Raw genomic sequence first — 57,671 nt, 5'->3', positions numbered from 1 at the left:
TATATGGTGTTAAACCTTTTGCCGGAATATACACATCTTGCATGATGATGTCCCCAGCCGCGTTATCATTAAAGCGCAACCATACTGAAGGGGCTCGATCAATCGATCCCGGGGTTGCAACAACTTGCTTTCCTGTAGATCCAACTGAGCCTTCAGGCTCTTCGGTCCCGCAACCGAACAGTGTTGCTGTTATTACCGCAATACTGAGCACAGATAATTTATTTGTTAAGCTCATAAATTTACTCACTTATATTTATTCTTTTTAAATTAGGCAATACAACTATTGCCGTGAATTTATCTACTGCTATTAAAACCTGACATTAACCCCAAAGGTAAATAGGCGCCCAGCACTATCAAGTTTATGAACCTGATCAGAGCGAGAGATATAATGCCAGCCACGTTCATTGGTTAAGTTATTACCTGAAACATTTAAATTGATTGATTCAGTAATATCGTAACTAGCACTGAAGTCTAACTGGCCATAGTCTGCAACCCACTGCGGGCCACCCCATGCATCTGCATTTGCAACATATTCATCGCGCCAGTTATAGGCAAAGCGTAATTGAAAGTCATCCGTCTCGTAGTACACGACTGCGTTATAAGAATGCTCGGACATTCCTTGATAAGGAAGACCAAGGCTTCTAAAGTCGTATTCAGGATGATCTTGAGGAACCTGATCATACCCTGAGTCAACATAGGTGTAGTTAAGTTGCACCCCTAAATTATTAAATGGCGCTGGTAGTAATTCCGTAAAGGCATGCTGATAGGCAATCTCATAACCTTCAATGGTACCTCCACCGTCACCATTGATAGATGACTGTACTTTGAAGGTTTCTCCATTGATATCTATTGATCCATTTTCACCATTTATGACAAATGACTCGATATCTTTATAAAAATAAACAGCAGTGAGTGCACCGTTCTCAGAAAAATACCACTCAAGAGCTAAATCTGCTTGATTAGCACGAAGCGGTTCGAGTCCAGGATTTGAGGCGTGATATTCCATTTTATTGAAGTTGATGTAACTCCAAGCCTTGAGTGATTGGATACTTGGGCGAGTAATTGCTTTTGAAGCTGTTGTTCTAAGTAATAAAGTATCTGTTAAATTTAGTTTTAGATTTAAACTTGGTAATACATCCGTATACGTATCCTCAAATTCCACAATATCCTGATAATCTTCAACTTTACCTTCGTAGCTTGGATTACCTTGTTTATCAGGAACAAATACAACTTTGTCTAAATTAAGTGAATAACCTTGGCTACCTACAGTTGTTTCAATAGCCCGAACACCTAAATTTAAAGCATAAGGAAAGCCAAAAACTTTGTCTTCTATATTCACGGATGCGTAAATTGCATTGGTTTGCTCATTTACTTCATATGAGTCTTTAGGGCGCGGAAGCGCTTTAATTAACTGATTAGCAGCTTCCGGACTAATAGATTCATAAAATGCGAATAACTCATCGTAGTCAAAACGAGGCCACGGATTAGGGTGCTGACCGGGTTCACCTTTAAAGAAGTTCTCAAAGTCACCATCAATTAACACACTTTCAGGGAGTCTAAATAGGTCAAAGCCGTTAATATTTTCAACTGATGAGTAATCTACGCTGAAGTGATCATAACGTTCAGAATCAAGTTGCGCTCCAGCATTACTAAATGCACTGGCATTTTCTGACGAATTAACATTTGTGGTCTTCGTTTGATCGCCAATATTTAAACCAAAATCGATTGATTTGATCCAATCAACATTTGGCATCCACTGTGCGTCAATACGAAGTTCATTTACGACATCTTTAACACCTGTTCCACTGTTATAACTGTAGTGGGCGCCAAAAGGAGAGTTCGCAGTTAAGTTAGGAGAAATTGATACATCAGGTAAAAGGTTATTACCTGATTTATCTAGCATAATTTCATCAACAAAACCACGTGCTACAATGTATCTATTGTGACCATCATTTTTATTTTCTGAACTCGAGTGCGCAACATCGAATGCAACACTAAAGTTATCAGCAACAAACCATTTTGCATTCACACCAACTTGATACGTTTCGGTAACTCGAGGCGACGATACATTAAGTATTTCAGCCATCGCTCCAGTACCAAATAAAGTCATTTTATTAACTAAACCCTCATCATTAAAACCAACATCTTTAACGCCAGGTATGCCTTCGGTCCAACTTTCATCATATGTAACAAACGAAATTTGCGACTCTGTTGCATCCGTTTTATATGATGAATAAATGCTATCAAAATTCATTTCAAAGTCAGAGTTCGGGATCCATTGTAATGCTAAACTTCCGCCAATACGCTCACGAGTATCTTCTTGGTTACCATAACGCATATAGCCCGGTATGATTGAGCCCCACTCGTTATCAACTAACGGATCAAATGCCCCATCACCATTCACATCTTGGCGAACCGTAATATCTGACTCCGTTGTTTCATTCCAAAAGCCTTCACCTTCATAACTGTCGATCCTTAAAGTTCGCTCAGAATAAACTGCAGTGAAAAGGGCACCAAATGTGTCGTCGAAAAACGTGTCGCTTAATAGAAATGAAGCTTGAGGTGTTACATCTTCGGTTCGATCTTCGTAAATACCTTTTATAGAACCTGATGCCGTGAAGCCATCAAAATCCATCGGTCTACGTGTTTTGATATTGATAACAGATCCAATTCCACCTTCTTGAGTGTGTGCAACGGGAGACTTATATACTTCAACGCCACCTAACAGCTCAGCTGCAATCAAGTCGTAATTAAAGTCACGGCTGCTATGCTCTGAAGCCATACGTCGGCCATTTATGGTTGTAATGTTATAGTCCCCACCTAAACCACGCACTGTGACATTTTGCCCTTCTCCGGCATTACGCGTAATCGTAATACCCGAAATGCGTTGTAATGCTTCGGCTACGTTTTGGTCAGGGAACTTACCGATATCTTCAGCAACAATTGCATCAACAACCTGTATTGAGTTTTGCTTAATAAATAAAGATTCTTTCAAACTGTTACGAATACCGCGAACTTCAATTACCTCAACAGCATCATCGTCAGTCTCTTTTAGTTGTGGGTCTTGCTCATTTGCCGCTAATGCGACTGCTGAGGAGGTCGAAAGTATCGAACCTATGAGCAAGCTTAGGTACTTCTTATTGTAATTTACCATTGCACTTCTCCGAATTAGTTATTCCATGAAAGAACATCTGTAGATGTATAACAATTAATTTACACCTTTCGAAAGAAAAAAATCAATAGAAAACACAATAAAACTTTCATTTTCTTTTAATTTAATGGTCGCATTTTTATCGCTAGATAAAAAACTAGTTAAAAATCAACACTCAATCAATATGGAACTAAAGGGAAAATATTTGGACTTAAATCGAAAGTCTTCGAAAAAGGAACTACGTAAGTAAGGTACCTCACTAGAAGCAGGATAAGCATAAAGTAACAAAATTGAATCTATTATCAGCTGAAGCAGCCATTTTTGACTGACAAGAGTTGGACTTTCAACTTCAACATGATTCTTTTTAATTTTTACAAATAAAACAACAAAGTGAATTTGAAATATTTTGAAAGGCTGATAATCTAATTTGAAATATTATGAAACAAATTAAGGTGAATCAATTTATGATTAACTTAATAAATAACCGTGTTAGTTTAATCAAACGAATGTTAATCGTCTGTCTTTGGTCTAACTTTGCCTTTGCAGCACTTAGCAATGATTGGGAAAATCCAAAAGTTGTCGGAATAAATAAATTACCCGCTAGGGCAAGCTTTTTTCCCTACACCGTTGCAAATTTACAAGCGCCAGATCAAGCGCAAAACTATTTGAATTTAAATGGTATCTGGCGTTTTCATTTATCTAAGAACCCCGCATCAAGATTGAAAGACTTTGAGAGCCCTACTTTTAATGATAGTGATTGGTCAACAATCAAAGTGCCAGGAAATTGGGAGTTGCAAGGTTATGATCGTGCTATATACGTTAACCACCCCTACGCTTTTGCGAAAAACCCGCCTTTTATTCAACAACACGACAACCCAATTGGCCATTACCGTAGAACATTTAATTTAGATGAACTGTGGACTGATAAGCGAGTAATTCTACATTTTGGCGCCGTTAAATCAGCGTTCTACCTTTGGGTAAATGGACATAAGATAGGCTATAGCCAAGGAAGTAAAACCGCTGCAGAATTTGATATTTCTGATTATGTAAAGTCAGGGTCAAATACACTGGCAGTTCAGGTGTTTCGCTGGAGCGATGGTAGTTATTTAGAGGCTCAAGATTTTTGGCGGATCTCCGGCATTCAGCGTGATGTATACCTGTACTATACACCTAAAGATTATATTGAAGATGTGTTTGTAAATGCCGGCTTAGTTAATAACTACAAAGATGGAAATCTAAACCTTGCTGTTGATTTAAGCCCATCAAATAAAGAGCAGACACTGCAAATTCAGCTCAAAAATCCTAACCATGAAATCATTTTCGAAACCCAGCAAACTTTAGCCAAAAAAGAGCTCAGCCAAACAGTTCAATTCAACAAACAATTTAAAAATATAAAAGCCTGGTCTGCTGAATCGCCCACTCTTTACGAATTAAGCATATCACTTTTTGATAATAAGAAGCTGTTAAGTCAATACGTTAAGAAAAAGATTGGCTTTAGAACCTCAGAAATTAAAAATGGCCAACTGCTTATTAACGGCCAAGCTATTTTGATCAAAGGGGTCAACCGGCATGAGCATGACCCTATTACAGGGCATGCCGTTTCCCGAGAAAGCATGGAATTGGATATAAAACTATTCAAGCAATTCAATATTAATGCCGTGAGACTCGCTCACTATCCTAACGATCCTTACTGGTACGAATTATGCGATAAATACGGCATTTATGTGGTTGATGAAGCCAATATTGAATCACATGGCATGTATTATAATTTGGCAAAGGGCCACACATTAGGAAATAACCCCGACTGGAAAAAAGCCCATCTTGCACGAATTTCGGCCATGGTCGAACGTTCAAAAAACCATCCTTCAGTAATCATTTGGTCGCTTGGCAATGAAGCTGGTAATGGCTACAATTTTTATCATGGTTATGACTGGGTAAGATCTCGTGACCCATCTCGTCCTATCCAGTACGAACGCGCTGTTTTTGAATGGAATACCGATCTCTATGTCCCCCAATACCCTACTCCGCAATATCTAAAAGAATACGCCGAGTCAAACCCTGAGCGCAGTATGATCATGAGTGAGTATGCGCATGCTATGGGCAATAGTGTGGGTAACTTTGCTGACTTTTGGCATCAAATACGTAAGTACGACAAGTTACAAGGTGGCTTTATCTGGGACTGGGTTGATCAAGGTATACAAACCACCACCTCTGAGGGCAAAACTATCTATGCTTACGGTGGGGATTTTGGTGTTCCAGGCACTCCTTCAGATGGTAATTTTCTTTTAAATGGTATTGTTTTACCTGATCGCACACCGGAACCTGCTCTATATGAAATTAAAAAAGTTCATCAATCTGTTTTGTTTTCTTTCAATGACAAAGAGCTAACTGTATTTAATGAAAACTTTTTCAAAAACCTCAACCATTACCGTTTAAATTGGCAATTGATGAGCAATGGTAAGGTGTTTAAAGAAGGCCGCATCAATAAACTTGAAATACCACCACAGCAATCCGCTAACTTCACGCTTAACTATTCAACTCCAAAAGAAATCAATGATGAAGTATTTTTGAATGTAAGTGTAGTGACGCGGCTTGATGAGCCACTAATAGGAAAAAGTTTTGAAATCGCAAAAGAGCAATTTTTAGTACAAACAGCACGTGCGAAAGAACAACAGACTGATTTAAGAAAACTCAATGTTTATCGAACCGTTACCGATAGCGAGATTATTGGTAATAACTTTGTAGTAAGATTTAATCACGCGCGAGCAGAGTTAACAGGCTATCGCTTTAACGAGGTTGAATTAATTAAAACACCTGCCAGAGCCAACTTTTGGCGCGCTCCTACTGATAATGACTTCGGCGGAAATTGGCAAGATAAGTTAAGGGTTTGGAAATACGCCTCAGACCGTCAACAGCGTACAAAATTCACTTTAGTAGAAGCTGAAAACCAAGTTGTTGTTACCACTGAGTTTGATGTGCCAGATGTTTCTGGAAAATTAAATATTATTTATATCATCACAGCTGATGGCAAAGTAAAGGTCGATTACAAGTTCAGTTCATCTATGCAAGATATGCCTATGATCCCTCGCGTCGGTATGAACTTGGAATTATTTGCCGAGCTTAACAATATTACCTACTTTGGACGGGGACCACAGGAAAATTATCGTGATCGACATACCGCAGCACATGTTGGTTTATATCACTCTAAAGTGTCACAGCAATATCACCCTTACATCAGACCGCAAGAAAGTGGCTATAAAACGCAAGTACGCTGGATTCACTTGACCAATCAACAAGGTGTAGGATTAAAAATTACTGGTGCACCTCATTTTGGTATGAGTGCTTTACACTACAGGATCAGTGATCTAGACCCCGGCATGCGACGAAGCCAAACACATTCCGGTGAACTTCAGCCTCGTCCACTCGTTTCACTGAATATTGATTATGGGCAAATGGGTGTTGGCGGCGTTAACAGTTGGCATACAACAGCACTGCCAGAATACACGCTGACAGCCTCAGAGTATGAATATAGCTTTACTCTGCAAGGAGTTAACATAAATTAAAATGTTGGATAAGGGCTCTTTTGAGCCCTTATCTCTTATATGGTATCAATTACTTATAAACAGCAATCTCTGCTGCACTTGCCCAAATGCGACCATTAATTTCACTTTGTGCGACTAAACGAATATACCGTGCAGTAACAGGTGCAAACTGTGTTTGCTTGATTTGCGTATTCGCAGCCCATGTACCAACAGCGATGGGTGAGCCAAAGTTGATACCATCGTCACTCACATACACCTCATAGTCTGCAATAGTGCCGTTTACGCCAATGGTTCTTGGTAGATAGGTAATTTTTGAAAAGCTTTGCGGGTTACCTAAGTCTATATCAACCGAGTGAGGGTACTCAGGCACTGTGCTGCCAGACCAATTCGTGTGCCAAATGGTGGCTGGATTATTATCAAAGGCGTAGATAATTTCTTCGCCAAGCTCTGCCTGCGAGTCGCTACTCACAACAAAGCTCGAACTATCAAGTTTTCCAGTGTGATATAGCTCAATCTCTGCCGCACTAGCCCATACATTCGCGTTTACTTCTGACAAGCCAACCAATTTTATAAAGCGCGTTTGCGTATTATTAAGTGCAACCACTTTGCCTTGTTTGCTGGCATCCCAAGTACCCGCAGCAACTAATTCATCATAGGTTACACCATCATGACTTACATACACTTCATAGTCTGCAATTGATCCATTTTCGCCCACAGCGCGTGGCGTATAATGAAGCTCTGACAACTCATAGTGTTTACCAAGATCAATGATGACATCGTGAGGGTAACTAGGCACTTGTGGAGTTGACCAACTGGTGTGCCACAGCGTGGTTTTGTCTCCATCAAATGCGTTTGCCAATTCATGATAAGGCTCTGATTGCGAGTTAGAACTTACCGTCAATGTGGCGCTGTCGATCAGGTAGTGTTGTGCTGACGTATTATCAATCGTGACAGTCGCTGAGTGCGAAACTGTTCGACCGAAAATATCTTCGAGGGTAATGATAACGTTGTCATTTTCACTCGCAATAATATCTACTTGGCGCTTTTCTGGTTGGCTTGCTGATGCAACGAGTACGTTGTTTATCATCACAGAATAGCTAAATTGAGGGGTGCTCGTTTGCGGCACTTGCCAACTTACGCTTCGCGTAGTGGCATCAGTGATGGTGAACTCAATATTAGGTTGATTGGGGGTATCCGCTACATTGTTTCTTGTTAACGGAAAAAGTGAATTTCTCCCGCAAAACGCTGTCAAGTTACCATATGCATCCGTACAGGTTTGATTGCTAATACTTAACGTAGGTGAGGTTGTCCCGCCAGTTGTCATAGTAAAATAACTTGGGTTTGCGCTTGCATCATAGTTATTGTCGTAATTACGTTTTGGTTGGTGTTGGACAACACTAAAATTTGCAGAATCAAAGCCAATCCAGCTACCATTTTCGAGCTTTTTATGGCCATTTTTGAGCCTCACAGTTCTCGCGTTTTCGCCGCTATACCACCAATCTTCAACAAATGACCCTGTTGTCGTTTCAAAACGTACATCAGCTACAGGGTAATCCATGGTCACCAAGTGCGACCATTCTCCAGCAGCCTGATCATGCACCCAATAGCCGAAATGAGTATGTGAACCTACCGGCCATGCCTTTGCCACTAAGGTATACCATTGGTTAGCTTGCCACCCTAAATCAAAGTTCCATGTTTTTAGCCCTGTACCCTCACCGCCAAAATTTTCAGATTCCGTACCATGACCAAGATAGCGGGCTACAATTGGCTTTGAAGAGCTGCGCGGATCCCATATGGAAAATATGTAATTGCGGCCATCAGGGTGATCTTGTATGCCAGCATAGCCCCCACCTTCCATGCCCGCATTCCAGTTAAGCACTGAATAGTAGGTGTACTTAGTAAGTCCATTGCTAGGCACATACACATCCTGCATGATCGTGTTACCGCGACCTACATCATTAAAGTTAAACCAAATCGACGCGGCCCTGTCTTCAACCGTATTAGCTTGGGCACTCCAACTACTCAACATACCGACTACTGCCAATTTTATTGTCATTTTTCTCATGCTAGCTCCTGTAAGTGATAAAACTTAATTTCTAGATTCTGTGGACTTATCCTTTAGTAGCAATAAAGAACCAAAAAATATAAACCACCGAGTAATTAAGGTTCAAAAACGAAAGAATCGCAAATAAAAAACATAAAATGAAACAAATTGAAAGTTAATAACAACGTAAAAATGAGTGAAAAAGCCGTATGAAGGATAGTGAAAAATGTATTGCTTGATTTTTATAAGGCGAAGCGGCATGAAGGTTAAAATACACTATGAAAAGTGCATTTATTAAAACCTTTAGGTAAGAGCTGATTTTATAGCTTCATAATCATGAGAGGTTATTTCATGGCTGTTACCAGCACAATCTTTAAAGTACATTGAGTAAGTAACACCATGATCGGCAACAACAGTTTTAATATCAAGCTGAGCTAGATGCTCAAGCCATGCTAAAAACTGTGTTGCATTTGCGCCAAAAGCAATACCTTTGCTTCTACCGTCAGCTTCAAACAGTGCCAAACGAATTGTTTTTGCTTGATCTTCTAAGGTTAAAGGGCCTTTTCCCTCATCCCAAAATGCAAGTTCCGGTATCACATTAAAACCAAGTACTTGTTGATACCATTTTACAGCAGCCGCTAAGTCATCAACATTTAAGTGGCAATGATCAACACCACACAAAGCTGGAATAGCCATGTTACTCACCTATTTCTGTTTTTAACTGCTCTAAAAAATCGAGCATGTAATCTGTACGTCGTTTGGCTTCATCTTTTGCTGATGGCGTGTTCATACTCTCACCAATGTGTAACAGCTTAATAAAAAAGTGATCGAGGGTGTATTTTGTATCGTCAGGTTCGCGGTTTAAACAAAATGGATCGTCTTTATGATACAGATAGCGACCAATTGAGCCCCCTACTTTCATGCAGCGGCTCACCCCGATTGCACCTAATGCATCCATTCGGTCTGCATCTTGCACAATTTGCGCTTCGACACTTTGTACTTTGATATTGGCACTAAAGCTATGTGCGGCAATAGCATGATGAATAGCACTAAAATACTGCTCAGGATAATTAATTGAGGCTAAAAAACTTAGCGCTTTGTCTGCGGCCATGGTCGATGCTTTTGCCCGATCTGGGTGGTTCTTTGCAACCGCAACACAATCATGTAACCAAGCTGCGGGTAACACCACGGCCATTTCTGCCTGCTCGGCAATACACAATTGTTTTGCAACCCTCACTACTCGTTCGATATGACTAATATCGTGTGCGACATCGGCATGGAGTAAAGACAAAATAAAGTCTCGACATTGAGTTTCTAACGCTGCAAAGTCTATTTTTGGCTGCATATACTGGCTATCACCATTTACTGATTGAAATTATGCTTACTTTAGCGTGGTTGCTAGATTTGTTCAAAACATTCATTGTATGTTTGCCAGTGCTTCATTAAACTATGCCCCCTTTTGTTTGACGCGAGAATCCCTATGTCATCTGCTATTTACCTGCAAGCTGGACGAGAAAAATCATTAAAAAGAAAACACCCATGGGTGTTCTCAAAAGCCATTAAAAAAGTAAAAGGTAAGCCAGGACTAGGTGATACTGTCACTATCTATGACAATGACGGCAAGTTTTTAGCCATTGCAGCTTACAGCCCGCAATCGCAAATTCGCGCTCGCGTATGGAGCTTCGATCAAAACGAAGTAATTGACCAAGCATTTTTTGAAAAACGTTTACGCCGTGCCTATGCTGCGCGTGAACAGGTGATCAGCGAAGGCGGTTTAACGGGTTTTCGTTTAAGCGCTGCTGAGTCTGACTACTTGCCAGGCATCACTATCGATAAATTTGATAATGTATTGGTGTGCCAACTACTTAGTGCAGGTGCAGAGCGCCATAAAGGTGAAATTGTTGCTGCACTGATGACTATTTTTCCGGGCTGCGATATTTATGAACGTTCAGACGTTGATGTACGCACTAAAGAAGGCCTTGAGCCAATCAAGGGAATACTTTGGGGCAAGGAACCAATTGAGCCAGTCATCATTGAAGAAAATGGCTTAAAACTCGAAGTAGACATTCTTGAAGGCCACAAAACTGGCTTTTACTTAGACCAACGTGATAGCCGTGCAGCCCTTGAGCGCTTTGTTAAAGACAAAACGGTATTAAACTGCTTTAGCTACACAGGTACATTCTCGCTATATGCTTTGCGTGGTGGTTGTAAGCACGTGACTAACGTTGATGTATCACAGCCAGCGCTCGATACAGCAAAGCGTAACGTTGAGCATAACAACCTTGATTTATCGAAAGTTGATTTCGTAAAACAAGATGTTTTTAAGTTGTTGCGCCAATACCGTGATGAAGGTGTGCAATTTGATACTATTGTTATGGATCCACCAAAATTTGCTGACAACAAAGCGCAGTTAACCGGTGCCTGCCGTGGTTATAAAGATATTAATATGATTGCGATGCAAATCTTAAAACCAGGTGGCACTTTACTTACCTTCTCGTGCTCTGGATTAATGGAACAAAATTTATTTCAAAAAGTGGTTGCGGATGCAGCCCTTGATGCAGGTAAAGACTTGTTGATCATGGAACGACTAAATCAAGCTGCCGACCACCCGATTGCTGGCAGCTACCCAGAAGGCTTTTATCTGAAAGGCCTGATCTGTAAGGTTTACTAATTAAAACTTACAATTTCTAACCCAGCACTCAAGGAGCCATCTTGCTCCTTGGTTGCCCGAATTACACGGGCTGTTGCATCAAATGAAGTAATCGCCGTGCTAGTCGAAGCAATTAGCACCCGATAAAGACTACCAATTTCTAAGACTTCATCAAGGTGTATTGCCAGCCCTGTTGCACTTAAATCAGTACACGTAACCTGAATTTCTTCGCCATTAACTGCATCTAATGGGATCAGTTTTGCAGGGGTATGAATTTGCATGCGGCGAAAATCGCGTTTCTCCTCATGAAACATATGGCCTCCTATACCAGTGTTTTTATTTTTTCTATTAATGTTTTAACAGAAAAAGGCTTCACTACATAGGCGTCGCAACCGGCATCAAACCCCGCTTTTTGTTCAAGCTCGGTTTCAAGACCAGACACCATGACAACAGGAATTTGCGCTGTTTCTGGGGTGTTTTTTAGTAAGCGGCACGTATCATAACCATCTAAGCCTGGCATACAAACATCGAGCAGTATAGCATCTGGTGGCTCCGCAATGGCAGACGTTAAACACGATGCGCCTGAATTTGCATAACTTAACGAAAACTCATTTCCAAGGCTTGCTTTGAGCATTTCAAAATTAAAATATTCATCATCGACGACCAAAATAGTTGGTCGCGGTCGATTTACCGCCCGTTCAGGAACTGAGATTGGTCTTTCCTTTTCAATGCCCACATAACCTCCTTTTAGCATCTGTGTTTTAGCGTCAAGCAAGGAGGTGACACCTCCATTGCTCATTCCTTAGTATTATAACTCAGATTCTTTAATTGCGTTTAAAACACGTTTAGCAGATACAGGATAAGGTGTCCCTAGTGTTTGTGCAAATAAAGAAACACGTAACTCCTGTTGCATCCAAAATATCGCACTGATCTCTTCAGGAATTGGCATTCCCTTAGGGATTTTGTTCGCTAGTTTTTGATATTGCTCGGCTACTTTTTCAAGCTCAAGTACACACAACCTATCGCGGTTAGGGTCAACAGGTAGCTTTTCTAAGCGGCGTTCAATGGCTTTTAAGTAACGAATTAAATCCGTCATCTTTGCTGCCCCATGCTGGCTAACAAAGCCTTTGAACACTAAGCTTTGTAACTGTGATTTAATATCACCGTGCGCTGTTATCATGGTTAGATCAACGCGTCCTTTCATCCGTTTATTTAAGCCATGTGCAATACTTAGCACTTGCTCTACTTGGGTGGCAATCTCAACCACCGTGTCACCAAGCTCACCACGAATTTGCTCTTTCGCTTTTACAAACGCATCTGCAGTGCGGATGTTGCCATATTTAGTTAGTAGGCTATCGACGGCTGCAGCGATACAGTCATCAATTAAGTCATTGACCTTACCAAACGGATTAAAGTACAAACCTAATTTAGATTTATTCGGTAAATTTTGCTGTAAATACTTAATCGGTGATGGCACATTTAATAACACTAAGCGACGTAAACCTTGTTGGTGCGCCTGCTGAGCTTTGTGTTCATTATCAAATAACTCAACCGCTGCTGAGTCTTTTTTATCCACCAGCGCTGGAAACGCTTTGATTTCGTATTGACCTTGCTTTTTCACGTAAGAACTTGGTAACTCACCAAAACTCCACTCGGTCAAATCAGCTTTCTCTATGCCCTTGTCGGCTACTTTCGATAAGGTATCCGTTACCTTACCTTGTAACTGAGCTTTTAGTTTAGATAAATTTAACCCGCGAGCGAGTAACTTATCGTGTTCATCGCGTACTTCAAACTGTAAGCGTAAATGCGGAGCAAGGGTTGATAAATCCCATGCATCTGGCTCAACACGCACACCTGTCATACGTAATAAGCGCGTGCTAATTGCATCAATTAAGTTGCCTTGCATCGGCTCGATTGCAGCAAGTACCGCATCGGCGTAGTTTGGCGCAGGCACAAAGTTGCGACGGATCGTTTTTGGTAGCGACTTGATAAGCGCACAAATTAATTCATGTCTAAATGCAGGAATATGCCAATCAAAGCCAGTTTCTTGCACTTGGTTTAACAGTGCTACCGGAATTTGTACCGCAACACCATCAACGGCTTGGCCTGGATCAAAATGATAAGCCAGTGGTAATAACAAGTTCTCTTGCTGCCATGTATCTGGGTAATCGAACTCGGTGACATGATCGGCACCATGCTGCATTAATTCTTCTCGAGACATGTGCAAAAAGCGCTTATCTTTTTGTTTTTGTCCCTTCCACCACTTATTAAACGCAGCACGATTATTTACATCTTGCGGAATTTTCTTGTCGTAGAATTCAAATAAGGTTTGTTCATCAACCAAGATATCACGGCGGCGAGATTTATTTTCAAGAACCTGAATATCTTCAATTAACTCTTGGTTATAGTGTAAAAACCCTTCATTTTGACCCAGCTCTTGCTCTACCAACGCCGAGCGAATAAACAACTCGCGACTTACTTTTGGATCAATATTGCTATAAACACAGCGGCGCTTATTAACAATTAATAGGCCATACAGGGTTTGCTGTTCAAACGCGATAACTGCACCCGGCTTTTTCTCCCAATGCGGTTCGCTGTAGCTGCGCTTTACTAAATGCTGTGCAAAGCCTTCAACCCATTTTAGGTCTATGCGTGCGTTGATCCGCGCATAAAGTTTGCTGGTTTCAACAAGCTCAGCCGACATAATCCATTTTGGGCTCTTTTTAAATAATCCTGAGCCTGGAAAAATATGGAACTGGCTGTTGCGTGCGCCTTTATAAATTTGTTTTTCATCTTTAAAACCAATATGACTTAGCATACCGCTCAATAAAGATTGATGGATTCGTTCGCTATCAGCAACATTGGTAGTGGCCTTCATGCCCATTTCATTACACACCGTTGATAGCTGATAAACAATATCTTGCCATTCGCGAATACGCATATAGGCTAAAAAGTCTTTTTGGCATAACTTTCTAAATTGGCTATTGCTCAATTCAGATTGCTGCTCTTCAAGGTAATTCCATAAATTTAAAAAGGCGATAAAATCTGAATCTGGATCGTCAAAACGGCCGTGCTTTTCATCCGCTGCACCGCGTTTTTCTTGTGGTCGCTCTCTTGGGTCTTGAATCGACAATGCCGCAACAATAATGATCACTTCACGCAGTGCACCTAAGCCATCGGCAGTCAGCACCATTTTCGCTAAACGTGGATCAACAGGTAAACGGCTTAAACTTCTGCCTGATTTAGTAAGCTCAGTCTTTTTATGACGTTTAGCTGGCTTAATGGCTTCGAGTTCTTCAAGTAGCGTTAAACCATCGTTGATATTTCGGCTATCTGGCGCTTGCACGAACGGGAACTGTTGCATGTCGCCAAGCCCTAAACCAAGCATTTGCAAAATAACAGAGGCTAAGTTGGTGCGTAAAATTTCAGGATCAGTAAACTCTGGACGCGAATTAAAGTCGTCTTCGCTGTATAAACGAATACAGATACCCGCTTCAATACGACCACAGCGGCCTTTTCGCTGATTGGCACTGGCTTGTGAAATTGGCTCAATCGGTAATCGTTGTACCTTGGTACGATAGCTATAACGGCTGATACGCGCGGTACCTGGGTCGATAACATAGCGAATACCCGGCACCGTTAGTGATGTTTCAGCCACGTTGGTAGCTAAAATAATATGACGGCGGCTATGCGGCGCAAAAATTCGGTTCTGTTCAGCGTTTGATAGACGCGAATATAGCGGTAAAACATCGGTGCCTTTGAGGTTTCGCTTTGATAACGCATCGGCGGTATCGCGAATTTCTCGTTCACCATTCATAAAAATCAGAATATCGCCGGGACCTTCATCACACAGCTCGTCAACGGCATCAAAAATACCCTGTAATTGGTCACCATCCGCTTCCATCTCATCTTTATTGATTTCAGTAGTTGGTCTGTAACGAACCTCTACGGGGAAAGTACGACCTGATACTTCAATGATGGGTGCATCGTCAAAATGTTTAGAAAAGCGCTCAGGGTCAATTGTTGCTGAGGTAATAATAACTTTTAAGTCAGGACGTTTTGGCAGTAAATTTTTTAAATAGCCTAAGATGAAATCGATATTCAGACTACGTTCGTGGGCTTCATCGATGATGATGGTATCGTACTGGTTTAGGTATCTGTCTTGTTGAATTTCAGCCAGCAGAATACCGTCTGTCATCAATTTAATGTAGCTATTGTCAGAAACTTGGTCACTAAAGCGAATTTTAAAGCCCACTTGTTGACCTAGCTCGCATTGCATTTCTTCTGCAATACGATTCGCGACACTTCGAGCCGCGAGTCGACGAGGCTGCGTGTGGCCAATGTATCCATCAACACCGCGGCCAAGCTCTAAACACATTTTTGGGATCTGCGTCGTTTTACCAGAACCTGTTTCACCGGCAATGATCACCACTTGGTTATTGGCAATCGCCTGTTTAATATCATCTTTCTTTTGGCTAACAGGAAGTTGCTCTGGGTAGGTCACTTTAGGTAAGGCAGTCAAACGTTGCTCGCGCAATTGCTGCGAACGGCTAATATCTTCAGCTATTTTTTGCGCTATGCTCGCTTGCTTAGTTTCATCGTTGATTTTTTTGATGCCATGAAGGCGTTTTTTGAAGATGAATTGATCTTTGCGTAAACACGTTTTTAATTCGCCAAACAGCGGACCTAGGTTAACCACCCGATACCCTTATATTTCTTAACCAATAGACTGATATTGTATCAAATAATCTATCAGGTGGTCATGGCTTTATTTAATCCGTTCGGTTGGAATTGGCATTGCACACACATCGATAAAATTGGGGCTTTCAACAAACCACGCTTCTACTCGGTTTTTACGTGCTTCAATGAGGGCTTTAAATGCATTTGAGTCTGTTTTCATCACCCGAAATTCACTGTTATCAGTGTCTTTAATATCTGCTAATACTTGCATATCGGTGATGGGGTTAAATGCCTGACCTTCAGTGGCTGTTCGCTGCAATAAATTAAAGTGTTCCATGCCTTCTAAAACACGACCAAACACGGTGATATTACGGTCTAAATAGCGCTGGCTATTGCCAATGGTTACATAAAATTCGGTACCACCCGAATTGATATCATTATCGCGGGCCATGGCAAAGACCCCTGGGCAATGTACTTGCCATGTTTCTGTTTGGCTTTGGTTTTGTGCCACAGCAAAGCCATTTAAAAAGCCCGTTTTAGTGGCATAGCCATCAGGCCCTTTAAGCTCTGTAATCGCTAAAGGCGTCTTTGTGCGTAGATAAAACTCAGCAGGTAACCCTTTTTTGGCATTTTTAACGGGTTTACTTTCGCTAGCATCCCCGCCCTGCGCGACAAACCCTTCTTTGGCAAGCTGTCGCATGTTATTTGCGTGAATGGGCGCTAATTCATCGTTTAGTTCGATATAAGCCGCACCCGTAGGTAAGGTTAATTTAATGACGTTTTCGGCACTGACTTTTCGCCACTCACTACTACTTGCGGTCATAATGATTTCGCCAGCAGAACGTTTTTGACTAGTTTCTTTTGCATCAACATCAATTGGTGCAGCTAAGAAGGCACCAAGGCATAAGGTTAATAGACTTAATTTCATTATTATTATCTTTTAAGTAATTGACAATTCAGCCTATTAACTTAAACCTAAATAAGCAAGTAAAAGCGATGTTTAATCACAAGCGTAGGTATTAGTCCCAATCAAACTTGTAAAGAATATCAACATTTTGATTCAAGCCACTGGTCACCTCAATATACAGTTGCGACAGCAGTTGATAGCGAACCGCCACTTCACTTAATGAATCAAAAATACCGACACTGTATTTAACTTGAATACCTGGAGTAACATAGCCAGATATTTCAACTTTAGTGTCATCGCCACTACCACTTGAACTTAAACTGACATCTGACAAACCAAAGCTTTCGCCAATCTTAGAAACCATTCCTTCACTACGGTTAACACCTTGGGCAAGCAATAATTGAGTGAGCATCGCATCGGTCGAGCTATCTCCTTCATCAAGAGGTTGCCCATTTAATAAATAAGCCAATGCTTGTGCTTGATCCATCGCAGGCTCTGAGAATACTTTTAACGAAGGTTGTTCAACATTACCTGTTAAGGTAATACCTGCAATCACGCCATTCGAGGTGTTATCAGGGTTACGAATTGCCTTAATATTTAGGTAAGGCTTCTCAATTGAGCCGCTAAAACCAACTTGTCCAGTTCGGATTATCAAATCTTGGCCAAATGCGCGGTAGGTGCCCTGAACAAGGTTCAATTCACCCGTTGCTATCATCGGTGTAACTTGGTCCATGCTGATGTTGATGTCGCCTTCAACTTTCGACTGTAAGCCAAACGAGTCAACGCGCACATCATTTTCAACCAACACCTTTAAGTTAATAGCATAATCAAAAGGGACTTTTTCTGACTGTTGCTGCTCAATATCAACAATGACTTCATCATCGCTGACTTGCACAGCACCTTCCGGCAGCTCTTCAATGGCGATACGCCCCCATGGCACGACGACTTGGCCATCAAGATTAAACGCATTATCTTTCAACGACATAGTTAAATCTGGAGACACTTTAAAGGTAACATCTTGCTGAGCACGAACAAAAAACTCTTTACCATTTAACCTCACATCAACGTCTGGTAGTTCTTGCTGCCAATCAATCCCACCTGACAAATCGAGCGCGCCTCCTTCAGCATCTTTGAGCTCCCCCTTGAGCGTTGCACTTTGATTATTAAAGGCAATGTTCACATAAGAGTTTTGCAGCGATACAGGCAAGGTTACCCCTTCAAGATTGATTTTTTCGACATCAAAGTCACCATTGAGTAATGGTTCTTTCAAGGTGCCTGCAATAGCTAATCGGCCTTTAATGTCGCCTGTTAATTGCTCAAGTGACGAAATAAAAGGCCGTAAGTTTGTTAACTCAATTTTCTCAATAACCAAGTCGCCCGCTAAGTTCTGCTGATTTTGAATATCATCAATGTTGAGCTCGGACGTCACTTTACCTAACACAGAGGAGTCAAGGGTAGCATTAAGTTTACCAACTTGCGCGTCACTCATTGCCGAGACCTCTAAAACCTCGACTGGTAATTTATAAACATTTGCCCCATCAATTAAAGATGCTTCTAGCTGCTGAGTTTTGATATTGGCACGGATGGTTTTTAATGCGCCATTATTCCAATTAGCAACAAACTCCCCGTTTGCATCGCCAGTTACTTTCAAGTTATCGGGTAAGAAGTGTTTAAATTCAGCAATAGATAACGCAGCAAGCTGTGCATTTAACTGACCTAATTGTTTAGTTTGCTGCAAGGTCTCAAAGCATAGTTTTGAGTTATCGCTTTGCCAGCAATGCGCGCCTACATTAAAGTCAAAGGTTTTGGTATTCACTTGAATATTAACTGGCTTATTAGTGCCAAAACGCACCTGATTATCAGTAACAAGAATTTGACTTAATGCACCTTGCCAAGTTTCTTTATTAAATTTACCGTCAACATCGAATGATGCCTTGCCTTGATCTGCATCGAGTAAAAAAGTTAAATGGTGATCTGTTTTATCGCCACTGGCATCTAACTCAATTTGATTAATTTTGTGCTCTGCGATCGATGCGGAATCAAGCACCAGTGATACATCCGTTTGCCAGTTTGCGGCGTAATCAAATTGCCCTTTTAATGTTAAACCGTCAACCTGAATATCTTGATAACTCAAGGTATTCAGGACTAAACTTAAATCAACAGTAGGCTCAAGACGCTCTCCACGCAAACTCAGATCAGCAAAGCCCTTGCCTTGCATAGGCAAAACATCTTGATCACTTGCATCTAAACGCAATTTACCGTCGACACGCCATACTTTATCCACCTGTCCCGATAACGCAATTTCATTTTTACCGCTTTTTATTTCAAGTTTTTTAAAACTTGCATGCAAGCTACTATCAAGCTCAAAATCCGACAACAAAGTCACTGGAATTTGATTCACAGAGCCATTTAATTGCGTGTTATCTAACGCAAGCTGCCACTCACCTGCCTGTAAGTTAAATGAACCATTGAATTCACCAGATAAATCACTACTAAGAGCATCCGTTAAATATTGGGCTTTTAAGTGGCTTAAAGCCCCTTTAAATTCGCTTTTTACCCCATTCGACCAATCAACAGATGCGTTAATATCTGCTTTACTGTCATTAGCATTGAGGCTTAATTGCTCAAGTTTTGCATTTGTTAAACTACCCTGTAATTTTGATTTCACAGTCATCGCAGGTAATGCGTCTAGTTGCGTGACTAAACTCAAATCGACAGCATAAGCATCGGCATGGCCTTTGGCTTTTAAATCAAAGTCCGATAATTGCAGCTGCTGTGTGTCTGTGGCAATTTGCCACTTTGCTATCTGGCCTATTAAATCAAATGGGTAATTTGTTTGTTTTAGATTCACAGCCCCTTTTAACTGTGCAGGGTATGTTCCTTGCGTTACTAAACTTAACTTTAAATCCGCAAGCGGGCCTGAAAGCGACAGATTAGCTTGATGTTCAGTGCTTTTTACAGACACGGCCCCCTCAATAGTGTTTTCACCAGAAAGTTCAGCCGTTAAATTAGTATGCAATTGCCATTGCTGATAGCTTGCAGCAAGCTTTTTAAGATTAATATCGCTCTCTTTGGCTGAGGCAACCAATTCAATATTTTCAATAAGCTGAGCCTGTTCTGCGCCATAAGGGGTAATGGCAACTTTACTTATTTGAAATTGCTTTAGCTCAACATCAATCGGGACCCTAATATCAATTGCGGGCAATGCTGGCAACTCAGTTAATGGGGCTGATTTAGGCTGCTCTTTTGTTTCGTGCAGCATTACAGCAACATCAGCAATAGTCAGTGTATCCACTGTTAAATCCGATGCTTCGCCGCGAGCACTTAAGTTTAGTTTGTTGACTGTTACATCGGCACTCGGGTGCGCTAGATTAAAGCGATTAATTGCAACACGCTTAACAACAACCTTCATAGGTAAACTAATTTGTGTGACTTGCTCAACATTAGGTTCTGTTTCAGTGCTCTGCTCAGTTGATGCAGCCTGACTTTTAATATTTAAATCAATCGACTGGGCGCTTAAATTATCAAGACAAACCCCATCACAACGCCACCAAAATAAATCAATTTTTAGCTGCTTTGCATCAAACTTAATGCTTTGATTTTCAAAGTGAACGTCAAACGCATCGTTATATAAAAAACGACCAGATGGCAACTTGATTGATAAGCCATCAACTAACTTATTCGCCGTGAATGCAATAAAGTGATTACCAGGCGCGGTGAATAACAAACAAAACACAATAACTAGCAAACTTGCCAGCGTAATTAATAGAACCTTGGTTATCTTTTTTAACATCTTCATTAGATTTCAGGCCCTATGGTAATACTTAATCGGGTACTTTTACTTTCTTTTGTTAAACCCCAAGCATGGTCGATACGTACAGGACCAACCGGTGTTAAATACCGAAAACCAAAGCCAGCACCGACTTCGACGCGGTCGCTAAAATCATTTGTTGCGGTACCACTATCGACAAATAAAGCTGCTCGCCAATGCTCGGCAAATTGATAGTTATACTCAATTGTACCGCTTATTAAGTATTTACCACCAATTAAACGACCTTGTTCATCTTCTGGTGAAATAGATTCATAAGCAAAACCACGGACACTTTGATCCCCCCCCGCATAGAAACGAAGCGATAACGGTACGTCATTAATATCTTCAACCAGCATGGCACCTAAATTAGCTCTTAAGTACAGTAAATGACGATCGGCGAAGGTATTCAACCATGCGTTTTGCAGTTGTAAACGTAGGATATTAGTTGAAGACATCATGTCCTCTAACCCAAATTCAGCTGACAGCAGCCATTGGTACCCCTCGTAAGGAGTCGTTCCGCCCTCAGTGTCTTTTTTGGCGTAGCTGATACCCGGCATCAACATTTTTGCACTTTGTTCTTCTTCTCCAATTCGGTAGGTTTCATAATCACGGCGGATAAATGCGGTTCGAACCCAATCATCTTCGGTTAACCACTGGCGCTGTAATTGGCCAGTTAAAATTTTACTGTAAAGGTCATTTGTTACACCATCTTCGAGTTTATAGCCTAACGAAAAACGCCAAAGATCATCATTAGGGTCGTCTACTGGGACGGTATAACCTAGCGAAATATCTTGCTGCCTCTCTGACACATTTAAGTTGCTTTCAAGATAATGACCGTCTTCCGTTATCCATGGCTTAGTCCATTTAAAGCGAACTTTTGGGCCAAAATCAGTATTAAAACCGCCACCCACTTCATAGCTATTGGCTGGTTTATGTAATACGTCAACATTAACAGGCACTTGGTTGTTTTTACGTTTTGCAATGTCTGCATACACACGGACACTGGCAAAATAAGGGGTGCTCGACAGTGCTAGGTTGTAATCAGAAATGTCAGTCGCTTTATATGGCTGACCTTGTTTAAATTCAGCCAGCGAGCGAATGTATTTTTCAGCCGGGGTCTCAGTACCAATAGTGATATCACCAAACTGATAACGAGGCCCAGTATCGACATTAAAAATAATCTTTGCGCTATTATTTTTTAGCGATACCGCCAATTTATGCTCATGCCATTTTGCATCAAAATAACCTAAGTCTAATAGTTGGCTTTCGATGCGCTTTCTCGCGGCCTCATATTTGCCGTGATTTAAAAAGTCACCTTGTTTGATTTTGATGCTGTTGACGGCAGACATAAATTCGGCGTCATCTTTACCGGCACCTGTAATGGTTACATTGATATCTGCGATTCGAGTAACAGGACCACGCTCAACATCGACAATTAATAGCTGTTGTGCGTTATCAAAACTAATTTTGATAGTCGGCTTATAATAACCAAGCGCTTTTAAACTCATTTCTACTTGGCTTTTAGCATGACGCTTTAATGCCTTTGAGGTTTTTTCATCAATTAGTTGCTTAATGTAAAGCTCAACGTTTTTTTCGAGCTCACCACTGATCCCCTGAATTTTGTAATCTTTAATAACAGTTGAGGCACTAATCGCGTGCTGGCTGTATGAAAAGCAGAAAAACACAAAGACAAAAAAGAAATGCCGAGTATACAAAAAATATCCTTACTTTTTTGGAAGAGTCATAATCTAAAATGAGTACAAAAAGATACTAGCACAGTGCCATAGCCACTGACATAATTGAAATGTTAAAATTAGTACGCGTTAAACAATTATTTTCGCTACAATAGCGGACAATACCTAGATTTATAATGAACGAGCGACTAAATGCACTTCCCTGATGACGAAAACGGTCAATTATTAGCTGAAATTGCTGACGCTGGTGTTGATTTAACCAGTATGCAAACTATCGATTTCTATATTCTTTTTGAACAAAAGCCTGAAGCAGAGAAATTTGCTAAAGCGATAACAAGTGATGAGCTTGCCCCTTCAACAGAATTAACCAAGTGCCCAGATACAGGGGTGTGGGAAGTAATTACCCGTGTGAAGATGGTGCCAGAACACACCTTACTTAGCCAAACAGAACAATACTTAGAAAGCATCGCTAATGGCCATAATGGATATGGCGATGGCTGGGGTTTAATGGCCGAAGAAGAATAAGCCACTCCTACATCTCGTAAGGGGATCAACTTAGTTGATTCGCCTTACGAAAACGGCCCTGATAATCAAAAAGCTTTTCTGCCACTTTCCAACCGTATTTTTTATTTTTACGCGCAATCACAAAATCGGGTGCAAGTAGTTGCTGTTGTAAATCGACAACCTGCTCCGCGCTTTGCCAATCTATTGGGGTAAAACCGGGTGCTGCTCGTTTTCCAAACTGCTTATTAAAAATAAATCGCCCGGTGTCATTTGCTAAGTTAAACACCTCATCACAACTAGCTCCATCTTCATCATAGTAGCTAATTTTAAGTAAACCTTTTGCGAGCAACTGTGCCGACAAACCACTACACCTTAATACCAAAGCATCTTTTAAATTAAGCGCTTCCCGCAGTTTATCATCAGGGTCTGCCATAATGGCACCACAAGACTGACACTGCCTTGCTGCAATGTCATTTTGCTCACCACACTGCTCACATTCTTTAAAACGAAAACGATAATCACACTGTATTTGCTCTTCACCATCGTCCAGCAAGCCTTGGCAGCGCCTACCAAAATGCTCAATCACCTTGCCTTCGCCATCAGTTTTACCCCAAAAAATATTCGCAAATCCACAGCCAGGGCATAGCACTTGAACTGGCTCATTATCACTTTGCGCTTTTTTACTCCCTACCTCTGGGTAGAACAAATCAAAGCCATTACCAGCATAATCAATAACTAAGCAGTCTTTTTTTCCTTCGCTTAAACGAAGGCCTCGACCCACTATTTGTTGATATAAACTGACAGATTCGGTGGGCCGTAAAATCGCAATATAATCAACGTGAGGGGCATCAAAGCCCGTCGTGAGTACGGATACATTAACCAAATACTTTATTTTTTTGGCTTTAAATTGATTAATAATTCGATCACGCTCGTTATTATCAGTATCACCGGTGATAAGTGCCGTACTACCCTCAGGTAAGTAGCCAGTAATTTCTTTGGCATGCATCACGGTTGCAGCGAAGATCATCACACCATGACGCTGTTCACTGTACTCTATTACTTGCTTGATAATGGCTTTTGTCGCGCGGGTGCTGTCTTTTAATAACGCATTCATATTCTCAATGCCGTAACGACCAAATGAATCACTCGGCAGTGATGAAAAGTCATAATGGCTAATAGCTGCATCGACTTCATGAGGCGGCGTTAAATAGCCGTTTTTGATCATATAGCGCAGCGGTAACTCAAAAATACACTTTTTAAATGGTGCGTCTTTATCACCTCTAACAAAACCATGATAGTGATGATGATAAACCCAGCCCATTCCCATACGAAATGGTGTTGCAGTTAAACCAAGTACTTTAAGATTGGGGTTTTGTTTTTTTAGACTCGTTATCACCTGCCCGTACTGACTTTGTTCATCACCACTGACACGATGACATTCATCAATGATCAACAAAGAGTAAGCATCTGTAAGCTTATCGGTATTACGTGCCAATGATTGCACGCTCGCAAAGGTCACTTGCTCCGTTAATGACTTTTGTTTTAACCCCGCAGAAAAAATACTTGCCTTAAAGCCAAAGCTAATATACTTCTCGGCGTTTTGTTCTACCAATTCTTTAACATGCGCAAGCACCATAATTTTTTGTTTGGCAATACGCGCAAGTTCAGCAATAACCAGGCTTTTTCCAGCCCCTGTTGGTAACACAATTAGTGCTGCGTCATCTGTTTGTCGAAAGTGAGCAACCGTGCGCTCTACGGCCTCTTGTTGGTAGGGTCTGAGTACGTACTTCATGTTATCGGACTATAATCGACATAAAAAAGGGAAGCATACGCTTCCCCTGGTATTCTTTAAAGCAAAAAATTAAGCAAGGTGTTTTGTTAAATCGACACCTTGGAATGCTTTAGGTCGTTTACCACGGCCTGTCCATTCTACAATTTCGCCATTAAATTCGATGCGGTACTTCGGTTTTACCTTAGTGCGTTTGTCTGTTGTTACTACATCCTGTAGATCTTCTAATGTAAGTCCTTTTTCTTTTAGTAAATCGAGTACCTCTTTTTTAGCTTCTTGCTGTTGAGTATATTTCTCGATAGCTGTGTCGATTAGCTGTTTTGCTTTTTCTAATTCAGATAATGACGCAGATTTTACAAAAGATCGGATTTCTTTCATTGAGAGCTCTCTTTAATATTAAAGTTAAGTAAAATGTATAAACATGAGTTAGTATATGCCCTATTCATAAAATAATCTATTCGACTCTAATTCTTTATCCTAACTTTTTATTATACCCATGCTCTGATCTGAACAATGACGTCTTTTAACTCAGTAATTAAATCAATAACAATGGCAGTATCATGATTATCAATAAACATCTTTTCCGTATCTACAATTAGTTTTGAGATAGGTGGATATTGAAGCATGACAAGCGCTCCTTTCAGTTTATGAATAGCAGCAGACACTTTATCCAACTCATCACTATTGAGGTGACCTTCTAACGTACTCAAATCATCCTGCAAACTATTTATAAATACCTCTGCCAACATTTTTGCATCACTTTCGTTACCAAAAACATTAAGCCAATGCTGTATATCTTTGATCCCTTGCAAACTTACATTCTTACTATCTGTAATAATGTTTTCATCGTCTTTATTAAGATCAATAAATTCTGCAAGCCGATTATACAATTCATTAAGTTTATACGGCTTAAACAAAACACTGTTCATGCCTGAGCTGAGAGCTTTATTTAAGCAGGTCTTAGAGTCATCTGCAGTAAAACCGATAATTGGCAAGTTCTGGAATTTTTCTATCGTCCTGATCTGTTCGGCTAACTTAAAACCATCTAAGTGAGGCATATGGCAATCTGTTAAGAGTAGATCAAAGTCCCCTTCTTCAAGCGCCCTTAAAGCAGCTAATCCATCCTCGACCATTACAGCTTTTATACCTAATTTTTGACATTGTTTTTCAAGTAATAATTGATTAGTTTTATTATCTTCAGCAATTAAAATCTGGCCATATAAATGCGCTTTATCTGGGCTAATTATATCTAAGGTGGTATGAATATTATTAAGTAGCTCTCGTAATGAATCGGGATAAAGTGGTTCGATAGGTAGTAAATGACAATTACAATCATTTACTTGTTGAGTATTTCGGCTTGATGGCACAATAGTATACTTAGCAGCAATGCCTGCTTTTTTAGCACGCCACTGCTCTCCTAGTAACTCAACCATGTATTGCTCATCAATAATTAAATTTTCAGTCTGACTAAGTTCAGATAACTCCAAGGGCCAATCAAGTATGGTATGTTTGACTGCCATGGTTCCAAGCAGCCGGACCAGCTCTTCACTTTTACTACAAACAATCCAATACCCAGATGATGTGCTTAATTGAGGCTTTTTAGTATGTTGCAATGGGATAGATAAATAAACATGCGTCCCCTTGCCGTATGTGCTAGACAAAGTGATACTGCCTTGCATCGCGTCAACCAGCTGTTTTACTAGCGCTAAGCCTAAGCCTGTTCCGCCAAATTGGCGTTGAAAAGAGTTATCGGCTTGCTCAAATGGTTTATAGATTTGAGCAAGCTCTTCAGTTGTCATCCCCTTACCGGTATCTGTAATTGTGATATTTAACAACTGTTTCTCAAACTTTACCTCGCAAGTTATTGAGCCCTGATTTGTGAATTTAACTGCATTACTTAGTAGGTGTGATAAAACATGCATTAAATGATTAATATCAACCGATGTCGATGTGTAAGCAGCAGTCAGCCAATTTAAATTGAAATGAAGTCCCTTCTGTTTAGCCTGATGTTCATGTGCTCGTAGAATGCGACACAAATGAGTTTCCAAATCAACATTCTCAACCACTACTTCGATGTTACCCGTACTAGTGTCTGCAAAATATAGAATATCATCAACTAAACCTTGTAGTTTAGTTACTGAAACCTCAATGTGTTCGATTAAAGTAGATTGCTCACTGTCTACTTGTGATGATTTTAAAAGCTCAATAAAACCATTTACCCCAGATAAAGGTGTCCTTAATTCATGACTCATCGTCGCAATAAAACGACTTTTAACTAAATCAGCTTGAAGCGCCTGTTGGTTGGCCTTATTTAATTCAACTTGATGATGTTTGAGTAAGCTAATATCTAATAAGATACCATTCCACCTAACCCCTTGTTGTATGTCATTGCCTTTTGTTTGTGCATTGGCAATATAACGGCACCAAACTTTTTGGCCAAGATTATTAATTCTAAACTCAATATCAATCATGCCTTTGCGCTTACTTGCTTGCTTAAAGGCTTTAGCTATTTGCACCCGGTCTTCATCAACAATACAAGGGGAAATACATCCGGTCATACCGCGGCTATTGAGTTGTCTTGATGTTACCCCCAATAAACTTTGCGCCCCTTTGCTAATATAGGTATAACACCCTTCACCATTATCATAATATTCATACTGAAATACCCCGCCAGGGATAGTATCAGTAATCGTTTGTAATAATTGTTGAACCGCTTGGTTTTCCCTTTGAAGGTTATGATGTTCAGTCAAATCAGTGATGACGGTCATAATCCCAGCCAACTGACCATCAACTCCAAGATATGGCTTTTTAGTGTAGAGAAGCTCAAGCTTCTTTCCTACTTTGTTGGTAAAGTTCATTTGACGATTAAAAACTTTTCCAGAGTGCAAGCTTTGCTTATTCTGCGTCAATAACTGGCTAACTTGTGCTAACTCGTCACGTAAATACCGTTTTTTTTCGTCCCATAAATGAGCAAAATTATCCTTATAGGCTTTGTTCCACATTATCCTTTTTTGCTCAGAATCTTGTATCACTACCATTGTAGGTAAATCATCGATGAGTTTTAGAGTGAAGTTCAATTTACTTAACGCAACTTGCTCAGCCTCTTTTCGTTTTGAAATCTCACGGTTTATGGTAATCCGCCAGCTAACAAAATAAATAATCGAAATACAGATAAGAATTAAGGTTAAAATTGCAGTTGTATTAACGGTGGTTTTGTCATATCCACGCTCGATATTAAAAATACCATGACGATTGACAATATGATTGAAGTCATTGCTCGTTAGTGTTTTGAAAAGGCTTTCAAGTAAACTGACTAATTCAGTAAAGTTTTTATTCACAAGGAAATAGATCGGCTGATTATATCGGTATTTAGGGTTGATATAAAATTCGCCTATGTAAAACTGATTCAATTGATATGCCGCAATGCTTTGCGGTAAGATAACACTATCAATCGTGTCGTTCCTCAAAGCATAAAAAAGTGTCACAATTGAGCTAAATGACACCGTTTCTAAATTCTCAGCACTTGGCAGCTTCTTTTTTGGATCTGCAAACAGATCTATATAACCAATACGCTGAGTTTTACTCGAACGTTTAGAAATTAAAACCATTTCTACGCTTACGTGCGGCGGTAAAGCAATCAAAACACCTTCATTAATTCTTGTTGGTGTCATCGTCGGAATGAGATCGATCTTATTCGCTAAAAATAATCTTTCTAATTCTTTGGAATTTGCAGCTGGGATATATTTAAACTGGAACCCACTTCGTTCAGATAGTAACTCAAGGGTATCATTTAAATAGCCTGTAGCTTCGCCAATTTGATTTGTGTCATTAATAGGAAACAAACCATCAATAAACGAGAACGTAAGTAAATAATTATTGTTGCCTTTCACACTTACTTTATTGAATTCACGTTTGAATTGACTATAGGCTTTTGCGGCCAAATATTCTTCACTTGCCGAACTTTCCCATAATTGTTTCGTGGTTGGAGAGATAGATGCTAAAAAAGAATTAACTTGATTACGTAAAGCCGTCTTCTGTTGGTTGAACATGACATGAAATGTTTCACTAGAAAGCCAGATAGGACTTACAACTTTAAGACCGTCTTTACCACGATTTTTTAACTGATGAGACAAAACTGAATAATCACCTAAAAAAGCATCAAATGAGCCATCGGCCACTTTTTTAAACGCATCATCTGGTTTTATAAACCGATTTATATAAAGCGCCCCATTTTCAGCTAAATATTCGCAATGCGAACTTCCAGTGATACACACCCATCGTAAACTAGCAAAGTTCTTTAAGGCACTATTCGCAATAGATTGATTTACAACTATTCCACGAGGACCTTCCATAAAGGGTGTTGAAAATAAATAATGTTTTTTACGCTGCGTGGTTTTATTCAATCCAACCGCAAAGTCTATTTCACCAGCTTTAAGTCCGTCCAGAAGCTCGTCAAGACTGTCGTAAACTCGGTACTCTAAATCGGCACCAGCTAAACGCGCTATTTCGTTACTGTAACCAACAATTACACCAGTATATTGACCATTTGCGTCTTGGGTGTGATAAGGAAAAAAATTATAACTTACGATACCCGCTTTGAGTTGCGTCGCAGAAGCAATACAAGAGAATAAAAGCGTAATAGCATAAAGGTAAAAGAGAAATCGTCGTTTCAGAACTAAACCAAGCAAAAGTAAATAACTAGATACATTCTAGCAGTGAAATTTAAATACTCAATTTTTGTTTAAAACTAGCTACTATAAAAATTAACAAATAGATGATTCGATACAGACGTACAGTCGCCATTCGAATAAAGATTGCGTTAATTATTTAAAAATAGCATGCGCATATTTTCCACCTCTAAACTATTGCAAAAGCCAATGGGTATGAAGTAAGAAATAATCAAGAGCAGTTAATTAAACTAAAAAAACCCACTTTAGTCAGTGGGTTTTTATTGTTATTTACACATTAAAAGCTTTGTGAGTATCGGAAGTACAATTGACGACCAATATCAAAGCCACCGTAATATGAATAAGTAGAACTTGGGCCTGAGTACATAATAGGACCACGTTTATCAAATACATTGTTAGCACCAATAGAAAGCTTAGATTCCCATGGCGTATTATAAGTGAACTGTAGGTCGTTAAATGTAGTAGAGCCTACTTTATTTTTAGGCACAACTACACCATTAGTCCAATCACGTTGGAAGTTTGGATCACTACAACGGTCTTCAAAATAACAGTCCTCACGCATTGAAGAGAAATAACGCATCGCCCAGTTTGCACTGAAATCTCCATACGTCCAATTCAAGCCAAAGTTAGCACGTGTTCTAAATGTATCTCCATGACCTACATCTGATTCAACTTTAGTTGTTGGATCATTTGTCGATTTTGAATCATATTTTAGTAAGTATGTGCTATCTAGAGTTGCACGGAAGTCACCAAAACCAGTTTCAAATGCATATGCTAATGATAGATCAATACCTGATGTTTCAGTGAAACCAGCATTGCGCGTACCATATGTTAAATCGTTAACAATTGAGTTGTTCGGATCACGTGAAAACATTGCACATCGTGATTCATCACCGCCAATATAACAATCTTTTAAGATCTCATTTGGTGAGTCAGAAACTACCGTGTCAGTGATTTTAATACTCCACCAATCAAGGATGATATCAAGGTTTTCAACATAACTTGGGTTGTAAACAAAACCAACGGTTTTACTGACAGACTCTTCTGGTTGTAACAGTGGATTTGAACCACTATTGAATGGCACTGGTGTTTGAGCTGCAGGGCCAGTCGTCGGCACAAAGCCTTGTTGTAACTGACGGTAATCAGCTGGTACATCTTGTAAACAGCGCGCAGAGCCAGCTGCTGTACCATAAACTGAATCACATGGATCGATAAAGCCTGTTGTAAAAGTTTGAGAACCACCACCATACAAGTTACTAATTGTTGGAGCTCGGAAGCCTTCAGCCCAAGTACCGCGAACCAATAAATCATCAGTTGGACGCCACTCAATGCCTACTTTACTGTTCGTTGTATCACCAAAAGTACTGTAATCTGAGTAACGAGTCGCAAGACTAACGTTTAGAGACTTAGCACCAACAACATCAGATAAAATAGGAACATTTAACTCTGCGTAACCTTCAGTAACATCGTAACCGCCACCCGTTGCACCAGATGCAAGAGTAGTACTTTGACCGAGTTGCGCTAGTGCATCAGGATTATACTCACCCGACTCTTTACGATACTCAGTACCAACAGCGAAAGTTAATGAACCTGCAGGTAACTCTGCAAGTAAACCACTTATGTTAGCAAAGTACATTGTTGTTTGAGTTTCACCACGATAATGCAGTGTAGGATACAAGAAGTCTTGTACATCAGGATCTGCTAGCGAGTTTTCAACAGGCCCTGCACCGAAGCCTGCTAAAGGATTCCACGCAACACACTCAGCTGATGAAATTGGATCATCTTCAGTACCACACTGAACTTCTCCCGATGCGTTTAAAAATGAAGGGCCAGTAGCGGCTTCAATTGCTGGCTTATAGAAGTTACCGTTGTCTACTTGAACAGTTGTGCTCTTGCTGTAAACACCACCAACATCCCAGTCAAAATAACGATTAGCTAACTCGAAAGAGCCTTCTAATGCGGCAGTAAAACGTAAAGTATCTTGATTACTTTCAGTTGTACGTGGAACTTCCCAACCACGACGAGTAAATGAAACATCTTCGCCAACTGGGTTAAAATAGCTATCACCACTTAACACAAAGCCATCTGACGCTGATTGATATGGATAACCTGCTACCTGACGTAACGCTTCACGTTCACTATATCCGATATCACTTGTAAAACTAACACTATCAGTAATATCGTAGTTAGAGCTGATATAAAGAGAGCGTGCACTTAAAGGCGTTTCTAAATGCATTTGGTCAATTGAATTACTTGAACCATTTTCATAAGTTTGCGGTTCAAAATCGTCAAAAGATGAAGCATTGCCTGGACGCTTAGCAACCCACCATTGATCATTATAATAAAAACGACCATATTGACCCACTAAAGTACGGTTATTTGGAATATCATAACCTGGATATGACACTTCTGAGAAAGAACGGTCTCTCGCCCATACATCACTTTCATCACGCCACTCAGCACCTAAAGTAATTGAACCCTTTTCTCCCGAAAAGCCAGTGACCATGCTAATGTTTTTCTTCTCACCATCACCATCGTCATAGCCACCGCCGTATACTGTGAACTCAAGACCTTCATAGTTTTTACGAGTGATAATATTAACAACACCAGCCATTGCATCTGAACCGTACATTGCAGACGCGCCATCTTTTAACACATCAATACGTTCAACCATTCCCATTGGAATAGCCGAGATATCTTGATAACCAGAGGTAGTAATACCCAAACGCTTACCATTGATTAAAACTAAAGTACGGCTGGCGCCTAAGTTACGAAGGTTGACGTAGTTACCACCCACATTCTCACCAGACACTAATGGCTCAGAACGACTGATTGGCGGTGAACCAGCTGCAGACATATTTTCAATCAAATCAATAACAGATGTGAAACCTTGATTAGCAATATCTTCACGACTTATTGTTTGGATTGGTTGTGCTGTTTCAAGGTCAGTAGAGCGAATACGTGACCCCGTTACTTCGATACGCTCTACTTTTTCTGCACCTTCATCTGCAGCCACTGCAGAAACTGAAAATGCTGACGTTGATGCTGCGCCAAAAGCAATTGCTAAACGCACTGCTTTTGAAACTTTATTATTTAACATTTGAATCTCCCTGGTCATATCCATGTTATGACTCTATTAATTTATTTAAACCCATAAAAGGTACTAGTACCCTTTAAGGGAATTAAATACTAATAGTATGGAGAGTTTTTGGTCAACAGCTTTTTAACTCATTATTTTCAATGTAAATTTTTTAAACAAACAACATCCCACAATTAGAGATAATAAGTTTACATAATTTAAAACCACTCATTAACAAATAAAATTAAAAGCATAAAAAGCAGGTGAAAATGGTTTTTTTATAGATATAAAATAAAATTTTTAGATTTACTATTCATGTGAAGAATTAACAAAAAAGACTTTATCGCATTAAAAAAATTAAAAAATAATTACCAAATTGTTTAAACCCAGAAAAGGCAATTACAAACTTAAAAGTGGTTGCAAAAAACCGTAAATTGTAAACAAAAAGAAAAGGGGGTAACAGCAATGTGGTTTTTTAAATCTACTGATAAATGAGCTTTTGTCAGTATGATTATCTCAAGTGACTTTCGAGTTATAAAAACTTACATACTCCTAAAATCAAGAGAGCAACAGTTAAGAAAGCAACCACATGGATAGGAAGGAAAAAATCTCATAAGATTTATGTGGTGAGCAAATGAAACAACCATTTAAAAATTCATCATACTGGTATTTAAAAAGTAAAAAAAAGCCACTCTAAGAGCGGCTTTTAAATCGTTTAAGTTACTAAATTAGAACTTGAATGTTGCACGTAAATAAACAAAGCGATCCATGTTAACGTCATACTCTGTTACAGAGAAGTTGTTAGTTGAGATAGCTAAGTCATTATTTAGGTACTCAGGAGATGGCTCTTTTGCAAATAAGTTTTCAATACCTAAAGTAAACTTAGTATTATACGCATCCATCGAGTAACCTACTGAAACATCGTGTACTGTGTATGAACCGATTTCTGCCGCCATACCTGGGTAGAAAGGTGTGTAGCCTAAAACGTCATAGTAGTTTTGCATACGATCTACATAGCGAGTTTGCCAATGAGCATCAAAGTCACCTAGTGCCCAATCAAGTGCGAAAGTACCTTTATACTCTGGGTAACCAGCATCACCATATTGGATACCAACTTGGTCTTCACCATCAAACTCATTTGTCATTACGTAAGAAACGTCTAATGAAGTACGGAAACTACCATATTCAGTTTCGAATTTATACGCAGTATAGAAATCGATACCTTCAACATTGTAAGTACCAGAGTTTTGCAGGAAGTTACGTAAGTCAGTTACGTTACCATTAGCATCACGGTCGATGTAGTCACAAGATGCTTCATTATCACCTGTAGCACATTCATTAAGAATACGTGAAGCACCATATCGACCGATAGAGTTAGTTACTTCGATGTCATAATAATCAACAGTAAATTCTAAACCTTCAATTGCGCTTGGGTTATAAACAAAACCGAATGTTTTAGACTCTGATTCTTCCGGTTTTAGATCCGGTGAAGAAACATTCGTGATACGGATTTGAGTATTAGCTTGGGCGTAACCATTTGGTACACCAGCACAGCCAGGTAAATCAGGAGTAGACCCATCTACTGAGTTACACGGGTCAGTAAGTGTAGGATATGAATCCGAGTTACCAGCGTATAAATCAGAGATAGATGGAGCACGATAACCTTCAGCCCATGTACCGCGTAACAATAGATCATCGATAGGACGATATTCAACACCAACTTTAGCTGTTGAGTTGCTACCGTATGCACTATGGTCTGAGAAACGAATTGCAGGAGAAATTGATAAGCCATCGATTACAGGAATTGAAAGCTCCACATATGCTTCATCAAGACGGAAGCCACCAGAAGTTGCATCACGTTGGTTACCTGAAGTTTCACCGCTTTGTGTTAATGGATCTGGAGTGTCATAGCCAGATTCTTCACGGCGCTCAAAACCAACAGCCATACCAACAACACCTGCTGGAAGCTCAAAAGCATCGCCTGCAAAGTTTAATGTGTAATCTTTCAGTTCAAGACCTTCACGAGAAACACTATCAAAAGTAACATAATCGATCATTTCTTGAGTTAGTGAACCTGCTCCGCCAAATAGATTTAGAGGCACACAAGAAGTCGCAGCATTACAGTTATCGCCTAAAGCTTGGTTGATACGAGTCAGGTTTAATAGACCTGTAGTATATACATCTTGGCTATTCTTACCATAGATGTAAGATGCATCCCAAACCCAAGAAGTGTCGCCGATACCACCTTCAAGACCGACCATTGCACGGTATGTAGTATCATTTTGACGATAAATACGGTTACCAGCTTCAACAAAACGACGTTGACCAGCAAACGGGACATAACCTTCTACACCAGAGCGCGCAGCATCACCATAAAGTGTTTCACCGAATGGGTTATAAATGTTGTTTTCATGAATATCAACACGGCTGGCAGCTGCACCAAAAGATGCACCTATAGTCAAAGGCATTGCCGCAAGTAATTGAGATGATTCACGATTAGTCATCATGAAATCTGAAACAAAGCGAACATCGTCGCTGATGTCATAGAAAGCTTGAACGTAGAAACTATTACGCTCTTGCGGTGTAACTAAATAGTTTTCTGGAGCGTAGTTGTATACATCACCGTCACGATCACGGAATGAATCAAGACCAACAGATGAACCGGCACCATTAGGTACTAGATCAAAACCTGCATTTGATTCACCAGCATTGTTCTCAGTGTAGCCTTGTGCAATTAATTGATTACGAAGATCAGAGCTAATAGAGTTAGAGTTCAGGCGAAGGCGGCCTTTTTCTGTAGTAGAGCTGTTACCCATAGAAGAAATGTCACGGTCACCTGCCCAGATTTCTTGTTGAGTTACGTGGCTTAGATTTAGCATTAAACCACCACGTTCAGAAGTAGTACCAACAGTCAAATCAGCAGAGTACTGACGACCATCGTTGTACTTCATATTTTCACCGCCATAAAGAGATAGCTCAACACCATCGAAATCACGGCGCGTGATGATATTTACAACACCAGCAATTGCATCTGAGCCGTAAATAGCTGAAGCACCATCTTTAACTACCTCAACACGCTCTATTGAGGCAGCAGGGATTGAGTTTAAGTCAACAGTTGAGCCTAAAGAAGAAACCCAGCGCTTGCCGTTAACTAATACTAATAAACGTTGCGCACCTAAATTTCTAAGGTCCATATTGGTAGCACCATTACCACCGTTATTGAACGCTGTGTTTAACGCAGCACCAGCTGCAGGAATTTGTTGAAGAATATCACCAATGCTTAATTCACCGGTTGCTGCAAGATCTTCACGGCCAATTACTAAAACAGGGCTCGCACTTTCTAAATCGGTTCTTTTAATACGTGAGCCAGTTACTTGAATACGTTCTACTTTTTCAGCGCCTTCTTCAGCAGCAATCGTGCTTGCTGAAAATGAAGCGGCTGAAGCTGCACCAAAAGCAATCGCTAAGCGAACTGCTTTCGAAACTTGATTATTTAACATTTGATTCTCCCTGGTCATATTCATGTTATGACTTTATTAATTTATTTTTAACTCTAATGGGCCACAAATAACCCTTTAGAGGTAACAAATACTAATAGCAGGCAGAACTTTTGGTCAACTTTTTTTTAACCTTTGTTTATAAAGAAATTTTATAAAATTCACATTTAAAAAACAATCCAAAAAACTTGTAACTTTAATGTTTTCGATAATTGCAAAAAGCAACACAATAACCACTCAAAAAGCAATTAAACTGAAAAAAAGATGCAAAAAACACAACCATCCCAAATAATTAATTTCATTTCTTAGAACAAAATAATTATACAAAAAAAGAATACACTGAACTAGAAAAGTAACATTGGTTTTCTAAACACGCTGTTTATTTTGTCTTTAAGGATTATCATGAATTACATTTACTTCCATGAATATAAGTAGCGAGAATGTTGCAACTTTCATAACCAAGAAGCTGACCATCCTCCACTTCGATACTTAAAGCTTTTAATTGTTCTAAAATATTTTTTGTGTTTTTAGCAGCTGCAACTAACTCAGAAAGTCTTTTAATTAACAAATCAAGTTCTTCCATAAATAAACGATACGCTTCTTCAAAGTCTAAATTCCCGTGTATATTTTGAAGTAAGAATTCTATAAAAGCTGGAAGGTTTGTACCTTTCAACGCTTCTTGCTCATACTTAAAATGAGTGATTACCTTAGCTTCAATCTCTTCAACAATTTGCTTTGATAGTAAAAGATTAGAAGAACGAACCGATTTGACGAGCCTTATCAAGTGATTTTCAATATCACTTTTAATGAAGTTTGCGGCCTTTAAAATTTTTTTGTTTGGTTTAACAATTATAGACTCTGGATGATGACAAACAAATGTGAAAGATCCACCACTTGAAAGTACACGATAGATTTCATCAATACTTTGACTAACTTGACTATACTCTAATGAAAATTGCGCTATTACATTGGAAAATGCATTATCATTGAATGGTAAGCACTCGACCGAAGTCTTAGCTAAAAAGGTACCATTAATGCTTTGGGTGACACCTTTGTGCATCTCAGCTTTGTCTATTCCATAACAATTAAACTGATTATTATTTTGAATCAGTTCTATCAAAGCGCCATTTCCAGTACCGACATCAAGAACAGTTGAATTTTCTCCAAATTTTTTAGCTGTAGCCTCCCAAAACTCCTTTAACTCACCTTCATAATTCTTTTTAAACCCACTCCCGAAAGACGTTAAGTGACCTCCGCTCCAATACTCGGACCAATGACTACTCATTATTCACCCAACTTTAGCTGTAATTTTTTATATATGGTCATTTTATAAACTTACTAATAAAGGCCTTAGGGTACTTAAAAAGCCCCTAACGGGGCTTAAAATTTAAAGTGATTAGTATTAGAAGCTTATGCTATAACCAGCAAATACTTCACGACCAATATGACCTGCATAATATAAAGTATCGTCATTCCAAAACCCGTCATCATCTTTAACAACACCTTTGTCGAACAAATTACGTGCGCCTAAAGTAAATGTGCCAAATGATTCTGTGTAATACTTAATATTGATATTATGTGTTACATATGTTGGATCGTGATTCTCACCTTTGTAACGGAAGTTTTCAGGGTTACCGTCACCTAGGTCAAGATACTGATCTTCATATACCGATGAAATCAGGTCAGTTGTCCATGCAACAGATAAGTTATCCATCGAATAATTAATGTTAAACTGCGAGCGCCAATCAGGTGTACCTGGCATACCTATGAAGTCTTGAGAAGGTCCTGAAAAGTAAACATCCCCAGCAGATTCAAGCAAGTAAGTTGTTGTATTTCCGAAGGTAAAGTCACCAAAACCTGTTTCAAGTTTATACTCTAAATTTAAGTCTAAACCTTTTCTAGACATATATGCGCCATTTTCAGAACGTGTAATCACGTCACCTAAAACAGCACCATTTTCGTCACGCTCTAACTTAACACCTGGGTATTTAGCCATCAGGTCATCAAGTTGACCCCCAACTTCAGCATTAATTAAAGACTGTACAGTAATAGATGAGATTACGTTTTCAACCTCTAAAGAGAAGTAATCTAGTTTTACTGCAAAGTTCTCAATACCTGAATAAACAATACCCGCATTGATATATTCTGATTCTTCAGGACCTAACTCGTCATTACTTTGAATTAAGTTATCAAACTGACGAGATTTACATTCTGAGGCAGAAATTCCTTGAGCTTCACAAGCTACATAATCTGTAGCACTTGTTGCACTAAACGAAGTTGCGGCTAGCAATTCATCAAGAGATGGAGCGCGGAAACCTTCTGAATATGAAGCACGTAATAAGATGTCATCTGTTGGGCGATACTCTAACTTAACGCTTGGATTAGTTACTGAACCAAAATCGCTGTAGTCATCGCGACGCAAAGCTGCGCTAACGATTAAATTATCAGTGAATGGCATTGAAATTTCATAGAAGAAAGCTGTTGTGTCACGCTCACCCATTGCTGAGTTACCTGCTGAACCACCTATAAGACCAGCTTCAGATTGTGCATCATACTGCGAATCAAACTGTTGATCGAAATACTCACCACCAAAGTAGTGCTGGATCTCACCGCCTGCTAATTCACCTAAAGCAAAACCAACACCAAAGAAGTAATGATCCATTTCGTTTTGGTTTTCTGTATAAGTTGTTGAACGAAGATTATTAATACCTTCTTCAGAACCTAAATCAATGCCATATTTCTCATTGTAAGCTAAACCTGAATAGCTCAAGTAGTAACGACCTACTGAACGGTAGTCTAATTTAGCTTTATGATATGCGAATTCCCAATCTATTGAGTCACCTGCGATACCTTTTAAACCAATCATATAGTCTTGCTGGTAATCTGTAACAAGACCATCGCGATTACCGATACCGTACCAGCGGAAGTAGCCAGTTACTTCTTCATCATATGGATTGTGCTCATTTCCAGCAGCCATATTATTCCATTTAGCTGCAGGCGGAGCGTAACGACCAAATGAGTCATTTCGGCTAAGCATAGCACGCGCATATAACTCAATATCGTCCGTTATATTATAGTTTGAGCTAACCATAATTGAGTCTTTGTTAGTCGAGGCCATGTTAGCTGACACATTAGCGTATGCATAGCCACACACCTCACCGCCACCAACACCACCAAGAAGTGAGCCTTGGTCTAATACCCCAACAAAACCAGGTACAGAACTTGCTAACTCATCACATTTCGCTGAAGCAACAAAGCCGTCAGGGCCTAAAATAGTTGCGCCATAATAACTTACACCAACTGTTTCATCATAAATTGAAACTAGGCCATCACCATTAGTATCTTCCCAAGAAGCAGCTGTATACTCACGATCTTTATCGAATATTGCGCCTTGCTCTTGATGGTCATAGACAAATGTAATGTTACCCTTTTCAGAGCTTACACCAAACGAAACTGACATTTGTTTAGTATCGGCACCTTCATTTGATGGACGACCGAATTGAACATCAAAAGATGCACCTTCAAAGTCTTTTTTAAGAATGATGTTGATAACACCCGCAATTGCGTCTGAACCATAAATAGCAGAAGCACCATCTTTTAGAATTTCGATGCGTTCAACTGCAGCCATTGGAATCGAGCTCAAGTTAGCTGCTGAACCACCTAGAGAAGGTGAACCGGCAACACGTTTACCATCAACAAGTACAAGAGTACGATCACTACCAGCACCTAATAGACTAACTGTTGATTGCGACTGAGCTGAAGAGCCTGAGCTTGGAACAAATGAGCCGAAGCTGTTAGAAGTTACACTGCGTAGAGCATCCGCAACTGAGATACGCCCCTGCTCTTCAAATTGAGCTGTTGTAATCACTTCAACTGGGCTAGCGCCCTCAAGGTCTGTTCTTTTGATACGTGAGCCAGTAACTTCAATTCGCTCAACCTTTTCAACCTCATTTTCATCAGCAGCAACAGATGATGCAGAAAATGCAGCTGTCGATGCAGCACTAAAAGCAATCGCTAAGCGAACAGCCTTAGAAACTTTATTATTTAACATTTGATTCTCCCTGGGCCACATAGTGTGGCTTTTTTTAGCATAAGCTTGTTTATTATTTGTTACCGCAACTGTGCTGCGGCCAACAAATAATAAACAAATCAAAATAAATTTCCAGAGTTTTATTAATAAAAACACAACAAAAAACACAACAAAAACCCAAAAATTAACAAAAAAGAATTTGTTAAACTGAAACAACTACAACATAAACATGAGGTTAAGGAAGAAGATACAAAATAATATCAAATGAGAATTATCTGACCATTGGGCTGAAAGGGATTGTTACAAACTAAATTATTAACAATCACCCTCACAATTGGTAATAACTGCTTATTGACATAAACTAAATAGTCATAATTATGTTTACCCATGTAGTACTCGACACCCTGAGTTGTATAAACATATTCAATTATTTGACCACGCTGAAATGCAAAATGTGGGTTTTCAGCTAAATACTGCTTAGCTGCTTTTGCATGAGGAGGGATGTTTTTTTGATAATCAGCTAGGTGCCGGCCTAATCGTTTGCGATACACGAGTAATGAGTCAAACTCTCCCGCATAGAGTTTTTTAACGTACCTATCAAAGGCTTGTATTATTAATTCTTGACTGTAATTTTCGGAGAATAAAATCTCAAATAATTCTATTTGAAACTTGTGGGCAAGCTCTGTCCAATCACTCCTAACGGTTTCCATACCTTTGAAGACTAATTTTGAGGTACCATCTTTTTCGACTTTTCCTACATAGCGCTTTTTAGACCCTGTTGTTTTTCCTCTAATTGTGGGCATAAAAAATGGGCTATAATGGGTTTCGTACTCGATCTCTAAGAAACTGTCTATTCTATAATCTTGCTGTAATACACGCTGCCAGCGTTTGTTAATTTTTCTCGCCAGTACCGTACCAATTTCATTACAGTTTAGTGAATTTAGATCATCGTCAAGCTTAACAAAAGTCGAATCTGTATCACCATAAATGACTTCATAACCCCACTCTTCAATCCATTGCTTGGTTGTTTGCATAATTTCATGGCCGCGCAAAGTAATTGAACTCGACAATCGCGGGTCATAAAAGCGACAACCTTTCGAGCCAAGTACACCATATAAACTATTCATGATGATTTTGATTGCTTGAGAGAGCATAGGTTGTTTTTTGTCTTTTGCTATTTGTCTGGTCACTGACAGCTCACGAATAAGCTCAGGTAAATGATGAGCAGTGCGTGAAAAGTGCGCCTGATTAAATCCTTCGATTGCATTATCTGGACTTTTTAAACCTTCAATAAGACCGAGAGGGTCTATGCAAAATGTTCGCATTATTGACGGATAGAGACTTTTGTAATCAAGCACCAAGATATTCTTATATAGGCCAGGCTGCGATGACATGACATAACCACCAGGGCTATCAAAACTTAAGCCATGATCGCCTAAATTAGGGGCTACATAGCCACTTCTATGCAGTAACGGCAGATAAAGGTTAGTGAAGGCTGCAACTGAGCCGCCCATTCGTTCTAATTCAAGCCCTGTAAGCTGGCTTCTTACAACTGCAAAATCAAGTAACTTAAGTTTCTCAAAGATCCTCATCACTAAAATACAATCTTGCCTGTTGTAGTTAGCAAGAGACAGTTTGTCTTCATTAAACTGGCGAATAATTTCTTCAAGACGATTATCTGTATTTATTAGCTTCTCTTCGCCAAGCTCAATACTCGCTACATTGGCAAGACTAAAACTATCGTAATGATAAGTAGCGTTTTTTAAGGTATCAATACCATCAACAACTACGCGTCCTGGTATTGTAATACGGGTAAAATTACCTTGCCTCAGATGCATTTTTTCTTTATTGCGGCCAAGCGGCAATTCGACACCGAGTGCTTCAGCACGGGCATGTAACACGCTGAAGTCAAACTCAATCACATTCCAGCCAATAATCACATCAGGGTCGACAGTTTCAATATGTATACAAAGCTGATTGAGTAAATCAATTTCATCTACACACCAATGAAGATTAAATTCAAGTTCACTGGTATCTTGTGGCTGGCCTATCATCAATACGGTATCTATATTTGCCCCAACTAGACCTATTGAAAATAGCACTCCTTCACCATTACATTCTATATCGAGTGACAAACTTGAAAACTGCGGTGTAAAATCGCTATTTTTTTTGAACTTAGTATCCGTTAAAACAGGATATGGGTGGCTTTTTATTTGTCTTCCTTGAGCCCAAACTGCCCCTTTAATGAAACGTTCCATTAAAAATCTATCTATAGGACGAATATCATCTTCATATACTTTTATATGCTGTGCTTTGAGTCGTTTCGCAGCATTGTAATAGTGCTTTAAAGAAGAAAAATAACAAGAAACAACTTGTTCCTGCATAAAGCTCTTCAGTGCCACAGGTTTCATTTCACAAAAAATACCATGCTCTGAAAATACTCTATTCGCAGCGTCTATTTGTGATTCATCAATAAAGAACACTGCTTTTTGTGGCGTGCTTATTAATTTAACTGGCCCTTGCTTAGATAAAATCCACACCACAATCGAAATACCCTTAGCACTATCGTAGCATTGCGTGGAGAGAATAAAGCCGGAGGCTAACTGCATGTAATTAAACCTTTTTAATATAATTTAGGCAGATCAGTTAAGCAAAGCTAAGTTGATTAACTAATTAAAGTAACAAGTCGCTTGTAGTTGCCCAGTTAAATCTCTAAAATTCATTACTGTAATTATATACATACTTTAGGTTTTCTGGGCATGCTTTCTGACTCTTTAAAAAAAACAATTCGGCAAATTCATAAGCATGTTGCTGATAACCTCACCGATTATCGCCCTCGAAGCAGTCAAAACTATTTAGTTGCCGAAATAGCAAAAACTCTAGCTGGCGAATATCACAAGAGCCAACGAATTTGCGTTATTGAGGCAGGCACCGGGACCGGTAAGTCGCTAGCGTATTGTTTAGGGGCATTGCCTTTAGCGATGGCCAAGAAAAAGAAATTAGTGATTTCGACGGCAACCGTTGCTCTACAAGAACAGTTAATTAGTAAGGAGCTGCCTTTTTTCAAAGAGCACTCTGGCCTCGACATCAAGTTTGATTTAGTGAAAGGTCGACAGCGTTATATCTGTGCACAAAAACTGAGTGCCGCCGTCAATGGCGACAGTCAAACGCAAATGGAGTTTATGCCGACCCTATCATCGCCCCTTTCAGATATGGAAACCAAATGCTTAAAGCAACTTTATAATGCTTATTCAAAAAAGCAATGGCAAGGCGACCGCGATAGCTGGGCTGATACAATTCCTGATAAAGTGTGGAATTTAATTGCTTGTGATAAGCATTCATGCCAACGACAAATGCGCGCTCATCAGCTCTGCCCTTTTCATATGGCACGTCAGCGTCTGATGCAAATGGATGTGCTAGTGATCAACCATTCTCTATTACTGGCTGATCTTGATTTGGGTGGCGGTAAGATTCTACCTGAACCTGACGATACGATTTATGTTATCGATGAAGCACACCATTTAGCGCACATCACCCGCGACTTCTCTTCTGCCGCAGCAACCATTAAAGGCACCATAGACTGGCTCGACAAGCTGGTTAAATTTGCCGGCAAAATGGCCAATGTGCTCGTAGGTCAAAAAGCGATTGGGCAAAATTTTAAGCTCAGTGACAGTATCAATGATGCCGGTAAAAACTTAAAAGTAGTGCGTGATATTCTTGATAACGCAGACTTTAATTATAACAGTGATGACACCTATCGTTTTGAACATGGTGAAATCCCAGCATCTTTACATGCCAAAGCAAAAGATATTAGCGATGCCACCCTTGATGCCCTAAGAGCACTCAACAAGATGCACGATACCTTAGTGCAAGACGTAAGTGATGGCGATGTAAAACCTTATGTGGCCGATCCAATCTTGGCTGAAAGTGGTCAGTACATTAATCGTCTAGAGTTATTAAACAAGCTGTGGTTTAGTTACGCCACAAAAGGCGAAGGTATTCCCCATGCGCGCTGGATCAAACGCTTAGAATATAAGAACCATCACGACCATTTACTTAGTGATTGCCCTATTGAGGTTGGCTATTACCTTAAAGATAAATTATGGAATCAATGTGCAGGTGCCGTGCTTTGTTCAGCCACCTTAACTGCATTGGGTTCATTTGATCACTTTGCTTATGAATGCGGTCTTGCCAAAGAAGAAGGTGTAAAATACATAAAAGTCCCTTCTCCATTTGATTACCCTAAACAAGCGACGCTGCATATTCCTGCAAGTCATATTGAGCCAACCGATAAAGCGTTTAGTGATCACTTAGCTGAGCAATTGCCCAAATTCCTTGATGATAAAAAAGCAAATTTAGTGTTATTTGCCTCTTATTGGCAGATGGATCATGTTGTTAAAGCATTACGTAGCAAAGGAATTGAGGTCTTAGTGCAAGGAGAAATGTCTCGTGAAGCCCTGCTTAAAAAACATAAAGCCAATGTGGATTTAGGCCGTGCTAGCTATTTATTTGGCACTCAAAGTTTATCTGAGGGTCTTGATTTACCAGGTAAATACTTAGAAAACCTAGTAATTACAAAAATTCCATTTGCGGTGCCTACCTCACCAATAGAAGAAGCGCAGGCCGAGTTTGTGCAAAGTAAAGGTGGCAACCCGTTTCTTTCGATAACCGTACCTGATGCGGCAAAGAAATTAGTACAAAGCTGTGGTAGACTGCTGCGCAAAGAAAATGATCAGGGTCGCATTACTATCCTTGATCGCCGACTAGTGACCAAGCGATATGGCAAAGCCATGCTCGATACCTTGCCACCTTTTAAAAGACAAATTGATTATTAATGTTTGAATTAGCTTTAGACCCAACAACCTGGGCACTATTATGTGCAGTTGCACTAGCAGCCGGCTTTATTGACGCAATTGCAGGCGGCGGTGGCATGTTAACGGTACCTGCACTATTAACCGCAGGTTTGCCGCCTCACCTCACATTAGGTACCAATAAACTTGCAGCAAGTTTTGGTTCATTGACAGCCAGCGTAACGTATTTTCGTAAAAAGTTGTTCAACCCACGGTTTTGGGCTGCGTCCATTTTAGCAACAGCCATTGGGGCGCTCGTAGGTACTTTAGTGGTAGATTACTTAAGTATTGAATTTTTAAATAAATTACTACCGGTGGTGATTATTTTAGTCGCTTGTTACAGCTTATTTGGCAGTTTAAGTACAACTGAGCATAACGAGTTACCAGAGCTTGATAGTAAAACTAAAGTTAAACAGTGGCTGCAAGGGCTTGGACTTGGGTTTTTTGATGGTTTAGCAGGCCCCGGCACTGGCACATTTTGGACCGCATCAAATAGCCTTTTATATAAAATGAGCTTATTGCTTAACTGTGGTCTTGCCCGCTCAATGAATTTTGTTTCAAACTTTATTTCATTGATCACTTTCGTTGCACTTGGCCATGTAAACTTTCTACTTGGTATCACAATGGGTTTTTTCTTGATGCTTGGAGCATGGTTAGGAGCACATTCTGCAATAAAGTTTGGTAGTAAAATGATCCGCCCAGTGTTTAACACTGTGGTTATAGTGTTAGCATTAAAGTTAATCTATGAGGCTTATTTATAAATGCAATCGACTGCTTTTGATAAACTACGTTCACAAATTGAAAGGCTCAAACAATTGGCCACACAATTTGATAAGGGTAATTTATTTGCTAAAAATCGCTATATGCAAGCCCAGCCAAGTTTGTTTGATAAAGCCGTGTTTAGCACAAAAAGTATGAAGCTGGCTGACTATGTAACCGAAATCGAAGATGAGCTTAACAGCCTGCCGCCAGCTGAGCATCGCCATGCTTATCAATATGCGCTTGAGCGTATTGCCATTCAAGTCGAAGCGGTATTTAATGTGATCAAATCAACCTCGGTATGGGCTAAAGAAAATAAATACAGCTTTAAGCCGAAAGCTAAGCCACAAGTTTATAAGCAAGCAGTTAAAAAAATCATGCAGTCATCCCATGAGCTGTATGACGAACTAAAACAAACCCATGAGTTTGAACGCCGCTTAGTTTTGATGATCGAAGAGCGAAAACTTAAGCTCGACGCTGCAAATGCACAGCAAGCAACCGAAATTAATAAAGAAATATTAGCTTTACATGCAAGACTTGGCCGTTGTCGAAAGGCTATTTCAGCCACTGAAGACAAAATTCAGCAAGTCGAAAAGCAACAGCTGAGATAATGTTTTACTATCATCCAAATTATTCAGCGTTAACTTTACCCGAGCGTCACCGCTTTCCCATTGATAAATACCGCATGTTAAAACAGCTTGTTAGCAACTTTATTGATGAGCAGCATTTTATTACCCCACAATAAGCCACTAGAGCGCAGCTTGCTCTGTGCCATAACCCCGAGTATATCGACGCTTTTTTAACTGGTAGCCTTGATAGCAAAGCAATTAAAAAAATGGGCTTTCCTTGGTCCACTGAGTTGGTTGAGCGAACACTTTACTCTGTTGGCGCAAGTATTCAAGGCGCTGAGTTTGCTTTGCAACAGGGTGCTGCTTTTAACCTAAGTGGTGGTTATCATCATGCTTTTACGAGCTATGGTAGTGGTTTTTGTATTTTTAATGACTTAGCGATAGCCGCAGCACACTTAATTGATTCAGAGCAAGCCGACACCGTATTAATTTTTGACTGTGACGTCCACCAAGGGGATGGCACAGCCGAAGTTACACAAGCACACCCTCAAATCATTAGCTGCTCAATTCATTGTCAGCAAAACTTCCCGCGTATTAAACAGCAATCAAACTACGATTTTGCGTTAGAGCATGGCACTACAGATGATGAATACCTAGAAACAGTCAAACAAGCTTTAGCCTTAACAATTAGACTCCACCAGCCAGATATCATTTTGTATAACGCCGGCGCAGACATCGCAACAGATGACGAATTAGGACACTTTCAAGTGAGTTTAGAAGGCGTGTATCAGCGTGACCATTTTGTATTAAACCAAGCCAAGGAAGCAAAAATCCCAGTGTTTTCAGCCATGGGCGGTGGCTACCAACGAAATGTAAGCCGTTTGGTTGAAGTTCATAGCCAGCTTTATAGGGCAGCTGTCGATTTATTTTAAAGCTTGGTATACACTAAAAGTGACTTTTAAATAAGGCTAACTTTGTATGAAATTGCATGACGACATTCATAATTACTATGAAAAATTGGTTGTCGAAGACATCTCAAAACGTAACTTAGAAGCGACCTATAGTGATGATGTTATGGCAGATTTATGCTGCACCGTATTAAATCAACTGCCTGCTCGTTACATTCGCTACGATGTCGATATGGAATTTTATTTACCGCAAAAAGAACGTATTAGAATGGAGCAACAAGTGCAAACAGCTATTGATGTAGCGATCAGCCAAGTCGCTAAGAAAAAGGAATTGCAAAAATGAGCAGTGAGTTAGAAGGTGCGCCTAACTATATTAAAATTGCTGTTGACCTTATTATGCTATTAGAGCAAAACGATGTCCCCGCCGAAGATGTATTAGCAGCTTTAGAAATCGTTAAGTCTGATTTCGAAAAGAAACTACCTGAATCAACCGATTAATAGTCCGAAAATGGCGAGTATTAGAGCAGAAATTTGTTATGCTCAGGTTTTATAATTCAAGAATGTAAAAACCATGTCATTGCCAAGTTTATTACGCTTATTCATCCTTGCTGCTATTTGGGGCGCTTCCTTCTTATTTATGCGCATGGCAGCGAATAGCTTAGGCCCTGCAGTATTAATTGAGTTAAGAGTTGGCTTTGCTGCAATTACACTGTTTATTTTTGCGATGTACTTACGAAAGCAACTCGCTTTCACGACCCACAAAAAGCATTTTTTCATTATTGGCGCACTTAATTCCGCCCTTCCCTTTTTATTGTTTGCCTATGCAGCGCAAACAATTAATGCCTCAACCTTATCCATATTAAATTCAACGACCCCTATTTGGGGTGCCATCGTTGGTATTGTATGGAGTAAAACGAAACCCACCAAAAGTATGTTACTTGGCTTGCTATTAGGTTTAACGGGCGTAGCCATTTTAGTAGGGCAAAATAGCCTGATTATCGACACGCAAGCAATCACAGCAATTGTAGCTGCATTGTGTGCCTCGCTCAGCTATGCCATTGCATCTCATTACACAAAACATGCACCTAAGTTATCTGCTTTCGATAATGCCCATGGCAGTATGTGGGCGGCAAGTATTATGGTTCTACCACTTATTTTTGTTATTCCTGCCAGAGAAATTCCAAGTAATGAGGTGATGCTTGGTGTGGTGGCACTCGGTGTGCTATGTACTGCGGTGGCATATATCCTGTTTTTCCGTTTGATTGATGACATTGGCCCAACCTCTGCGTTGACTGTTACCTTTTTAATTCCATTATTTGGCATTGTTTGGGGCAATTTAATTTTAGATGAGCAAATTGGACCTAATACCTTGGTTGGCGCATTGTGTGTTATCGCGGGTACCATGCTGGTCACCGGCTTTATTCGTATCAAGCCATTTTTAAAACGAAACACCTTGTAACAGAATCACCTTTGCAATTAAAAAATCAGGCTATAATCTATACATAATTTTTAAATAATAAGGAGAGTGCTATGTCAGGGACAACCATGGTGGTATTGATTGTCTTGATTTCTGTGGGTTCAGGTGTGATTTATGATATGTATAAAAAACATTTAGAATTTAAATCTCGAACATTAAAAGACAGCAAAGAAGCGAACGAACATGTCGCTGCAGTAACAAAAGAGCTTGTAGAGCTAAAAGAGCGTGTGCAAACGCTCGAAGCCATTGTTACTGATTCAAGCTACAGCGTAAAACAAGAAATTAATAAACTCTAATTAAGTTAGCTCTTATTAAGTTAATAATGCACTGTATTGTTCAAGCACAGGCTGATAGTAATCGGCGTCTTGATTTAACATACGTTGGTAATGAGCACATAACTGCTTTAGATAAGCTTGGTGCTCTTTACTTGTTAGCTGCCACATTTGCTGGCCAACTCGAGTGATCGACTGCGAAGCAGACGCACTCATGGCAATAACTTCATAAAATCGTTTGTTTTCACACACCAACTGCTCAGATACGAGCCCCAATGGCAGTGTCTGCAAATAGCTGCGAACTTGATAACTGTGATGTACAGGGCACACAATAAAGTCAATATGCGTATTTGGTTGTTGACTAACAATCCGCGCTAAAAATCGCACTAATAACTCACCTCCCACCCCAGCAATAATAACAAGGTGACGCTTTTTAGGATCTGGTGAAATCATTGCCACATCTTGACAATGTACCTGCCAACGGCCGCGTTGCTCACTTGTGGCAAAACGTTCGAGTTTCTCACTTAGTACCTGCATCAGCTCAGGCACAATATCAACGAAATGTATAAGCTGGGCTTTATTTTGCTGTAATAGCTCAATCCCTAACAAACCGTGATCGCAGCAACAATCCCAGATTTCGTCATACCCAGAATCAACCACATCTACAATGGCTGAAAGTCGTTTACTCAGTGCCATTAGTTTGCTGTTTTATAGACTAACGCTTTTAAGCTGCGATCACTGTCAACCTCAATAAAGCCATCAGTAGGAGTTAGTCGCTCAACAAAACTAATTGTCCCTTGGGTATGATCGCTAATGAGATCTTTAAACGCCTGCTCAGATAGCTCAGGGCTATTTGCACACAGTAACAACTGGGTGTTTTCATTTAGCAGCTCAGGTAAACGACGTAGGATTTTTTGATAATCCTTGGTCAATATAAAACTGCCTTTTTGAAAACTCGGCGGGTCTATGATGATCAATTCATACGGTGCTGATTTTTTAAGCTTACCGAATGATTTTAGAATATCGTGCGGAAAATAACTCACACCTTGATCAAAACCATTTAGCTGATGGTTTTGTTTACCTGTTCGCAGCACCCCTTTATTCATGTCCATATTAATAACTTGGTCTGCCCCACCCTGCATTGCTGCAACAGAGAAGCCACACGTGTATGAAAATAAGTTGAGCACTTTTGCATTTTTACTATTAGCTTGAACAAACTCTCGGCCACGGCGCATATCAGGGAAAATCCCAGTATTTTGGCGACTCAATAAATCGACTTTAAACTTAATACCATTTTCACTGACATGGTGCTCTTGGGGTAATTCACCATGCATAAGCGCGTTGCGGGTGTTAATGCCGCTACGTTGTTGGTAAACCAATGCACCGACAAGCGCTGGCGCATTCTCTTGCGCCCATTGCCACAGGGCATCAGTTAATTGCGCAAGTACTTGTTCATCTATTTCTTGATATGAAACTAAAAAGAGTGCTGGCGGATAAAAGTCTAAGTTTATGTGGCTCAGCTCAGCGACTGAGTGACCACGGCCATGGAATACACGACATAATTCATTAGCAGCAAGTGGCGCCTCTGCTAAAGCATTTAAAATGGCAGAAAAATCGTTTGTCATCATCTTTAGTTAATTAACTGTTGTTGTAATTCGTGAATTTCATCACGCACAGACGCCGCTTTTTCAAACTCAAGATCGCTAGCATAAGCATGCATTTTCGCTTCAAGAGCTTTGATTTGGCTGGCAATATCTTTCGCGCTGAGCACTTGTTTAGACTCTTTACGCACTAACTTAAGGTTGTCTTTCGGGCTTGCTTCTTCGCCCACATCCATAATGTCGGTAATACTTTTAACCAGTGCTTGTGGCTCAATACCATGTTCAAGGTTATAAGCTTGTTGTTTTTCACGGCGGCGGTCTGTTTCATCAATGGCTTGTCGCATTGAATTAGTGATGCGGTCGCCATACAGAATTGCTTTACCATTTAAGTGACGCGCAGCACGCCCTATGGTTTGAATAAGTGAACGAGTCGAACGTAAGAAACCTTCTTTATCGGCATCAAGTATCGCCACCAGTGAAACTTCTGGCATGTCGAGACCTTCTCGCAATAAGTTAATGCCCACTAACACATCAAATACGCCAGCACGTAAATCACGGATAATTTCAACCCGTTCAACAGTGTCGATGTCTGAGTGCAAATAGCGTACTTTTACGTCATGGTCATTGAGATAGTCAGTTAAATCTTCTGCCATACGCTTAGTTAAAGTGGTTACAAGCACCCGCTCATTCACTTCTACTCGTTTATAGATTTCTGAGAGTAAGTCATCAACCTGGCTACCCACAGGGCGTACTTCAATTTCTGGATCAATAAGCCCGGTTGGACGAATCACCTGCTCTGCAACCTCCCCTGATGAGCGCTCAAGCTCAAAGTCACCAGGGGTTGCCGACACATAAATAGTTTGCGGCGCAATGGCTTCAAATTCTTCAAAGCGTAATGGGCGGTTATCTAACGCCGATGGCAAGCGAAAGCCATACTCAACAAGGTTTTCTTTGCGGCTTCTATCGCCTTTATACATAGCACCAATTTGCGACACAGTAACGTGTGATTCATCAATAATCATCAATGCATCATCAGGTAAGTAATCTAATAATGTCGGCGGTGGATCGCCCGGTGTTCTGCCAGATAAGTATCGCGAATAGTTTTCGATGCCAGAGCAATAACCAAGCTCGGTCATCATTTCAATATCGTACTGGGTGCGCTGAGCAATACGTTGCTCTTCCACAAGTTTGTTGGCACTGAGTAACTGAGCTCGGCGGTCTTTAAGCTCATCTTTAATTTTATCAATGGCATCAAGAATTTTTTCACGGGGTGTTACATAGTGGGTTTTTGGATAAATAGTCGCACGTACAATATGCTTTTCAACTGCTCCTGTAAGCGGGTCAAAAATACTTAAGCGCTCAATTTCATCGTCAAACATCTCCACACGCACAGCGTAAGTATCCGATTCAGCAGGAAATATATCGACCACTTCACCACGAACGCGATAAGTACCGCGGCTAAATTCAATATCATTGCGTGTATATTGCAATTCAGCAAGCCGACGCAGCATATCGCGCTGATCGACGGTTTCACCTACTTTTAGTAAAAGCATCATCTTCATGTATGAGTCAGGGTCGCCCAAACCATAAATAGCAGACACCGAAGCCACAATAATGGTATCACGTCGTTCAAGCAGCGCTTTGGTGGCACTTAAACGCATTTGTTCAATGTGCTCATTAATAGACGCGTCTTTTTCAATAAAGGTATCGCTGGCAACAACGTAGGCTTCTGGCTGGTAATAATCATAATAAGATACAAAATACTCAACCGCATTATGAGGGAAAAACTCTTTCATTTCACCGTAAAGCTGTGCAGCGAGTGTTTTGTTGTGTGCCATAATAATGGTTGGCCGATTCAAATCATTAATGATATTGGCCATGGTGAAGGTTTTACCGGTTCCTGTAGCCCCTAATAATGTTTGATGTGCAAGCCCAGCCTCTAGGCCATCTTTTAACTGTGCAATGGCCGTTGGTTGGTCACCACTTGGCTGAAACTTAGAAACTAGTTGGAAATGGTCGCTCATGAATGACACTCCTTCATATATGACTCACTTAACCCATCAACTTCTTTGATAAACCATTTATAGGCAACCATTGCAGTAAATAAGTTACCAATCGCGGCACCAATAAATAAACCAGTTAAACCTGCAATTTCGCTGCCTATATAAGCAAAAGGTACATAAAAAACAAACAGACGTACCACACTTAAAATCAGGGCATTCATTGGTTTATGCAAGGCATTAAATGAAGAGTTAGATAAAATAATCACCCCCTGCAGGCCATAACTCAGTGGTAAGATATAAATGAATAACTTAATCACATCCATTACCGCTTGCTCTTTACCAAATACATCCGCGATAAAGCCAGAGGTTAACAGCAGTAAAATATAAATAGCGAACTGCCAAATCATCACGAATTTCAAGGTTTTTGAGTAAGCTTCTTTAACACGTTCAAACTTACCTGCCCCAAAGTTTTGACTTACAAATGGTGGTAAGGTCATCGATAAAGCAAGCACCACAAGGCTTGCGATAGATTCAATGCGACTGCCTACACCAAACGCAGCAACCGCCTCAGGGCCATGCTTAGCTACTAATGCCGTCATGACCGCCATCGCTATTGGCGTCAACATATTTGCGCCTGCCGCCGGTAAACCTATTTTAAGAATTTTACGAACTGAACTAACTGCTGTTTGCTGACCAGCATGCAGGCTCAACAAACCGTTCTTAATTGCCAGAATATATAAAATAATAATTACTGCAACCGCCCAAGCAATAACACTCGCAATAGCAGCCCCTTGTATACCTAAGGCTGGAATTGGCCCAAAACCAAAAATTAGTACCGGATCTAAAATAGCATTTATCAGCCCCGCTCCACCCATAACAATACTTGGCGTTTTGGTGTCGCCGCTGGCTCTAAGCACTGAATTGCCAACCATAGGGGTAATTAAAAATACACTGCCGATGAACCACACGCTCATGTAGTCATGAATAAGTGGCAAGACTTGCTCACCTGCGCCTAATAATTTAAAGATAGGCTCAATATACAAATAACCTAAGGCAGAAAGGCAAAACACCATTACAACCGACACCAATAATGACATACTGGCATCAAAACGAGCTTCATCTAAATTATCACTTCCGAGTGCTTTAGCAATAACTGCGGAGGTACCTATCCCTAAGCCGATTGCTAAACTAATTACAGTAAAGGTAACTGGAAAAGTAAAACTTACTGCGGCTAATGGCTCAGTGCCTAACAAACTGATGAAGAAGGTATCGACTAAATTAAACATCATAAGAGTGATCATTCCGAAAATCATAGGAATGGTCATTTTTTTTAAGGTCGGCAGAATTGGGGAGTTTAAAAGATCAGGTTTAGTTTTGCTCTGCGGTTTCACGCTCATAAGAATTCTTGGCCTCTTTATATGAGCCTATAAGTTTAAAGCATCCTTCACTTGCAAGCTATGCTTTATTCACAGAATCAAAATCGATGTACAAAACTATAACTTTTGACGCTTTGACATAAAAATAACCACTAACCCTTATAAAAAACAATATAAAAACAAATTTAATAGCTTTATTACAATTAAATGGCACTATTCGCTGTTTTTTTACACAATAAATAGCATCATTTCATCGTCACGAATAAATTTACTTATCAATTCAGCATCGCTTCAGATAAAAACACTAACACATTGATTTAAAATGAATTAAAAAAACTTAACTAAACACTTGAAATTGCTGGAGCGCCCTAAAATCCTAGTACTATAGCTGTTCTTAAAGTTTAATAAACAGAGTTATCCACAGAAACCGTGGATAACTCTCTAGAAGCCGCAAATATAAAGGCTTTGAAGACTAGCTTGAAACTGATAAAACGAATAATAGTGAAGTATCCCGTTTTGACCCTTTTGTAAGCTTCTAGAAAAGAATGTGTAAAAAATGCTCTCCCCTTAATGGAAAGCCAGCATGAAACATAAAACACGACAACACACTATTCAGTAACTAACTGATATGTATACCTAAAAATAAATTTAGTCATCCTCGACAAACAATGATGTCGATGTGCTTCATAAAAAAAGATGGAATATTCGCCATCTGTAGTAAAAAAATACAAGAAAAAAATAACACCTAAGGATGGCCTAATAAAAACTCTTAGGTTTGATTTTCTCAATCACAAGAAATTATTGCATAAGTGATGATTTCCTCACTTTAATAGAGAATATCTGAACAAAGAATGGTTTTTTATATTTTCAATTTGGTACTACTGCTCAAAAAGAATGCAAAAAAGTCATCTTTTCGACATAGCTAGTCTTCTAAAAAACAAAAAACGCTGCGCTTTTCAGCTACATTTTGCTCAGATCGAACATAAAAACATCGAATAAGCTTCTTTTTTGAATTTATGAAGTTTTTATGTTGACACTTTGCAATGCTGTCATTAATATTTCGCCCCGTTGAAAGGCATGACGCTTCCCCCTTAGCTCAGTTGGTTAGAGCGACGGACTGTTAATCCGCAGGTCCCCCGTTCGAGTCGGGGAGGGGGAGCCAAGTTTTTCAATCATAAACGATTCCCCCTTAGCTCAGTTGGTTAGAGCGACGGACTGTTAATCCGCAGGTCCCCCGTTCGAGTCGGGGAGGGGGAGCCAAGTTTATGAATATGATTGTTCCCCCTTAGCTCAGTTGGTTAGAGCGACGGACTGTTAATCCGCAGGTCCCCCGTTCGAGTCGGGGAGGGGGAGCCAAATCATAGCACCGCACTACTCTATTTAGTTCCCCCTTAGCTCAGTTGGTTAGAGCGACGGACTGTTAATCCGCAGGTCCCCCGTTCGAGTCGGGGAGGGGGAGCCAACTCTACGAATATATTAAATTTTATCTCTTTTTGCCTCACCGATTGTATTAGACTTTCCAGCGCTTATACACTACTCTAGTGTAAGTTATTTATATGCTTTGATATAAAATAGAATTCACTATTATTAAACCGATCAATCAAGGAATTGATTCCTTCCTTTTAGGCTTTTAAAAGATAAGAAACATGGCTGGTTTTAAAAAACTCATATTCGTACAACTTATTTCTTGGCTACTATTCGCATTATTAGGCGGATATTTTATTGCAATTAGTTTTGACAGTGCAGTAAGTGATGCCCAGCAAAAAGCACAGCGTGTAGTTAATGCCTATATAAACTCACAAACTATTGAACAGCTGGCACCAGAGAAACTTAGGCAAGCACTTTCTGATGGCAGTACTTTTTCTAAATTTGTAATCCGCGATCAAACTGGCAAAGTTGTTACAATGATAGAGTCTAGTCAGCCCCTCCCCTTGTTTGCTGAATTAGTTAATAATTCATTTAACTCTATCCGGCCTCAATTTGCAGTGAATCAGACATCTGACATAAAAATTGAATTTACGATCAATGCTCATAACCTAGCAACTCTGCTGCAACAAGCGATGTTTATTGTCATTTTGATATCTGGATTGATTGCATTATTACCAATTATTTATATGAACAGTATGTTCCGTCGCTTAAACAGAAAAATAAGCACAACAGTTGCTGATATTGTCGATATATACATAAATCAGAATCAAGTAAGCGACGATATTGAACAAGCTATGGACACTTCAAGATTAAAGAAGCTAAGCAAAGATTTAATTCCTTCGTTCAATCGTCTGTCACACTTTTTACAAACTAAACACGATGATATTCAAAATAATGCGCTAAGTATTAAAAAAGAAGCCTATAAAGATGTAGTCACTAACCTTGGCAATCGTAATATGTTTGTAGAGTATTACGAAAAAAATATTGAGAATGCAGAAAAAAGCACCTTTGGTTCACTTGCTATGGTGCGTTGTAGTGAGCTACAAACAATAAACCAAACACGTGGTTACCAAAAAGGTGATGAATACGTAAAAGGTGTGGCCGATATTATTAAACATATTAGCGGCACCTATACAGGCAGTCAGGTTTTTCGTTTAAACAGTTCTGATTTTGCTGTGGTACTGCCTAATACCCCACTTAAAGAAGCTGAACGCTTTGGCGATAACTTACAATCGCGTTTTACTCAGTATCAGCAAAACCAAGAATTAAGCTCAGTTGCTAACACAGGTATAGTTGGCTACGAAAAAGGTAAGCCGCTTGGTGAGTTATTATCAATTGTTGATAATGCAATGAGCATGGCGCAATCAAAACAAGCAAATGCATGGCATGTACAGCGTGAAACTGATTTAGTTAATAACGCCAGCGCAGGTTTTGGTAACCAAAACTGGCGTAAAGTCATTACCGAAGTGATCGAATCGAAACGTGTGCACTTGGTTATGCAGAACATTATGCCAATAGGTAAAAGTGTTAAAGCCTATGCTGAGATCCAAGTTCGTTTCAAAACTGCAGAAAACCAAATGCTGCCAACGGCCTCTTTTCTTGCAATGGCAGAAAAGCTAGAAATGGCAATGGAAATTGACCGTTTAATTATCGATACCACTTTAGAGAAGGTTAAAACGCGTAATTTCTCTGAAAAATTCTTTGGTATTAATGTTACTGCATCAAGCGCTCACAATGATCAATTTGTGATCTGGTTAGAGCGCCGATTACTTAAAGACAGCAATATCGCCTCTAAGCTTATATTTGAAGTCAGCGAGTTTGGATTACAACAAAACATTAAAGCAAGTAAACGCTTTATCGATATGGTACACCGCGTGGGTGCACGTATTACCGTAGAGCGTTTTGGTGTGGGTTTAACGTCATTTAAATTCTTTAGAGACTTAAAACCAGACTTTATCAAAATGGACGCAAGCTACACCCGCGGCCTTGAAGAAGATAAAAACAACCAATACTTTATGCGTTTAATGGTGGATCTAGCTCACCGTATTGGTGTGAGTGTATTTGCTGAAGGCGTCGAAAGCCAAGAAGAAAAACACATCATCGAAACACTGTGTTTAGATGGTGTGCAAGGCTATTACATCGAAAAGCCAAAAGATATCTAACCCCTCTTTAAGGCCCAAAAAACCTTACTATTTTTGGGCCTATTCCAGCTATACCCAAGCCACCTCAAGATGCAGAATTCAGCGTTTCACAGGTGCTTAATATCAAGGCGTTACTTTGCAACAATGGCAGTCCCTTTTAAGAAGTAACAACGATGAGAGTAAGTGCCTGTGAAACGCCCAAAGGGTTGGTTTAAAAGCGA

Annotated in this window: 34 protein-coding genes, 4 tRNA genes and 1 pseudogene (1 of these 39 running past the window's edge); 16 read left to right on the top strand and 23 right to left on the bottom strand. The window is 39.9% G+C overall.

Going from position 1 to position 57,671, the window contains the following annotated elements; genetic code table 11:
* Both JIG37_RS07490 and JIG37_RS07485 read right to left on the bottom strand, forming a co-directional pair.
* On the bottom strand, positions 1-235 hold the 5' end (the start) of the coding sequence (locus tag JIG37_RS07490; protein ID WP_199529087.1) for a discoidin domain-containing protein. It extends 2,642 nt beyond the left edge of the window; only the first 235 of its 2,877 coding nucleotides appear in the window; it begins with the start codon at positions 233-235; the stop codon falls past the left edge of the window.
* Between the two features lie 72 nt (positions 236-307).
* A complete protein-coding gene (locus JIG37_RS07485; protein ID WP_138602118.1) occupies positions 308-3,154 on the bottom strand; it encodes a TonB-dependent receptor in 2,847 nt (948 codons plus the stop codon).
* Between the two features lie 461 nt (positions 3,155-3,615).
* Here JIG37_RS07485 and JIG37_RS07480 point away from each other — a divergent pair, with 461 nt between their 5' ends.
* Positions 3,616-6,714 carry a glycoside hydrolase family 2 TIM barrel-domain containing protein gene (locus JIG37_RS07480; protein ID WP_199529086.1) on the top strand — a complete coding sequence of 1,033 codons (3,099 nt, stop codon included), beginning with the start codon at positions 3,616-3,618 and terminating at the stop codon, positions 6,712-6,714.
* Positions 6,715-6,763: 49 nt separating this feature from the next.
* On the opposite strand, the gene JIG37_RS07475 is transcribed toward JIG37_RS07480, so the two are convergent.
* The 3 genes from JIG37_RS07475 to JIG37_RS07465 all read right to left on the bottom strand — a co-directional run bounded on the left by JIG37_RS07475 (position 6,764) and on the right by JIG37_RS07465 (position 10,082).
* Positions 6,764-8,758: a discoidin domain-containing protein gene (locus JIG37_RS07475; protein WP_199529085.1), complete on the bottom strand. Its 1,995-nt coding sequence runs from the start codon at positions 8,756-8,758 to the stop codon at positions 6,764-6,766.
* Between the two features lie 282 nt (positions 8,759-9,040).
* Positions 9,041-9,442, bottom strand: a complete 402-nt coding sequence (locus tag JIG37_RS07470; protein WP_171043846.1) for a VOC family protein — start codon at positions 9,440-9,442, stop codon at positions 9,041-9,043.
* Positions 9,435-10,082 (bottom strand): HD domain-containing protein, encoded by a 648-nt coding sequence (locus JIG37_RS07465; protein ID WP_054553661.1) that lies wholly within the window; start codon positions 10,080-10,082, stop codon positions 9,435-9,437. Before JIG37_RS07465 ends, JIG37_RS07470 begins: the two co-directional genes overlap by 8 nt.
* A 135-nt stretch (positions 10,083-10,217) precedes the next feature.
* On the opposite strand from JIG37_RS07465, the gene JIG37_RS07460 reads away from it, so the two are divergent.
* The gene (locus tag JIG37_RS07460; RefSeq protein WP_138618615.1) at positions 10,218-11,408 is read left to right on the top strand and encodes a class I SAM-dependent methyltransferase; all 1,191 of its coding nucleotides are present in this window, start codon (positions 10,218-10,220) and stop codon (positions 11,406-11,408) included.
* On the opposite strand, the gene JIG37_RS07455 is transcribed toward JIG37_RS07460, so the two are convergent.
* The 6 genes from JIG37_RS07455 to JIG37_RS07430 all read right to left on the bottom strand — a co-directional run bounded on the left by JIG37_RS07455 (position 11,405) and on the right by JIG37_RS07430 (position 22,500).
* Positions 11,405-11,701 (bottom strand): PilZ domain-containing protein, encoded by a 297-nt coding sequence (locus tag JIG37_RS07455; protein WP_054553663.1) that lies wholly within the window; start codon positions 11,699-11,701, stop codon positions 11,405-11,407. The genes JIG37_RS07460 and JIG37_RS07455 overlap by 4 nt on opposite strands.
* Before the next feature lie 8 nt (positions 11,702-11,709).
* A complete protein-coding gene (locus JIG37_RS07450; protein ID WP_316247579.1) occupies positions 11,710-12,123 on the bottom strand; it encodes a response regulator in 414 nt (137 codons plus the stop codon).
* A 72-nt stretch (positions 12,124-12,195) separates the two neighbouring features.
* Complete coding sequence (hrpA, locus tag JIG37_RS07445; RefSeq protein WP_166339724.1) at positions 12,196-16,086, bottom strand: ATP-dependent RNA helicase HrpA; 3,891 nt, start codon at positions 16,084-16,086, stop codon at positions 12,196-12,198.
* Positions 16,087-16,155: 69 nt separating this feature from the next.
* On the bottom strand, positions 16,156-16,995 hold the full coding sequence (locus tag JIG37_RS07440; RefSeq protein WP_199529084.1) for a peptidylprolyl isomerase: 840 nt from the start codon (positions 16,993-16,995) through the stop codon (positions 16,156-16,158).
* Between the two features lie 91 nt (positions 16,996-17,086).
* Positions 17,087-20,773 carry a translocation/assembly module TamB domain-containing protein gene (locus tag JIG37_RS07435; RefSeq protein ID WP_199529083.1) on the bottom strand — a complete coding sequence of 1,229 codons (3,687 nt, stop codon included), beginning with the start codon at positions 20,771-20,773 and terminating at the stop codon, positions 17,087-17,089.
* Positions 20,773-22,500: an autotransporter assembly complex family protein gene (locus JIG37_RS07430; RefSeq protein ID WP_054553667.1), complete on the bottom strand. Its 1,728-nt coding sequence runs from the start codon at positions 22,498-22,500 to the stop codon at positions 20,773-20,775. The genes JIG37_RS07435 and JIG37_RS07430 overlap by 1 nt, the downstream gene beginning before the upstream one ends.
* A gap of 171 nt (positions 22,501-22,671) precedes the next feature.
* On the opposite strand from JIG37_RS07430, the gene JIG37_RS07425 reads away from it, so the two are divergent.
* Entirely contained in the window at positions 22,672-23,004 is a 333-nt protein-coding gene (locus JIG37_RS07425) for a ribonuclease E inhibitor RraB (RefSeq protein WP_054553668.1), read from the top strand.
* 25 nt (positions 23,005-23,029) lie between these two features.
* On the opposite strand, the gene JIG37_RS07420 is transcribed toward JIG37_RS07425, so the two are convergent.
* From JIG37_RS07420 to JIG37_RS07385, 8 genes are all read right to left on the bottom strand, one after another.
* Entirely contained in the window at positions 23,030-24,775 is a 1,746-nt protein-coding gene (locus tag JIG37_RS07420) for a DEAD/DEAH box helicase (protein ID WP_199529082.1), read from the bottom strand.
* Between the two features lie 69 nt (positions 24,776-24,844).
* On the bottom strand, positions 24,845-25,150 hold the full coding sequence (locus JIG37_RS07415; RefSeq protein ID WP_054553670.1) for an H-NS histone family protein: 306 nt from the start codon (positions 25,148-25,150) through the stop codon (positions 24,845-24,847).
* Positions 25,151-25,260: 110 nt separating this feature from the next.
* Positions 25,261-29,460 carry a transporter substrate-binding domain-containing protein gene (locus tag JIG37_RS07410; RefSeq protein ID WP_199529081.1) on the bottom strand — a complete coding sequence of 1,400 codons (4,200 nt, stop codon included), beginning with the start codon at positions 29,458-29,460 and terminating at the stop codon, positions 25,261-25,263.
* A 277-nt stretch (positions 29,461-29,737) separates the two neighbouring features.
* The gene (locus JIG37_RS07405) at positions 29,738-32,560 is read right to left on the bottom strand and encodes a TonB-dependent receptor (RefSeq protein ID WP_054553672.1); all 2,823 of its coding nucleotides are present in this window, start codon (positions 32,558-32,560) and stop codon (positions 29,738-29,740) included.
* A 707-nt stretch (positions 32,561-33,267) separates the two neighbouring features.
* A complete protein-coding gene (locus JIG37_RS07400; protein ID WP_054553673.1) occupies positions 33,268-36,039 on the bottom strand; it encodes a TonB-dependent receptor in 2,772 nt (923 codons plus the stop codon).
* Between the two features lie 397 nt (positions 36,040-36,436).
* A complete protein-coding gene (locus JIG37_RS07395; protein ID WP_054553674.1) occupies positions 36,437-37,321 on the bottom strand; it encodes a class I SAM-dependent methyltransferase in 885 nt (294 codons plus the stop codon).
* 117 nt (positions 37,322-37,438) lie between these two features.
* Positions 37,439-40,087, bottom strand: coding sequence for a TonB-dependent receptor (locus tag JIG37_RS07390; RefSeq protein WP_161804355.1), 2,649 nt, complete (start codon positions 40,085-40,087; stop codon positions 37,439-37,441).
* Between the two features lie 239 nt (positions 40,088-40,326).
* Positions 40,327-42,675 carry a DNA polymerase II gene (locus JIG37_RS07385; protein WP_199529080.1) on the bottom strand — a complete coding sequence of 783 codons (2,349 nt, stop codon included), beginning with the start codon at positions 42,673-42,675 and terminating at the stop codon, positions 40,327-40,329.
* A 150-nt stretch (positions 42,676-42,825) separates the two neighbouring features.
* Between JIG37_RS07385 and dinG the strand changes: the two genes are divergently transcribed.
* From dinG to JIG37_RS07345, 8 genes and pseudogenes are all read left to right on the top strand, one after another.
* The gene (dinG, locus tag JIG37_RS07380) at positions 42,826-44,901 is read left to right on the top strand and encodes an ATP-dependent DNA helicase DinG (RefSeq protein ID WP_138602093.1); all 2,076 of its coding nucleotides are present in this window, start codon (positions 42,826-42,828) and stop codon (positions 44,899-44,901) included.
* Entirely contained in the window at positions 44,901-45,677 is a 777-nt protein-coding gene (locus JIG37_RS07375) for a TSUP family transporter (protein WP_054553678.1), read from the top strand. Before dinG ends, JIG37_RS07375 begins: the two co-directional genes overlap by 1 nt.
* The gene (locus JIG37_RS07370) at positions 45,678-46,286 is read left to right on the top strand and encodes a primosomal replication protein (protein ID WP_199529079.1); all 609 of its coding nucleotides are present in this window, start codon (positions 45,678-45,680) and stop codon (positions 46,284-46,286) included.
* Positions 46,283-47,176: pseudogene (locus JIG37_RS07365) on the top strand (histone deacetylase). The gene JIG37_RS07370 and the pseudogene JIG37_RS07365 overlap by 4 nt, the downstream one beginning before the upstream one ends.
* Positions 47,177-47,222: 46 nt before the next feature.
* Positions 47,223-47,495, top strand: coding sequence for a late competence development ComFB family protein (locus JIG37_RS07360; protein WP_138602087.1), 273 nt, complete (start codon positions 47,223-47,225; stop codon positions 47,493-47,495).
* A complete protein-coding gene (locus JIG37_RS07355) occupies positions 47,492-47,650 on the top strand; it encodes a YbaM family protein (RefSeq protein WP_199529078.1) in 159 nt (52 codons plus the stop codon). Before JIG37_RS07360 ends, JIG37_RS07355 begins: the two co-directional genes overlap by 4 nt.
* A 73-nt stretch (positions 47,651-47,723) precedes the next feature.
* Positions 47,724-48,611, top strand: coding sequence for a DMT family transporter (locus JIG37_RS07350; protein WP_054553682.1), 888 nt, complete (start codon positions 47,724-47,726; stop codon positions 48,609-48,611).
* A 71-nt stretch (positions 48,612-48,682) separates the two neighbouring features.
* The gene (locus JIG37_RS07345; protein WP_054553683.1) at positions 48,683-48,925 is read left to right on the top strand and encodes a hypothetical protein; all 243 of its coding nucleotides are present in this window, start codon (positions 48,683-48,685) and stop codon (positions 48,923-48,925) included.
* Between the two features lie 15 nt (positions 48,926-48,940).
* Here the strand turns inward: JIG37_RS07345 and JIG37_RS07340 are convergent, their stop codons facing one another.
* From JIG37_RS07340 to JIG37_RS07325, 4 genes are read right to left on the bottom strand one after another with little or no spacing between them, the layout of a single operon-like run.
* Positions 48,941-49,597 (bottom strand): tRNA (adenine(22)-N(1))-methyltransferase TrmK, encoded by a 657-nt coding sequence (locus JIG37_RS07340; RefSeq protein WP_199529077.1) that lies wholly within the window; start codon positions 49,595-49,597, stop codon positions 48,941-48,943.
* Positions 49,597-50,526, bottom strand: coding sequence for a class I SAM-dependent methyltransferase (locus tag JIG37_RS07335; protein ID WP_199529089.1), 930 nt, complete (start codon positions 50,524-50,526; stop codon positions 49,597-49,599). The genes JIG37_RS07340 and JIG37_RS07335 overlap by 1 nt, the downstream gene beginning before the upstream one ends.
* A 5-nt stretch (positions 50,527-50,531) precedes the next feature.
* On the bottom strand, positions 50,532-52,526 hold the full coding sequence (gene uvrB, locus JIG37_RS07330) for an excinuclease ABC subunit UvrB (RefSeq protein WP_199529076.1): 1,995 nt from the start codon (positions 52,524-52,526) through the stop codon (positions 50,532-50,534).
* Positions 52,523-53,902 carry an MATE family efflux transporter gene (locus JIG37_RS07325; RefSeq protein WP_054553687.1) on the bottom strand — a complete coding sequence of 460 codons (1,380 nt, stop codon included), beginning with the start codon at positions 53,900-53,902 and terminating at the stop codon, positions 52,523-52,525. The genes uvrB and JIG37_RS07325 overlap by 4 nt, the downstream gene beginning before the upstream one ends.
* A gap of 1,064 nt (positions 53,903-54,966) precedes the next feature.
* On the opposite strand from JIG37_RS07325, the gene JIG37_RS07320 reads away from it, so the two are divergent.
* The 5 genes from JIG37_RS07320 (at position 54,967) to JIG37_RS07300 (ending at position 57,471) form a co-directional block, all read left to right on the top strand.
* A tRNA-Asn gene (locus JIG37_RS07320) sits at positions 54,967-55,043 on the top strand.
* Positions 55,044-55,064: 21 nt separating this feature from the next.
* Positions 55,065-55,141 (top strand) — tRNA-Asn (locus JIG37_RS07315).
* 19 nt (positions 55,142-55,160) lie between these two features.
* Positions 55,161-55,237 (top strand) — tRNA-Asn (locus JIG37_RS07310).
* A 29-nt stretch (positions 55,238-55,266) separates the two neighbouring features.
* Positions 55,267-55,343 (top strand) — tRNA-Asn (locus JIG37_RS07305).
* 184 nt (positions 55,344-55,527) lie between these two features.
* Positions 55,528-57,471 carry a GGDEF domain-containing protein gene (locus JIG37_RS07300; RefSeq protein ID WP_054553688.1) on the top strand — a complete coding sequence of 648 codons (1,944 nt, stop codon included), beginning with the start codon at positions 55,528-55,530 and terminating at the stop codon, positions 57,469-57,471.
* Positions 57,472-57,671 lie beyond the last annotated feature (200 nt).

The organism is Pseudoalteromonas sp. bablab_jr010 (assembly GCF_016464105.1).
Classification (GTDB): domain Bacteria; phylum Pseudomonadota; class Gammaproteobacteria; order Enterobacterales; family Alteromonadaceae; genus Pseudoalteromonas; species Pseudoalteromonas simplex.
Note: the sequence above shows the minus strand (reverse complement) of the source record. Positions and strands in the feature narration are given on the sequence as shown.

Excerpts from the sequence above, each read along its gene's own strand:
- JIG37_RS07485 (WP_138602118.1), bottom strand. The coding sequence starts at position 3,154 with ATGGTAAATTACAATAAGAAGTACCTAAGCTTGCTCATAGGTTCGATA.
- JIG37_RS07480 (WP_199529086.1), top strand. The coding sequence starts at position 3,616 with ATGATTAACTTAATAAATAACCGTGTTAGTTTAATCAAACGAATGTTA.
- JIG37_RS07475 (WP_199529085.1), bottom strand. The coding sequence starts at position 8,758 with ATGAGAAAAATGACAATAAAATTGGCAGTAGTCGGTATGTTGAGTAGT.
- JIG37_RS07465 (WP_054553661.1), bottom strand. The coding sequence starts at position 10,082 with ATGCAGCCAAAAATAGACTTTGCAGCGTTAGAAACTCAATGTCGAGAC.
- JIG37_RS07460 (WP_138618615.1), top strand. The coding sequence starts at position 10,218 with ATGTCATCTGCTATTTACCTGCAAGCTGGACGAGAAAAATCATTAAAA.
- JIG37_RS07455 (WP_054553663.1), bottom strand. The coding sequence starts at position 11,701 with ATGTTTCATGAGGAGAAACGCGATTTTCGCCGCATGCAAATTCATACC.
- JIG37_RS07440 (WP_199529084.1), bottom strand. The coding sequence starts at position 16,995 with ATGAAATTAAGTCTATTAACCTTATGCCTTGGTGCCTTCTTAGCTGCA.
- JIG37_RS07435 (WP_199529083.1), bottom strand. The coding sequence starts at position 20,773 with ATGAAGATGTTAAAAAAGATAACCAAGGTTCTATTAATTACGCTGGCA.
- JIG37_RS07425 (WP_054553668.1), top strand. The coding sequence starts at position 22,672 with ATGCACTTCCCTGATGACGAAAACGGTCAATTATTAGCTGAAATTGCT.
- JIG37_RS07420 (WP_199529082.1), bottom strand. The coding sequence starts at position 24,775 with ATGAAGTACGTACTCAGACCCTACCAACAAGAGGCCGTAGAGCGCACG.
- JIG37_RS07415 (WP_054553670.1), bottom strand. The coding sequence starts at position 25,150 with ATGAAAGAAATCCGATCTTTTGTAAAATCTGCGTCATTATCTGAATTA.
- JIG37_RS07405 (WP_054553672.1), bottom strand. The coding sequence starts at position 32,560 with ATGTTAAATAATAAAGTTTCAAAAGCAGTGCGTTTAGCAATTGCTTTT.
- JIG37_RS07400 (WP_054553673.1), bottom strand. The coding sequence starts at position 36,039 with ATGTTAAATAATCAAGTTTCGAAAGCAGTTCGCTTAGCGATTGCTTTT.
- JIG37_RS07395 (WP_054553674.1), bottom strand. The coding sequence starts at position 37,321 with ATGAGTAGTCATTGGTCCGAGTATTGGAGCGGAGGTCACTTAACGTCT.
- JIG37_RS07390 (WP_161804355.1), bottom strand. The coding sequence starts at position 40,087 with ATGTTAAATAATAAAGTTTCTAAGGCTGTTCGCTTAGCGATTGCTTTT.
- JIG37_RS07385 (WP_199529080.1), bottom strand. The coding sequence starts at position 42,675 with ATGCAGTTAGCCTCCGGCTTTATTCTCTCCACGCAATGCTACGATAGT.
- dinG (WP_138602093.1), top strand. The coding sequence starts at position 42,826 with ATGCTTTCTGACTCTTTAAAAAAAACAATTCGGCAAATTCATAAGCAT.
- JIG37_RS07375 (WP_054553678.1), top strand. The coding sequence starts at position 44,901 with ATGTTTGAATTAGCTTTAGACCCAACAACCTGGGCACTATTATGTGCA.
- JIG37_RS07370 (WP_199529079.1), top strand. The coding sequence starts at position 45,678 with ATGCAATCGACTGCTTTTGATAAACTACGTTCACAAATTGAAAGGCTC.
- JIG37_RS07360 (WP_138602087.1), top strand. The coding sequence starts at position 47,223 with ATGAAATTGCATGACGACATTCATAATTACTATGAAAAATTGGTTGTC.
- JIG37_RS07355 (WP_199529078.1), top strand. The coding sequence starts at position 47,492 with ATGAGCAGTGAGTTAGAAGGTGCGCCTAACTATATTAAAATTGCTGTT.
- JIG37_RS07350 (WP_054553682.1), top strand. The coding sequence starts at position 47,724 with ATGTCATTGCCAAGTTTATTACGCTTATTCATCCTTGCTGCTATTTGG.
- JIG37_RS07345 (WP_054553683.1), top strand. The coding sequence starts at position 48,683 with ATGTCAGGGACAACCATGGTGGTATTGATTGTCTTGATTTCTGTGGGT.
- JIG37_RS07340 (WP_199529077.1), bottom strand. The coding sequence starts at position 49,597 with ATGGCACTGAGTAAACGACTTTCAGCCATTGTAGATGTGGTTGATTCT.
- JIG37_RS07335 (WP_199529089.1), bottom strand. The coding sequence starts at position 50,526 with ATGACAAACGATTTTTCTGCCATTTTAAATGCTTTAGCAGAGGCGCCA.
- uvrB (WP_199529076.1), bottom strand. The coding sequence starts at position 52,526 with ATGAGCGACCATTTCCAACTAGTTTCTAAGTTTCAGCCAAGTGGTGAC.
- JIG37_RS07325 (WP_054553687.1), bottom strand. The coding sequence starts at position 53,902 with ATGAGCGTGAAACCGCAGAGCAAAACTAAACCTGATCTTTTAAACTCC.
- JIG37_RS07300 (WP_054553688.1), top strand. The coding sequence starts at position 55,528 with ATGGCTGGTTTTAAAAAACTCATATTCGTACAACTTATTTCTTGGCTA.